This window comes from Zarconia sp. (assembly GCF_057467645.1).
On the sequence record NZ_JBRJXU010000007.1, the window covers coordinates 1 to 57,671 of the forward strand.

A 57,671-nucleotide genomic window follows, 5' to 3' on the forward strand; every position below is an offset into this window, starting at 1 on the left:
ATCTAAAATCTAAAATCTAAAATTCAAAGATGCACTTAGAAATCTCTCACCTATACAAACAGTTTCCTGCCGAACCTAACCCGTTGCTCGTTCTCAAAGATATTAATATGCACGTCGAAACTGGGGAACTGGTATGCGTGGTGGGGGCATCCGGTTCGGGAAAATCGACGCTGTTGCGGTTGGTGGCGGGGTTGGATATGCCCACGGGGGGAGAGATTACCGTCGATGGGGCGCAAGTCACCGGTCCGGGGGCCGATCGAGGAATGGTGTTCCAGCGCTACACCCTCTATCCCTGGATGAGCGTGGCGGGGAACGTCGAGTTCGGCTTGAAACTGCAAGGGGTTCCCAAGTTACAACGACAAGAACTCGCCGCTTATTACCTGGAAATCGTCGGGCTGTCTCAGTTTGCCGCATCCTACCCGAGAGCCTTGTCTGGGGGGATGAAACAGCGGGTGGCGATCGCCCGCGCCCTCGCCTGCCAGCCCAAGGTGTTGCTGATGGACGAACCGTTCGGGGCTTTGGACGTGCAAACCAAACAGGCGATGCAGCAGTTCCTGTTGCAGGTGTGGGAGCAGACGGGATGTACGATTTTGACGATTACCCACGATGTGGAAGAAGCGGTGTTTCTTTCCGGGCGGATTTACGTGATGAGCGCCCGACCGGGAACGGTAGAGCGGGAGTTTCGTATCGATTTGGGAGACCAGCGGCACGAAGCGGTGAAGCGATCGCCTCAGTTTCAGAATTATCGCGATGAAATTGTCGGTTTGTTGCGGGGGTATCCGCAGGATGCGGCGGTGATGGTTTGAACGATCGCCCGGCAGTATCGCTATAGCAATGAGGATATTTGTGAAGGTGGGCATCGGGGGCGTGGGGGGCTTGGGGAGCGGTCGGACCCCGCGTCAGACGGGGCGTATAAACTCCTGGGGACACCCCAGGAGACAGCCCCTTCGCAAGACGCAAGGGAACGCCGACCGAGAGAATTCGAGAAAAAGTTTAGCAATCGCACCTAATTGTCACGAATTATCCGAACTTGATATGACACAATTGGCTGGTGTTGTCTTAACTCGAATGGCAACTGCTATATATCATCATCTTCATGGGTGAGAACGGGGGGCGATCGATTTAATTTTCAAATCATTGCCGCGATTGTAACGGTTGCGTTACACGAAATTTTGGCAACATTTTCCAGAATTTGCCAACGAGTTTACAAGGCTCTGGGGCTGTGATAAACTTTTTAACAAGTTATCGAAACTGTTTGGGTCAATAATTGTAAGTATACTAACTCTGCAATTTCCCTAAAAGCTTATTAATTGGTTCGATCGCCCCATTTCCTTACTGAGAATCGATCGAGTTGGAAACGCAATTTTTCTCTAGGTATTTTGGCGGGTATTGAAAAAATACTATTTATGTGCGTATGAAAACGTGCTGTTTTGCAGAATCTGTAGGAGTTCGGGGATGTTGCTTCTCACCACTTCCCAGAGGATTTTGAGATCGACTTCTTTGTATTCGCGGACGACGCGATTGCGCATTCCCCGGATGGTATCGAGTACAACCTCTCTATCTCGGGTCATCAATTTTGTGGGTAAATAATTTGAGCGTTGTTGAGAATATTTTGGCGGCAGATGGGATTCCGGCTATGTTCGATCGCATTTTTAGTCACGACATTGAGAGCTAGATAGAGGAGATTATATTATGGACATCTTAGATCGAGATCGAGAACTCATTGAGAAAATATTGAGCGACTACGCGGAAATTTCTTCAAGTTGCGAAGAGATTCAGGCAGAAGTCATTTTCGATCGCCATCGCGATCGTTATTTATTCGTGGAAGTGGGATGGGACAAGTACAAACGAGTCCATGACTGTATTATTCATGTTGAGATTATCGATGGCAAAATTTGGATTCAGTTTGATGGTACGGAAGAGGGAATTGCCGTCGAACTGACTCAAGCCGGGGTTCCCAAAGAGCAGATCGTTTTAGGATTTAAACCTCCCCACGTTCGACCGTATACTGATTATGCGATCGCCTAGCACAGGCGATTCCCCTTACAACTGAGCGGGACGCAAGCCGGTAAGAATCGGTAACTCCAGCAAGTTTTCGCTAAAGAGTTGTTTCGATAAAAATAAGATTTTCAGATTCTCGATTTTTCTGGTAGTAGGGTTAAGTCTAGTAATGACTTAATCCCCGAATTCTTCCGATTCTTGTTTTGGGTAGGGAGGACATTTTTAAATGTATAGCAACCGCCAATGCGATCGTATTTGAATGTTAGTTTTTCGTCCATTCAACATCACCTCAATGCAAATTTACGAGCGGTGTATGCTGCGATCGTCCAGTGACGCACCGGATCGGTATCGGAGACAGTAACAAGCACCATATATCGACCGGTTCGGATGCTCGCAAAGCTTCCCCATCTCCCCATCTCCGCGTCCCCGCGTCTCCGCATCTGTCCAAAACTACTCCCACTGACTGCAATCTACTTCTGTCTTCGGATCGGGAAATTGATTCAGTTCTGCCTGAAAGTCTGGGTCGAATTTCACCTCTTCCCAGTAACAAGCGAATTTCACTTGTAGTGGGGTTAAGTTTTTGACTTTGCCAAATAGTTCGGATTCAGTGAAGTCGGCTACCCGAAGGTTGGCTTCCCCGAGATTGGCTCCCACGAGATTGGCTCCCCGAAGGTTGGCTCCCCGAAGGTTAGCTCCCCAGAGGTTAGCTCCTTGGAGGTCGGCTCCTTGGAGGTCGGCTCCCTGGAGGTCGGCTTCCCAGAGGTTGGCTTCCCCGAGGTTGGCTCCCCCAAGGTCGGCTCCCTGGAGGTTAGATTTCTGGAGGCTGGCTCCCCCGAGGTCGGCTACCCGAAGGCTGGCTTCCCCGAGGTTAGCTTCCCAGAGGTAGGCTCCCCTAAGGTTGGCTTCCACGAGGTAGGCTCCGCGAAGGTTGGCTCCCTGGAGTTTAGATTTCTGGAGGTAGGCTCCGCGAAGGTTGGCTTCCCAGAGGTCGGCTCTCCCGAGGTAGGCTCCGCGAAGGTTGGCTTTCCAGAGGTCGGCTTCCCGAAGATTGGCTCCCACGAGACTGGCTCCGCGAAGGTTGGCTTTCCAGAGGTTGGCTCCCGCGAGGTTGGCGTCCGAGAGCTTGACTCCCCGGAGGTCGGCTCCCGCGAGGTAAATTTTTTCAAGCGGATATCTAGCCAAGCGGACGCAATTCCCAAACAATACATTTGCCAGTGGTGCAGGCAAAATGTCTCTGACAGCGACATTGCAACCTTTTGTTAGATATCCTATTTCCTTAGCAGTCCCCTTTCCCGATCTGAGAACTGCCAAGTCCCGATCGATCCGCTCTTGTCTCAAACTCGGTTCCACAATCCCCACGACAAAAAGTATGGGGATGGCGACAACACCGGCGATCTTCAGCAAATCGATCTGTCTCTGCCGAACACTCCGATCGATAAACTCCTCCGCCAACTTCGACAGCGCCACATCCTGCCGCAACTCCCGCGCTTCCCGCAACCGCCTCCCCTGCAATAGCTCATCCTTCCCCTTCCCCCGCTCTTCCCATTCCGCTGCTGCTTGCTCGATTTTCCGAGTCTGCCGCAGAGTTTCCCGACTTTCATCCAGCCACTGCCGCAATTTCTGCCAATGGCGAATCAGCGCTTCGTGCGCCACATCAACAATCGCCGCAGAATCCCGTTTCTGGGTACGATCCCCGCCCTTGGGAAGGGGGGCAGTTATATTTTTCTTTTGAGAAGGGGGATTGGAGGATATCGAGCGATCGGTTGCTTCGCGGGTGACGATGAGCCGTTCGTCTGCCAACTTCTGCACCACCGCCTCTACCATTGCCTCCGGATGCCGCGATGTCACCAACTCCGACTTGCGGACGGGTCTGCGGGTATCTTCCGTTCCCTCTCCCAACTGCGTCAGTGCCAGAAAAATATGTTTCGCCACTTCCCGTTCCGCCGCCGACAACCCCTCGTAGACTGCCGTTGCTCGATCGTTGAGGGTTCCCATTACCCCACCCAACTGGGTATAGGTTTTCAGGGTTAAGAGATCCCCCTCAATCCCCCTTAGCAAGGGGGAAGAATCAGTTCCCCCCTTGAAAAGGGGGGTTAGGGGGGATCCATTCTCAAGGGGGGTTAGGGGGGATCCATTCTCAAGGGGGGTTAGGGGGGATCCCTTCTCAAGGGGGGCTAGGGGGGATCCATTCTCAAGGGAGGCTAGGGGAGATCTCTTCTCAAGGGAGGCTAGGGGGGATCGAGATCTCAACTGCCACAGTTCCCGCAGCGCATATTGCAACAAAGGTAAATGTCCCGGCGCACCCACCACATCGGCGAGCATTTGCCGCACCAGTTCCGGTTCGATCGCTAACCCCACATCCTTTGCCGGACGAACGATCGCCCCTTCTAACTCCTCCCGAGTCATCGGTGTCACCGCTACCAGATGTTGGCGAATGCGATCGGCGAGTCCGCTATACTCCCGTTCCAGGCACTTGCTGAAAAAATCCGCCCGCATGGCGAGGACGATGCAGAGTTTGGAGGAGGGGGAGACTGTAGGGGCAAAGCATTTGGGCGATAACATCTCGGAAAAATCCACCCTCTCCAATCCAAATGCTTCGCCCTCTTCGACGGTAGAGGAGGGGATCGCCCCCAGGAGACATTGGAAGAACCGTTCTCGTTCCGCCCGATCGCTACATAGGGTAAACACTTCCTCAAATTGATCGATAACCAGCACCACCCGACTCGCCGTTGCCGACTGCACCAATCGCCGCAAACCCGCTGCCCCTTCCCCAATCCGCTGTTCGGCGATCGCCAACTGCTGCGATCGCTCCAAATCCGACACATCCCCATCCAGAAATGCCGCCGCCAAACTCTCGAGGGGATGGCTTCCCGGCACCAAGACGCGCACTTGCCAGGTTTCGCTCCCGGATACCTGCCGTCCCCGCTTCAGTTGGTGCATCAATCCCGCCCGCAACACCGAAGATTTGCCGCTTCCCGATGCCCCCAGTACCGCCAGGAAATTCCCCCGTCGCACGCCATCGAGTAGTTCGTCGGTGAGCGTCCCCCGTCCGTAGAAATATTTGGGATCTTCGTCGTTGCACTCGAAATAGGCTAACCCCTTGTAAGGGCAAATATCCGTGGCGGCAACCTCCGTGGGGGCAGCGGTTTCCTCTGGGGTAGCCAGGGGACGAATCAATTCGATCGGTTCGCCGAAATTGGTATAAATGGGACGCTGGGTCGCATTTTGCAACTCCCGATTCAGGAAATCCACCAACGTAATATTGGTTACCGGGCGATCGGGTTGCGGTTCGAGTCCCGCCAGCAGCGCCCTCGTCATCACGCTGTAGGGGCTGGTAATCTCTTGCTCTGCCCCCTCAAAATCACGCGCTGCGGCGATAAACGCCCGATCGCGACCCCGACCGCGTTCCCCCGGATCGGCCTCCCCAGCGCCCAGCCACGCCCCGCTATGGCAACAGTCCAACCACACCACTTGCTGGCGCACGGAACTCGCCTCCAGCAGCTTCCGCAACCACTGCAACGGCAAACCGCAAAACCCCATCTGGGGATAAACATCGCTCGCCGCCAGAAAACCTTCAGACACTCCTCGCTGCTTCCGAATTCCGTGCCCGGAGAAGTAAAATAAAGCCGTATCCGGAACTTGGTGACTTTCGGGGGTAAACAGTTGCACCAGCGCCTCTTCCAGTTGCATCAAGGCAGCTTCCGTCGTCTTCCCCACATAGGGCAAACCCGTGTTCGGATCGATCGCCTCGGGAATGCGCCGCACCTTAAAACCGCCATATTTCTCCAACATTTGGGCGATCGCCTCTGCATCTGCCGCCGGAGAGGACAAATCCGCCAATCCCTCAGCCCGATAGCGATTAATGCCAACTACCAACGCATCTCGACTCATGATTTAGTGCGATCGAATTTGTAAAACCTAAAGAGAGAGGGGACAAGGGGACAAGGGGACAAGGAGACAAGGGGACAAGGAGACAAGGGGACAAGGAGACAAGGAGACAAGGAGACAAGGGGACAAGGAGACAAGGGGACAAGGAGACAAGGGGACAAGGGGACAAGGAAGAATTTTTCATTTTGCATTTTTAATTTTTCATTCTCTCCCCAACTTCCCCATACCGTAAGCTAACGTCAGTTTTGGATAAGACTGTTTCGGGTGAGGGTGGGGAATAGGGAATGGGGAATGGGGAATGGGGAATAGAGTACCCGACTCACCCGCAAGGAGATTCTCCGATGTGCGATGGGCGGCCTCTCGAATAGCCAGCCAGCCCGAACAGCAATCCGAGTCAGCATTTGAGTCTACGACTTAAACAAAACTGACGTTAAGCTAGAAAAAATCGATCGGCAACTCAAATGACCCAACTCAGCCAAATTCAACTCGAAGACGGTACCATCCTCTACATCGAATCCACCGAAAACCTCCAACTGCCAACAACCCCCACATCAGAAGAACCCGAATCGGAAGAACCCGCAGAACTGACGCGAGACAACCTCGGCAAAGGTAGTAAAAGTTTCGAGAGCATCATCCCACCCCCGATCGATATTCCCGATCGCAGCCAATCTGCCCCCAAAATTTCCCCTCACCGCCAAAGTTCCAAAGCGATCGAAAATACGATTCGCCAATACACCGACTTTACCCTCAACGCCCTGCGCAAAGTCGCGATCGCCAATATCGATAAAGTTACCCTCGAATTTGGCATCGAAGTCGGCGGCGAAGCGGGAATTCCCTACGTCACCAAAGGCACGGCAAAAAGTAACCTGAAAATCAAAGTGGAGTGTTCCTTCCCGAATTCTCCCTAATTTTTTCCAACAATACCCGCACCGGATGTCGCGGCATCCACCCCGAACATCGCTCGACTTGACTGCGGCAGGAGTACCCCGTTGCCAGAACCGACGGTTGCGGCATCGACTCCAGATGTTTCTCCCAACTCATCTGATAAATCCCTCGGGAGGCAGCGGAATGTTCCCGTTGGTGTCCGTACATCCCCGCCATGCCGCAGCATCCGGCTTCCACCAGACTCAGCGACAGTCCCATCGCCTCAAAAACCTGTTGCCACTGCCGAGGGCTTCCCAGTGCCAGCGTCTTTTCGGTACAGTGACTGAGTAGATAATAGGATGTCTCGTCACGATTCTGGGAGTTTGCAGAACCCGATAAAATTTCCGAGTGAGAAGAGAGGCGCTCGCAATGTTCCAGCAAAAACTCTTGCAACAACCGAACTCGGGGTAAGTTGGGTAAAATTTTGGCGTACTCGTCGCCATAGGTGAGGGTAATACTCGGTTCGATGCCGACGATGGGAATACCCGATCGCCCCAATTGTTGCAGAAACTCGGCGTTGCGATCGACTCTTTCCCGAAATTGAGGCAAAAAACCGAGAACGTGCAGCGGTTTGCCACTGGGGAAAAACGGGGGAACCCAGACGGTATATCCCAGTTGACGCAACAAGTCGTAGGTATCGAGAACCAACTGCGGTTCGTAGAAACTCGTCAGGACATCTTGCAGCAAAATAACGCCATTTTCGACATCGGCAAGGGCATCGAGATTGAAACCACCAGGTTGGTTGGGATAATGATAACGAGTGCGAGCATCTTGCTCGCGTTGTAAAAGAGTTTGCTTGCGTTGTAAATCGGCCAAATTCCTCATGACAGCGACATCGACATCAAAGGCGTTGCGACAAGCGAGGGATTCGCCAAGGGTAGGCACCGCAAGTTTGGGAAGATCGATGAGTCCGAAAAACCGCGCCATCCCCCACCGCGAGAGGGGATTTAAGGCGATCGCATTCCAGAACCGAGGCGCGCGAGATTGCCACTCTAGCAAAAATTCAATATACCCGCTGAGGTAATCCCGTGGCGATCGCAAATATCGCGTATGGTAGCGATCGAGAAATTGCGATTTCAGCGCCGGAATATCCACGTGAATCGGACATTGAGTGGCGCAAGCTTTACACGCCAAACAGCCGTGCATCCCCGCATAAACTTCGTGGGAGTAGTCGTAAACACCACCAAATTTCCCCAGGGTATGCCACAGTTTAGCAAAAACGTTATCCGGTTTTTCCCCATCCTCAGAAATTGCCAACTGCCGCAACCACTCCCGCAACAAACTGGCGCGTCCTTTGGGAGAATGGATGCGATCTCGATTTTCTTTATAGGACGGACACATCACCCCATCCAAATCCACATTAAAACACGCCCCATTGCCGTTACAATTAAACGCCGATTCGTAATTCTTGCGCGTTGATTCTGGAACTTGGCGATCGAAATGTCCCCGCAACGGCGATTCCAACGGTGCTACTTTTTCTTCGCTCCCCAACGGGGTCACAATTTTGCCGGGATTGAGGCGATTTTCCGGGTCAAATGCTGCTTTAATTTTCCGCAAATCTCGATACAATTCATCCCCGAAAAATACTGGCGTATATTCGCTGCGAAAACCCTTCCCGTGTTCCCCCCACATCACTCCACCATATTTGCGGACTAAGGCGACTACTTTATCCGATAGTTCTCGAATCAAAGCTTCATCTTCAGGCACTTTCAAATCCAAGGCTGGACGAACGTGAATGCAGCCCACATCCACATGACCGAACATGGCATAATCGAGATGGTATTGAGTCAGTAGCGTCTGGAATTCTGCGATGTAAGCTGCTAAATTTTGAGGGGGAACGGCGGTATCTTCAATAAAGGCGATCGGTTTGCGCGCGCCGGGACGATTTCCCAGCAATCCAACCCCTTTTTTTCGCAACTGCCACAAGTCTGCTATTTCCCGATCGCTCTTTGCAAGATAATATCCGATCGCCCGATCGAGTTTCTGAGAAATGCGATCGACTTTTTCTCGTATCTCCTCCAAACTACTTCCGGTAAATTCGACTAAATTAATCGCTTGGGCTTCCCCGATCGAATCTCGAACTGCATCGTATATTTCATCCAGCTTCGCCAGTTCTAAAATTTTCTCGTCGATGGTTTCGATCGCAGCAGGATCTGACTTCAGTAACGTTTCTGCATCGGCAAGGGCATCGTTAAAACCGTGATAGTGCAGTACCAGTAAAACTTTATGCTGGGGAATCGGGGTTAACTTGAGCTTGGCTTCCGTAACCACTGCCAGCGTTCCTTCCGAACCGGCAATGATGCGATTTAAGTCAAAACATTCTCGATTCTGGGAATACACCTTCGCTAAATTATATCCCGTCATAAATCGAGGCATTTTGGGAAATGTTTCTTCAATCAGCTGCTGCTTCGCCGAAACAATCTCATCCACTTGCCGATAAATCTTTCCCAATCTTCCCGATTCTTGCTTAACCCGTTCTAACTGGTTTAAATCGCAACCACTTGAGTTCCCAACGGTTCCATCCGGCAACACCCAAGTCAGTTCTAAAAGATTATCGCTAGTTCTGCCATAAATCCGCGAACCTTTGCCGCAGGCATCGGTATTAATTGCCCCACCAATGGTTGCTCGACTGCTAGGGGCAATATCCAACGCAAAAAAGTAACCGTGGGGTTTGAGAACGGCATTTAATCGATCTAAAACAACCCCTGGCTGTACCCGTACCCATTGTTCTTCTAGATTCACCTCCAGAATCTGATTCATGTACTTAGAAACGTCGATCGCCATCCCTCCAGATAATGATTGTCCGTTGGTTCCCGTACCTCCCCCACGGGGCGAAAAATGAATCGATTTAAATATATCTCGATCGGCAAGTTTAAATAAATAAATTAAATCCTCAGTGGTGCGCGGAAATACCACCGATTGTGGTAGAATTTGGTAAATACTATTATCCGTCGACAAACTCAATCGGCTCGCAAAATCCGATCGAACTTCTCCAGAAAATGGTGTTTTCTTGAGTTCATCGAAAAAACGAGCTAAATCTGGTGTTTGGCTTTCTCGAAACGATAATCTCGGAATCATCATCATTTCCTTAGAGTTTCGCGATCGAAAAAAAGTCGATAGAAAATTAATATAACAGTTGTGGCGCAGCCAGCTTTCAGTTGTGCAAGAGAATGTTGGTTTCGTACCTTCCTTAAAAATAGGTATCATTCCATATTTCTCCAGCATAATTTTAGCCGTACCACGCCAATCTAAACAGAGGGAATTCGGTAAACTCTATAAAGTTACGAAATCCGCCCCATCGATCGCCCCAGCATTCACACCTTGCAAGGTCACCGAGAGTCCACCCGCAGCGGTAATTTGGGTATCGTTACCCACTTGAGCGATCGTTAACTGGGCAAAGGTTAGTCCTCCCGAAAGACCGATGGAATCTTGCCCGTCGGTAAAATCGGTAATAGTATTCACCCCATCGCTCTCGCGGAAGTCGAAGCGATCGCTATCTTCGCCCCCCGTCAGCACATCATTACCCAAATCTCCACTGAGAACGTCGTTTCCAGCACCGCCAATCAGGGTGTCATCATCTTTCCCACCCCATAAAAAGTCGTTTCCGTTGCCCCCATCCACCGAATCGTTGCCGCGATTTCCCCACAGCAGATCGTTTCCATCGTCTCCCGTCACGATATCGTCATCCCGTCCGGCGGCTGCCAGATCGTCGCCGATTGAAGCCGTGAGGCGATCGTTTCCAGCATTACCAAACAGTAAATCGTTGCGGTTGGTTCCGACAATGGTATCGTCGCCACCGCGAGAGGTCGCTAGGGTTTGGGCGATGTAACCGGCATAAGCGGATACGCGGGTATCGGCAAAGTATTCGCCAAAACTGGTGTTATTGGTCGGATTGTCGATATCTGGCGTTGAGGAAAAGCCGTAGGATGCCACCCCGGCAATCCGATTATTAATAAATGCCGGCCCGCCAGAATCTCCCACCGACGTGCCAATTTCTCGTTCCACGCCCAAATCGTTGATGCCGTACTCCACCCCAAATGCATCGTTGGCTGGCAAACCGTTATCGAAATCGTAGGCGAGTTGCAATCCCGGATCGACACTCAAATCGTTGGAGGGTGGTTCCCGGAAAATATCCCCCAAGGCATCGTAGCGGTTTTGTCCGAATCGCTTGGTGGACTCGGTTTCATCGGTGACCTCTCCGGCTGCCCCCGTTCCGCTCACCCCATAGCCCACCCGAATGAAGGTTTGCCCCACTTCGTCGAATTCAGTGTTAATTTCGTATCGATCGGCCGCTTCCGGGGCGGACTGGGCGAGTTTGATAATGGCAATGTCATTGTCGTTATCTTGACCGGCCGTCCAATTGGGATGAATGAAAATGGCCTCGACGGGAACGGTAACGCGACCGGTGGGTACATCGAAGAAAACCTCGTACTCGCCAGGATTGGGATTGAGGTTTGCCGAGTTATCGGCGTTGTTGAAGCAGTGGGCTGCCGTGAGAATATGGCGATCGTCCCCTGCGAGTAACGACCCCGAACAAGATCCCTCCGGACCGGAAAATTGAACGACTCCCGTAAACTGACTGGAATTCACGACAAATGCTAAATCGTTCGGATCGTTCGAGGATACAGAAACGCGATTGCGACGCGGGATGCTTGACTCTACGTTATGCATGAATGAAGACTCTCCGTCAAAAATTGACAAAACTTTGGCCAGGTTGGGGCGGTGAGAAAAAATATCGAGATCGTGAAGATATAACTCTTCTCAACCCCCCCTAACCCCTCTTTAAATCGAGGAAGATTTACAAAAGACCCGTCTCAAAAGATTGCCGACATCCGATGTTTCTTTAGATACACGAGCAACGGAATGAAAATGTCGGTTTGGTAGATTTATCTACCCCTAAGATGACCGATGCTCAAAATTTTGTCAATTTCTAAATTCCTCACTGATGTTGTCGTTATTCCTCCGTTGGCAATCCGTAATTTTGCGAAAAAACTTGAAAATATTGAGTCGATAATGCTTGTATTTTAAGCTCTAAATTCGTCTTCACGAGATGAGTAGATTGTAATGATATTTTCTGCCCTCTAAAAAACAATTTTTGAAAACCTAAACGAGACAAGTTTCAGTATTTGTACGAACGAAATTTTACGGATGTTACTCATCTTGACGTTATGTTTTTTAAAATGTTAGCTTATAGTAGATAAATTCATGAGTTGCAATTTAAATGTGAATAAGAACCGAACGATCTTTACAATCGGACATTCAAATTTAAAAATCACACAATTTATTCAAAATCTAAAAAATAATCAAATCACTGCAGTTGCCGATGTCCGATCGCATCCCTATAGCCAATATCTGCCCCACTTCAATCGTTCTTTTTTACAGCAATCGTTAAAGCAAGCCAATATTCAGTATGTTTTCCTGGGTAAAGAGCTAGGCGCCAGACCGACCCAGCTCAGCTGTTACGTTGGGGGCAAAGCACTGTACGATCGCATCGCTCAAACCGATTTATTTCAACAAGGTATCGATCGTCTCCTCGAAGGCATGAAAAAATATCGAATTTGTTTAACCTGTGCGGAAAAAGACCCGATAACCTGTCACAGGACAATTTTAATTTGTCAAGTTTTAAAAAATTACAATTTACAAATTCAGCATATTTTAGAATCCGGGGAATTAGAATCTCACGATAACCTCGAAGAACGGTTGCTGTATTTACAAAATTTGCATCCGATCGACCTTCAAAACCAACCCCAACAACTCTCTTTGTTCGCGAGCGATCGAGACTCGGTGGCAACCTTACCGCGAACCCGAGAATCTTGCTTGCAACAAGCCTACCGCCAACAAGGGGAAAAAATTGCTTACGTTGAAAAACCCCGTGGGAAAACATGAACGCGAAATCTTCGATCGACCTCTTCACCATCGGTTTTACCAAAAAAACAGCCCAAATCTTTTTTGAAACCCTCATCGAATCCGGCGTTCGGCGCATCATCGATACCCGCCTCAATAACGTCTCCCAACTCGCCGGATTTGCCAAACGCAAAGATTTAGAATATTTCCTCAACCGCATCGGCAATATCGAATACTATCACCTTCTCGATCTCGCTCCCACCAAAGAGATTTTGGATCGCTACAAAAAACAGGGTGGAGATTGGGAAACCTACGAAAAAGCGTTTTTAGATCTGATGGAACAACGCCAAATCGAGAAACACGTGACCCCCGAACTACTCGATGGTGGCTGTCTGCTGTGTAGTGAAGCGAAACCGCACCACTGTCACCGTCGCTTGGTGGCAGAATATCTCAATCAAAAATGGGGCAACGTAACTATATGTCACCTGTAACTCAGATTATTTGTCTGGCTAATTCCTGGAAACACGGCGAACGATGCATCGCAGGCATCGAACCCAAAACCGGTCAATGGATTCGTCCCGTTGCCAATGGCGAAGATGGTCGGGTGAGTGCCAACGCGCGACTCCTGAACGGTCGGGAACCGCAACTGCTCGATATTTTAGAAATTCCCTTGGCCCCAAACCCTACCACTCGAGACTGGAACTGCGAAAACCGTCTGATTTTGCCCGGAAGTTGGCGCAAAGTCGGACAAGTGCAACCCAAGGATGTGTTGAAATATTGCAGTGGCGATCGCAATATTTTGCACAATACGAAAAAATACGTGTCCTTACCGTTTTTGCAAGCGCAACCCGTTCGCCAACGACGCACCTTACAACTGGTACAAGCGATTTCTTTTTCCGTGCAAGGCATCCAACGGCGCAGTGGCGGTACGCAATGGAAAGGAAACATTGTTACCAATACCGGACAGCGTTTGTCTGGCGCGAGTATTACCGATCCGGTGCTGGCAGCTAAGCTTCAGTACGGCTATATTCCCCAGCTTCCTTGTCTGGTTACCGTCAGTTTGAGTCTACCCCACCGACCGCCAAGCTGGGAAGGGGACGATCCCTGCTGGAAACTGATTGCTGGGGTTATCGAATTAGTTCGGGAACCGTCCGAGGCGATGGCTTATCCCGTGGCATCCCCGAGAGTCTCTCCTCGCTTTGCATGGTAACCTGTTCGATCGCTGCGAGCCAGCAGTCATATAGCTATATTGCCGTGAGGGCGCGGACAGTTAGATCTAATACGAGCGTATTTTCGATCTTTCTCCCCCCGCTCCCCCCGTGCGAGAGGATTTTGGAGAATTAAGTTGCACATGGCGTCAATCAATATCTATGCCGAAGTCATGAATTTCTTCCCCCTTTCCCCCTTAACCCTTAACCCTTAACCCTTTTCCTCCATAGGTCTATTCCCATCGATCGATTCTCTCGACAAAAGACCGAACGGTTTTGGGGTAGTAATAGGGTACGTTCAGCCGAAAACCCGAATCTAAGTAATGATTGGTCTGGGGAACCGTCCAATAGTCCGTCGGTTCGACGGTGCGTTGGTAAAATGCTTTTAAAAATGCTAAATCCGCTGGCGGTTCGTCTTCCGCATCGATAATGAACAGAGGTGTATGTCCCGGCGTAGAAAATGCTGCGGCGTAGTTTTCAATATTCAACGGAGCCAGGGCTTTACTCCACATCTCAAATCCCAAAGGTCGATCGAGTTGCATATCCCCTTGCCAGCGGACGAGTAACTTAATCTTTTCTCGGGCTTCGACGTTTAAAAAGCGCTCGGATAATCGACGCGGCGGTCCGAAAATCGCGACTTTTTCAATGCGGGAATCTCGAGCTTGCGCACCTAGTGCCACCCCACCCCCAAAGGAATGACCGATAACGTAAAAGCGACGGTTAGCAAACCCTTCTGTCTCACTCAAAAAGTCGATCGCCGATGGCACGTCCTGGGAGAAATCTAGAGATTCGGGGGTGTATTCTTGGGGTTTTTCCGATTCGCCGTAGCCTCGCGCGTCGAAGGCAAAGACCGAATAGCCCAACTGTTGAAATTCTTGGGATAGGGCTTGAATGAGGGGGAGTTTTCTGCCAAATACCGATGAGCCGTGCAACAGTAAGATAACGGGTTTTTCTTCAGTGCGATCGCCTAAGTATAAGTCCCCAACCAATTTTAAGCTTCCTGAGGGAAAAGTTACCCTTTTAGAAGGACGATACTGAATTTTTTGGAATTGATTCCAGCTTAAATGAGATGGTTTTTTGAGTTGGTGAAATTTATAACTAATGAGTTGATAAACCCATTTGAGATAAGAGAAGTTATTTCCTAAAAACTGGTAAATTCGATCGCTAAGGTTTTGAGGTTTGGGCATAATTCACCGTGTCAGTAGTTCGAGAGTCTGACGCTTTTACCGGGTTGAGTTGTGAGGTCGCGCCTCTGCAATGAGATGACACCTTCGCGGTACCGATTGACAGTATCGATCGGTCATTAGGTTGCAGGCAATCTTTTTTGCCATGGGTTTGCCTACTCTGGTACTGTATCGCATCCGATGGAGAACTGCTACGGCACTGTATCGCCACCGCCATGTTAGGCGCGGACACTGGTGTTGTGAGCGGGGGGAGCTGGTACTGGTTTGAGATTAAACTGTCCTAACCGAACTGAATGCAGCGATACCCTCCGAAGCCAAAATAGCAAAAAGAAAAGGCGGGAGGAAGTCGATTTTTCTCCACGCCTTTTCTCAATGATGGGATTCGGAATTTTGTTTGAGCGCAACTCGTCGAGTTCAACAAATGTTAGGCCTCGATGGTGCTCAATGATAGATTAACCTTCGCCGCCTTCGCCACCTTCACCGCCTTAATCGTCGTCGTCATCATCATCGTCATCGTCGTCATCATCCTCATCGTCACCATCTTCACCACCTTCGCCACCGTCATCGCTCGGAGCCGTGTTATCCTCGTTTTCAACTTCTGCGGGTTCTTCAACTTCTTCGCCACCTTCGTCCGTACCACAAGCGCCAAGGGGTGCAACTAAACCGAGGAGAAGTAGTAATGCTGCTGCTTTTGTTTTCATCAGATTTTTCCTTGAGGATTTTTTAAAACTTAATTGATAATAACTATCTTTTATTCTCGGGAGCTACGACGGAGGTTCGATGGATAAAACCCCATCTCCCATCCACTGAAAACCGCCTTGAAAAATGGCGCAAAGTATTGACATTAAATGATTTTCGTGCAGTCGTTTTTCCAGTGCGACATTCCCGACTCGTTTGCCGCTATAATCTATAAATTCTTGCATTAATGTGGCATTGCTCGTTCACCCCGATCGCGAAAAACTCTGCCAACACCGAACTAGCACCATCGAGCCGAGGAGTATGATTTTTGCCATTGACGACGTTCTCACTTCAGAGGAACTCCAACACATTACCGATCGCCTCGATCCTCAAGATTTTATCGATGGTAAGCTGACGGCAGGATGGCACGCCAAACTCGTTAAAAATAACACCCAGCTCACCAAAAAAGCAGAGTATACCTCAGAACTGACGGAGATGGTATCGTCGGCACTGTGGCGCAATCCCTTATTTAAGGTTGCAACTCAACCCAAAACCATTCATTCGATGCTGTTCAGTTGCTACGAAACGGGAATGTCCTACGGTTCTCACGCCGATAACGCTCTGATGGGTAATCGCGGGTTTTTGCGATCGGATGTCTCCCTGACGCTATTTTTGAGCGATCCGACAGACTACGAAGGGGGAGAACTAATCGTGGAAAATACCGATGGCGATCGCTCCTATAAGTTACCGGCCCGCTCGGCGATCGTCTACCCTTCCGGTGCGCTGCATCGGGTATCCCCCATTACCCAAGGGATTCGTCTGGTGGTGGTGGCGTGGGTGCAAAGTTTGGTGCGCGATCCGATGAAGCGAGAAATTTTATTCGACTTAGATACCGCGCGACGATCGATCTTTCAGAAATCCGGTAAGACGATCGAGTTCGATCTGATTTCCAAAAGTCATGCCAATCTCCTCCGTCGTTGGGCTGAAGTGTAGGGGCGATCGATCGCCAATCTGCACCGTACCAATTTTACAAGTTTCACCATTTACAAGTTTCACAAATCGAGACTGGAACATTTCGATCGCCACTCCGGAACAATACGGAAATAACCTTCGTCTGCTCGATGATAATAGATCGATATAATCTGTAATTATACGGACGATGGGTAAGATCGATCGACCTTACCCATCCGTACGATCTAGCTTCATCCCAATAACAACTTCGGTCGCTTCGGTTATCCAGTCAAAGACCGAATCCAATCAAATATTATCCGCTCGGAAAGCGAGCCAAAACCCCCGTGTTGTCACCGGGGGAGTGTCAACTCCAATTGTGCGTTGTGTGAGAGCGCTTTCTCGAAAATAACCTTTGCTCGATCGCGAACGATAACGAACTCTGACTGCTCGAAATTTCTGGAGACAGATCCCGATGAACACAAGAGTCAAGCAAGCCTTCATCTATACCTCGGCGATCGCCAGTGCGTTGGCTGCGGTTTCCCCAGCACTCGCCGCCACCATCACCGGTGCCAGTATTACCGGAACCGGCGCACCGCAATTCGGCATCGATTCCGCTGCGGATTTTCAGGTCTTCGTCCCCAACGGGACCTTTGCCTGTCCCGAACCGGACGGCACCCTCGAATGTTTGGTTTCCCAAAATGCAGATGCGACGCTGCTAGTATCCGCGTTAACCGATGGTAGCAGTACTGCGCCCGATCCCGGTGGCAACATCGAACTCTTTAGAAGTAGCGAATCCGGGTTGCCCTCCTTCGATAACTTTTTAGCCTACGAAGGGGTCACGAATTTAAACGTTGATTTCGACGATGGCACGACGACGACCTTTAGCAGTCTAACGGCTCAAGATTTATTTGGGGACTCCCTCGATACCGCCTTTGGTGCCGATAATCTGGCAAATACTTGGTTCGATCTGGCGTTCGATGCCAACTTGACCAAAAATGGCATTACCCAAACCCAGTTATTCGACGTTCTCAACAACAATGGATTCGCATTTCTGGCCAGCAGGGAAGCCATTTATACCGCCTTCCGGGAGGGAGGAGGATTCCAGCGTACCGTCGATCCCAATATTGCCTACGTCACTAAAGATGGGGATAATCTCAGCTACGGACTCGCTGGAAGCACGGATTTATTCTTGTTTGTGGGTTTGGTTCCCGGACTCTCGGAAACTTTAACGAATGAATTTGGCGATCTCGACCTTCAGGTGAGCGAACTGGTGAAAGTCAACGGTCAGATCGACTTCTTTTTTAATCCTGTTGCCTCCAACGTTGCAGAAGCGGATGGTTCTTTCGATGCGACATTTCCTGGAGGGTCGTCCTCCGTTCCCGAACCAACGACGGGTTTGCTGGGTTTGATGGCGATTGCGGGTTTATTGGGTTGCTCTCGACGTAAATCGGGATGTCGAGAATGAGCTTAACGTCTGTTTGGGTTAACGTCAGTTTTGCTGAAGCCACCTCGCCGGGATGCTTACTCTGGGTGATATTTGGATAGTCGGCAAGTCTCTCGAAAGTGAGATGACAACACTTATAGCACTACAGTGGGGAGAAAAATACTCCATTCCCCATTCCCCATTCCCTATTCCCTATTCCCCACCCTCACCTGAAACAGTCTTATCCAAAACTGACGTTGGGTTAAGTCACAGGGGAAAATGCTGTGAAATCCCCGCTCGAATACTTGCCCACCCGACAAGTTTCTGCGAGGGTTTCACAGTGCAAGAAAACAACCAATCAACCGAACCAGTTATCTCAATTCGATCGTTTGGTTATGCTCCTTGCCCCGCACCGCCTCAGAATCGGCGTACTCGCGTTTGTGAGGGAGGCGCATTACCGGAGTTGTCAACTCAATCTAGAGCATCTGGGACAAAGGGCCAATCTTAAATGTTTCGCCAGAGAGATGCGAGTCATGTGAAGTTTGTATATTTTTGTAATCAGTGTGGATTGGGTGAAGCACATCACTGTTCTATGTTATTGTATCTGTCATCGCTGAATCGGGGCGGTTAACAATTTTCCTATTTTTCAATAACCAGAGGATAAACTACTTATGATTAAAGGAGTTTTTAGAGCCATCGCGGTCGGGTTTCTTCTTATGGGTGGTCCGGCAATCGCGCAGCCAATCACGGAAGCCGAGGTCAAAGAGGCGCAGAACGTGTGGGCTGAAGGCATCATTGCGATCGGCAGAGCCTATTTAAATGGTGGCGACTATCACGGGTTGGCAGCAGAGCACGTAGATATGCTCTACGCCTACGACGAAGGCGCCGTCCTCTTCAAGCCGACTAAGGCTTCGACCGATCAGTTTCGCCTCACTGAGGACGAAGCCGTCTCCTATTTCGTTGGCGGTATGGTGGATGAAGACACCGGCTTCGCGTTGCAGCCATGGAGTGAGGTCCGCTTTGAAAATGCCGACATTATCACTGACAGCGACTCTGCTGTTGCCATGGGCAACTACTTTTTTGAGGATGCAGAGACTGGTGAGGAAGTGAAGGTAGAGTTCACATTTGGGTATGTTCGTGGTCCGGACGGCAATCTCTTGATCAATGTCCACCATTCAGCACTCCCGTACAGACCGACGAATTGACGATTGAATTCAATAGTCCGAATCGTTGAGTGGTAGGGGATTTGCGCAGAAATAAAGTACCAGTCATACACAGGACTGACAAGCAGCGTTTCTTGACCACCGTTCGGGCTGAGCAGAGTCCTAGGCGAAGCCTGCGCGCAAGCGCATAGCCCAATAATCGCTACATTATTCAAATGTGATGGTGGATAAGCGATCGTGCTGATGGAAGAACGAGATCGATTGCAGTTGGCACTCGCATTTTGTCGCTTTTTGGGAAACTGACAATTCCCGAAATTCAATCGAACTGGCGTTGGATATGGGTCTTCAAAATCCTCCCCAAATGACCCGCGCGCGAACCGTCATTCATCTCATACTCGACCCAAATTATCAGAAATCTTACTGAAAACCGGCGTCGTTCGCAACGTCGTTCGCGCTCGTTCGACACCGATTCACGGCTCACACTGACGCTTGGGGAGAACAGAACCTCTGCCAACCGAGCTATGGCAAGGTGCGCGTAAGTTCAGTTCTACGAACCCAGAATCCCCCGCATTTGAAGCGGGGGAGTGTCAAGTTCCTTAGCTTAGATCGCTGTCTTTGTCGGATAGGGACTGGTGAGCCGATCGAGCTGCTGTACCAGCAAGCTGAGGAACAAACCGACATCTGTCACCACGCCGGTGGATTCCACGGAACCGCGATCGCTCAATTTAGTCACCACGGCCGGGTTGATATCCACGCACACCATCTTCACGCCAGCGGGGGTCATATTCCCCACCCCAATGGAGTGCAGCATCGTCGAAAGCATCAGAATCATCTCCACCCCGTCAAGCAACTGGGCGTACTCTGCCTGAGCTTTGAGCAAATCCATCTGGGTATCCGGCAAGGGACCGTCATCCCGGATAGAACCGGCTAAGACAAAGGGCACGTTATTCTGGACGCATTCGTACATCACCCCGCGCGTCACCACCCCTTGCTCGACGGCGTTGGCGATACTACCGCAACGACGAATGGTATTGATGGTATTGAGGTGGTGTCGGTGACCGCCGCGTACGGCAACCCCCCGTTTCATATCCACCCCGAGGGAGGTACCCAGCAGAGCCTGTTCCATATCGTGGACGGCGATCGCATTCCCCCCCAGCAGTGCCTGGACGTAACCTTGGCGAATCAGACTCGATAGATGCTCGGCCCCTCCGGTATGGATGACCACCGGTCCGGCGGTGACGGCGACTTTTCCGCCGCGATCGCGAATTTGGCGCAGTTCCCAGGCCACTTGTTCGACGACTAATTCCACCCGACGTTCGCTCGATACCCCAGCGGACATGAAGCTAAATTCCTGGTTTTTCAGTCCTCGTTCTTTGCGCAGGGTGCGAATGCCCCCCACACCGGTAACGACGCGCTCGCCCACTTCTAAGTCTCGCAAGAGCTTGCATTGCGCCATGGAACCGTTGGGGGTTTCCGTCAGGGCAATTACCCCATCCATTCGTTGGTTTTGCACCCGCACCCACTCGCCGTTGACGCGCACTTCCGTCGGATAGATGGTGGTGACGTAGAAATCATCGGCAGAAACCCCCGCTTGGGTCACCAGTTCGAGGTGCACATCCTGTTCGTCTTGGGGTAAAGCCGTCGCCCCTAAATCGATCGACTGGGCTACGATCTCTTCGAGGATTTCTGGGGAAGGTGCAGAAATCCGAATTTCCGTCGAGGAGGTACTATGTCGCTGTTCCCCTAAATTGAAGTTGAGAACTTGGAAGCTTCCCCCACCATCGATGACTAAATCGAGGACGCGGTTGATGGAACCCGAATCGAGCAGATGGCCTTCCATCTTGATGGTGCAACTTTGCACCAAAGCGCCCGCGCTAACATCGGCATCCACGGGTTCGGTAACGCGCAGGGTCAGGCATTTGGCGGCCCCACCCGCTTTGAGAAATTCCGTGAGGGGGGTTTCGATAACTTCAAATCCTTTTTCTTCCAGCTGCTGTTTGAGAGCATCGCTGGCTTTGTTCATCACCACCACCCGATCGATATTCACCGCGTTACAGGCGAAGTTCACGGCATCGGATTCGCTCAAAGCAATGCGCTTGTCGGCGGGAACCCGCATCTCGATCGTGCGATTGGAGTAGAAATCGAAGGCGGGAGGATAGTAGAGTAAATAGCCACCGGAGAGGGGACAGAAGCAGGTATCGAGGTGGTAGAACCGCTCGTCCACTAAATGCAACGAGAGAACTTCGATATTGAGCCACTTGGCGATGTAGGGGTGGGAATCGAGTTCCGATCGAAAACCGTATCCCGCCCACAACCAACGTCCAGCGCGATCGAGTAGGGCATCTCCTGCCCCTTCAAAGGGTAAATCTTTCGGCAGTTCGCAGACGGTGAAGCCTTGCTCTTCAAACCATTTTTTGAAATGGGGTTCTTCGCCCTGTCGTTCGGGATGGTAGAAGCGACTGAGAATGGCGGTTTTTCCTAAAATTAATCCGGCATTGGCGGTAAACACCATATCCGGCCAACCTTTTTGGGGTTCGACTAAATCCACCAACGCCCGCTCTTTGAGGCAATGATAAAGTCCTTGCCATTGTTCGACGGCCCGCTCTCGAGTCGATTTGTGGATATTGCCCTCCATCCAGGGATTGATGACGTAATCCACGTCGTAATGCTCGGGAGCACACATTAGGAAACGAATAGGATCTGTCATAATGGAGCTATTCCTTAAGAAAGTTTGAAGTCAACAACGTTCGCCCAACGAAAAAGTCACTCCTAACGTCTAAGCGTTTGGGAGTGATTCGAGCGTGAAATCGAAAGGCTTTATGGCGATTGAAAGCCAGCTCTTTATTATAGAACGAAAAGCAACCTCGCCGCCGGTCAAAATGTCAGCAATTGACAATTTCTTTGCATAAGAAATTGTGGCGGTGGGGTTCGTGCAACAATTCATTCCACCGGCAGCAGCACTCGCACTCAGTTCGCTGCGAGTTCGAGCGAGAGCGTCTGTCACGAGAGCGCCTTAGAAGTCGGTGCCGCGCTGACTTCTAAGGCACGGCATCCGATTCGGGGAAATTAACCCGAGTGCGAGGAATCTCGATAGCCATTTACTTTCGGACTTGGTGCAAGGGATACGTGGGAGTCGGGGTTTGCGCTCCCCGAGCTGTATCCTCAAGAGAGTAGCGAGCAATGGTCCAGAAGGGTAAGGTCAAGGTGACCAGGGCAATGACCGTACCAATCAATCGTGCACCTGGATGGGGATATTCTTCAGCAGCCTGACCGGGCTGACTACCTAATTCCATATTAACTAGTAGATGTTACTGATGGAGACGATCTCTTTAGTTCGATCGTCATTAAATTCGATCGGTAGAGCGAATCTTGGCTCTCTATTCTCGATTGTAATTACTTTTCTATTCAAAGTTGTCTTTCATACAACAATCTCAACTTAAATACCAAATTTTATTCACAAATTAAAAATCTTACATGAGGGGTTTAACCCCTCATCAGATTGTACCATCGTTCTTGATTACCCGATGATTTTGGACCATTACAAAAAGACGAAAGACAACAGATTTATTCACCAGTTTAGCCTGACTTTTGAAGTGGCTTCATTATATTTGAGATCGTCATAAAAACCTTTACGATCGACTGGAGGCTCATACCCCTCATATCATCACAACTCGATTAATTCGGACAGTCGTGAAGGCGTTCGGGGGGAGAAAGACCTGGGTAGGATGACATTATTATCCGCATAGAACTGGCAAGTGCGATCTCAAACCGACTCCGCCCGGAAAGCGTTCCTGTTGTCCGGTCAAAAACCCTCTAACCCTTTGTGAGGGTCACCCCTTGGCAAACGGTAAGACCATCTAAGAGTTCGCATCGACTTCCGCTAGAGTCAGCCAGCGTTCCGTGGCCTCGTCAATTTCGCGATCGAGTTGTGCCAAGCGTTCCGAGAGTTCCCGCACTTGGGTATATCCATCGGGAGGGTTGCCGTACAGCGTCGCTTCGATTTCGGCTTTTTCAGCTTCGAGTTCGGGAATTTTCGTTTCTAACACCTCGAACTCCCGTTTTTCTTTAAAAGACAATCGGCGCGGTTTATTGGAGGTGGAGGCAGGTTTGCGCTCTTTCGCCGGAGTCGGTTTGGGGGATTCGGCTTCCTTGGCGGCGGCTTCTTCGGCTTGTCTGTATTCGAGATAAATCGAGTAGTTGCCGGGGTACTGGCGGATGCGACCTTCCGATTCGATCGCAAATATTTTGTACACCGTACGATCGAGAAAATAGCGATCGTGAGACACAATAATCGCGCAACCGTTAAAGTCATCGAGATACTCTTCGAGGACTGCCAGGGTTTGCACGTCTAAATCGTTGGTGGGTTCGTCGAGAATCAGAACGTTGGGGGCGCTCATCAGTACCCGAAGCAAAAAGAGGCGGCGTTTTTCTCCCCCAGACAGTTTGTAAATGGGGGCGTATTGTTGGGCGGGGGGAAACAAAAAGCGCTCCAACATTTGGGAGGCGGTAATCGTACTGCCATCGGCGGTCGTCACCAACTCTGCCACATCTTTGATATAGTCGATCGCCCGTTGGTTGCGATCTCCTGCATTTATCAAGTCTTCCGAATGCTGATCGAAATAACCGATGTGGATAGTCGAGCCAATTTCCACCGTTCCACCATCGGGTTCGAGTCGCCCGCAAATCAGGTTCATTAGGGTGGATTTGCCCGTGCCATTTCCCCCAATAATTCCCACCCGGTCTTCGCGATTGAATTCGTAGGTAAAGTCTTGAATTAAGGGGCGATTTTCGTAAGTTTTAGAAAGGTTTTTGACCTCGATAACTTTCTTACCGATCCGACGACCGGGGGTAGAAATATCGACTTTGCCCAAGCTCGATTTAAACTCCGTCGCTTCCATATCCTGAATGCGTTGGATGCGGGCTTTTTGTTTGGTGCTGCGAGCCTTCGGTCCCCGTTTGAGCCATTCGAGTTCTCTGCGCAAGACCCCTCGGTGCTTGCGCTGGCTGCTGGCTTCGGCTTCTTCTGCCAGAGCTTTTTTCTCTAAAAAATAGGAATAGTTTCCGCCCCACGCATAGAGATCGCCGCGATCGATTTCGAGGATGCGATTGGTGACCCGATCGAGAAAATAGCGATCGTGAGTGACCAGCAACACCGCCCCCCGATACCGACCCAGATACTCCTGCAACCACTGCACCGACTCTGCATCCAAGTGGTTGGTGGGTTCGTCCATCAGCAGCAAATCGGGTTCGGCTAGCAATGCCGTTGCCAGGGCGATCCGCTTGCGATATCCCCCCGAAAGGTGGGCGATTTTGGCATCGAAGTCGACGATTCCCAACTTGGAAAGGATAATTTTGGCTTGGGTTTCCAGTTCCCAGGCCTCCGTTGCCGCCATTTGTTCGGTGACCCGTCCCAACTTGGCCATCAACCGTTCTAACTCTTCCCCTTCCACTTGGGCCATGCGATGGGAGAGTTCTTCGTACTCGCGCACGAGGGTCATGCGATCGCCGCTATCGGCAAACACTTGCTCGAGAACGGTACGACTTTCATCGAGTTCCGGTTGTTGGGGTAAATAGATGAGGCGCTGTTGGCTGTTGACGATTCGTTCGCCCCCATCGAAATGTTCGAGACCGGCAATCATTTTGAGGAGCGTGGATTTCCCCGACCCGTTCGTGCCGATTAACCCCACTTTGTCTCGGGCATCGATACTCAGGCTCGCGTCTCGCAGAATCTCTTTAATCCCGAAGTCTTTTTTAACGGATTGTAGGGTGACGATACTCACGTGCTATAAAACTTAATCATTTGAATAGCTTAACGTGAATTTGTGTTGATATGGGAAGGGGGAGGATTCGGAATGCGGAATGCGGAATTCGGAATTCGGAAAGGAAGAGGGGGAGATGGGGAGATGGGGTGATGGGGTGATGGGGTGATGGGGTGATGGGGTGAGGGGGTGATGGGGAGAAGAAAAATTGACCGATTGTCAATTGTCCATTGTCAATTGTCCATTACCCTCTCGCCGCAAATCCAACCATCGCTGTAAAATCAGAGCGGCGGCTTGGCGATCGATGGCGGCTTTGTTCTGTGAGGGAGAAATTCCTCGGGCTTGCAGCAATTCTTCCGCTTCTACGGAACTCAACCGCTCGTCGGTATATTCGATGGGTATATCCAATGCTGCAGAGAGTCGCCGCGCGTACTTTTGCACTTGACGGGCTTGAGAGCCGAGGGTTCCGTCGAGGGTGTAGGGCAATCCCACCACGAGAAGACTAATTTCGCGCTCTTGAACCCAATGGCGCAGTTCCTCTACATCGCGAGCAAAAGAACTGCGTTTGATGGTGGTCAATCCGGTGGCAATCAACCCCAGGCGATCGCACCCAGCCACTCCCACTCGCTTGCGACCGATATCCAATCCAAGAGCGCAAACGTGCATTTATTCCGATGGGCGATTGTTGGACTTCTTCGGCTTGGGAACGCGACGGTTGCTCGCTTTTTCCGAGGATTGGAGATGGTCTTCAGGTAAATGTTGGAACGATTCCCAGCACATCATCCGTCCCGGTAAGGGCTTGCGAACGGGTTGCAAACCGCTCAGGACTTCCGATAGCTGCCACTCCAGGGAGGCAGGTTTGGTTTCCCGGAGCTTGTGCCACACCGAGCGACACATGAGCAGGGTACGATCGATGGGTTCGGCGCCAATGCGTTCGAGGAACTCCTCTCGCTCCGCTTGATAGTCCGTGGAGGCAAGTTGCAACGATTGCTCGGGGAATTCGCCAACGATGCGGGCCATCTGAGCGAGCAGTTCCGGGTAGAGCCAAGTGTAGGCGGGGTGGACGGTGAGTTCGGCTTGGTGCGGGGCAGAACCATCTCGACTCAGGCGCATTTGAAAATAGCCGATTGCCGCTTTGCGTTGCGGCTCGAAGACGTAACCGCTGACGGTTTCCGCGCGCTCGAACCACTGTTTGCAGCCGCGAATTAGAGAGCCGAACAGACTGGTTTTAAAATCGCTCATGTGGCGATCGAATACCTGACGCACCAAGGGGGGCATGGCTGCTGTATCCAGCTGATACAAAAGTCGGGCATCGGCGTTGCCTACGGGCATCAGATTGGGTAAATTCGGTTCCGTTGCGCCCAACTTCTGCAACTGTTCGGCATCGAGTTCCCAGTAAGTCATCTGGGCGAGGGGTTGAAATCCATTTTGGCGGTACAATCCCGTGGCTTGTACGTCTCCCACTTCCACTTCCACCAACCAGGTGCGGGCTTCCCAAATATTTTCCAGGCAGTAGCGCAGCAGACTCGTTCCCACATCCATATTTCCCGATGCGGGGTTCGTTCCCACCCGATCGACTCTCCAGGTACTGGCGGTGCGGTTGAAGGGCGACACCTGGATAAATCCTTCAATATTGCGATTGCGGTGGGCGACGTAGGCGCGCAGGAGGTTTTGATAGGGGTTGGGAAACCAACTCAAGCACTTGAGCCACCCAAAAAATTGCCGAATCTGTCCGAAGTGTCGGTCGATGCACAGCGGCGAACTGGGATTAACCGCTGTGTAAGCACCTGCTAATAATTGCTCGATCGCCTCCAAATCTCGATACTGGATCGGACGGATTTCAAAATTGCGATCTTCGGGTGGAGATGAGGTCATGGTCGTGGTATGTAACTAAGCGCGAACGCCTGCAAGGCTCTGGGAATCGAAGCGATTCACCGACTGGCAGCTATCCGTTAGAATGAGGTCGAATCAGAACCAAAGGAGTTTGCTCGGCAGCATTACCAGCTGGGTTACTGCGTAGAGCCACTTCCAACAACTCGGCCGACACGTCGGAGGTTGCTGCTAATATTTTAACGGCTTTCAAGTCGTTGACATCGACGATTGCGGCGGATAAGCCGGTTTTGCGCTGAATTTGGTTCACCACCTCTTGAGAATTGACCGGTCCGAGGACGATAAATCGATCGTAGGGAGGCAAGCTGGTTCCGGTCACGTCATCGATCAATCGCGCCTGTTCCCCTGCCAGTTGGTAGAATACGCCGGGTCGTCCCAGGGCTTTTGCCGCCGCACCGATGGCTAAGGCTGCCACTACACGAAGCGAACCCACTTGATTTACTAAGCTTTGTAAACCATAGGCGACGCCCAAGCTGCTATCGCGCCCGAAATAATGGCACAATCGGCGGGCCACCCAACCGAGTTCCATCTCCTGGGGCAGCGTCAATTGTTCTTGCATAATCGCCAGGGGAGATTCGCCGATGGTGACGATATCTCCCGGTTGGGCGTGGGGAGAGACGTAGCGTTCGATAATCTCGACAATCTCGTCGAGGGGATTAAGCAGATGGGTTTTGATGGGTAATACCGACACCCCTTCTTTGGGTTTCCATTCTGCGGGGATGTTGGGATCGGGATATTGGAAGGGAAAGATAATGTGGCGCACTTGGGGAATGCGTCCGGCTGCCCCGTAGGCGATGTAGTTGACCTGAATCCAGGCAGCTTCGAGTTGGTTGAGTTCGGCGCCCTGGATGTCGATGGCGATTTTGACGCGGGTGGTTTTCCCGGGTTTGAGCAAGTACGCCAGCCAATATCCATCTTCCCGCGCGGGTTCGTCGGGGTGCAGGGGAACGATCTTGGTTTTACAGGCAATCTCCTCGCAAGACCCCTCAGAAAACAGTTGCACCTCGACGGAGAGTTCGGGGATGATGATGATTCGAGAGGGGGAAAGATTGATGCATTCGAGTTCTCCCACGAGGAGGTAATGCCCGGAATCGATGGTTTCTAGATTCCAGGTTCCTTGGGTGAGTTCCAGTTGCTTTTTCGGTCGCTTCCGGTACTGATATTCGATAGCCCCCAATGCCAATCCCAACAGCGCCGATGCTGCGGTTATACCGATGCCGAGAGTTTGCGCGATCGCCACAGTTGAAAAAAACTCCTCTACCTCGTAGGATGTGTTTCCTGAATTTATACCACATGGGGAGAATCTCGTCGGGTCAGATGGGGGATAGAAGCGGCGAAACTCGTTATTTTGTGAGTAGAGATCGAGCTTTTTGCATGACCGCTTCGACGTACTTTGCTTTGCCCGTTGTATAAGCTTGGCGATCGTGCGAAAAGCGTTGGGCAAGACGATACTTCAATCGTCCGTAACGTGCCGCTTCATCGGGATGCTGGCGAAGGTAGTCTCGAAATTTCAAACGTTCCCAGAGCAAGCTGTCTACTTCTATTGCGTGGATGTTACTCTTACCAAAAAACGATCGAATCTTCTCTGATTCAGAACCCACACGAGGTATGTACTATGGCACCTAAAATCTGGGCTAAACGACAGACTCGGCTAAATTCCCCTCATATAATCTGTACCTTGGCTGTGGCGCTCGTTCTGGCAGGTTGCGCGACTCCCCCGCCTCAGAATCGTCCTGAGTCCGCGGCTTCCCCAACACCATCAACCCCGCCAGAGGCCTTCGCTACCGTCACAGAGGTGGAGGTTACCGCAGGAGAACCGGGCACTTATACCTTGGCGGTCACCCTCCAAAGTCCGGATACGGGGTGCGATCGCTATGCCAACTGGTGGGAAGTTCTCGATCGAGAGGGAAATTTAATCTATCGACGCATTCTCGCTCACAGCCACGTGGAAGAGCAACCCTTTCGACGCACGGGAGGCACAGTTGCCCTACAGCCGGATGACGTGGCGATCGTTCGAGGGCATATGTACCCCGATGGCTATGGTACGCAAGCAATGCAGGGGACGGTAGAAGCTGGGTTCGAGGCGGTTTCCCTACCGCCAGGATTTGCCGCAAACTTAGCTGATGCAGAACCTCAACCCCGTAGGTGCGATTTTTAGGATAAAGCTCGATTTTTGGGCGTTGAATGGGTTGAGTTATAACGCGAAAAATATCCGTTTTAAAGCTGGGTTCGGTTTAAGAGGTTCGGTGTAGAATTTTAAAAATGAAAGTGAAAAATATTCATTGGATCGGTTGTGATGAGGCAGAGGTTGAAATTAGCGACGATCGCGATCGGCAAACGCTTTTCGCATTTTGCCATCCTTGCTTTTTGGAGAATGGCGATCGAGTTTTAGAGCCACTAGAAGCCTTTGATATGGGAAATATTGTGATTTCCGATCGCCATAGCTTTTTGATAAAAAAGCAAGCAAACTACGGTTATTATATTCTTGCAAAAGTTATCAGCTCAATCGATAGTCTTGTAGAAGTGAATGGTATTCTGATTCGCTTGAGTGATTTACCCGTTAATTGTCAGTCAGGTGAATTCGTAGAATTTTCTGTCGAGCGATTAGATTTAGTCAATTTTAAGTAAAAATTTAAGTGAAGATCTCAAGTCCCCCTTATGAAGGGGAGGCAGCGTGGTCTTGGGGTTTCCCCAAGTAGAACGACTGCCGTGGATTTAGGGGGATCTTCCGTACCTCATCCATTCGAGAAATGCTATATTGCCGCTGAATTCTCCCAAACGACTGAGTAACGCCAGAACAAGTGTTTCCTCAGCTTTACTCCCTTCAAGGAGTTCGTATAAATTCGTCGTGCTTGAGAAAGCGTTAGGTACTCATCGGTGCGAAGATGTTCTCTCATCACAGCTGCGGCTTCGGGCGATTTTTGAATATGCCGATTCTTACGCATCTGAAATAACCAGTTCAGGGGAACCGCAATACAATCGCTTAACTTATCTCCCAAACTCTCATGTTCTATCAAATCTAAAATGACTAACTTACCACCGGATTTCAAAGTATTTTTCAGTTTTGGGAGTAAGTTTTCGACTGGTAAATGATGCAAGGTTGATATCGACACGATCGCATCAAATCGTTCCGTCGGAAACTCCCATTGACAAATATCTGCTACTTGAAAATCAATATTTGAAAACTGTCTCGATCGCTGCTTGGCAACCTCGATCGAATTCGGAGATAAATCGATAGCAACAACACGTTCGAAACGCTCGGCTAAAAGACGGGAAAAATCTCCCGTTCCGCAACCGATATCGAGTGCGATTTTACCTTGAGCGGGTAACTGTTCGATTAAAAAAGAATGATAGTGATTATTATGATTCCATTCGGCTCGAGCGTATCGGGCTAGGCGATCGAAATCATGACGAATCTTTTGGGTTAAGTTCTCATTCATCTAGATGCGTTCCAGACCTCGAATGAACTTAAACCGATGCCACCGATCGCCCTTTATGTTCCAAACTTTCGGGGGTAACCGATTGCAAAACGCCCAAATCGAGCGTCCAGCAGCGATCGGCGATGGGCAACAAATCTCCCGCATCGTGCGTCACCACCAACAAACTCCAATGTTGTTTGAGTTTGGCAAGTAAACTCACGAGCTGGCGGCGCATCGACCAGTCTAACCCGGCAGTGGGTTCGTCCAGGAGTAAAATTTGCGGTTGGCGCATCAGCTGCACCGCCAGAGCCAAACGCCGTTGCTGTCCTCCACTCATAGCTTGGGGTGAGGCGTGGAGGGGGAAACCGTCTAATCCGACTTCCGCCAGGGCTTCCCGGACGCGATCGGAACCTAATTCCGGATGTCCCAGTCGGAGTTCTTCGAGGATGGAGTGACCGCAAAAGTGGCGTTCGGGAAACTGAAAAACCAATCCTCCCAACTGTCGGAGCTGTTCCGGAAGCAATTCTCGATCGCGCCAGTAAATCGCTCCCCCTGTGGGTCGTGCCAATCCCGCTAAAATTTCAAGTAGCGTACTTTTTCCAGATCCGCTCGGACCCACGACTAAGTTTAACTGCTGGGGAGCCACTTCTAGGTCGATCGCCTTGAGGATCGCACTCGGACTCGCAGTGGGATGATAATCTAGATTTTTCAGATAGAGCATTCAGATTAAACATTGACCGGCCTCCCTTTACTGTGGCACAAATAGCCCAGAAATGGATGAGACTCTTGCTATTTGAGGGAACTGCTCGGGATCGACTCATTGGGGTTGTTTTTTGTAGCGTTGGCTACCAAGATTTTGTTTTGAAGACAAAAAAGACCCTCAATTTGAGGGAAAATTGGGGATATTGGGAACGAGTTTTCAAGGGTTTCGGGTTGTGGTAAACTACTGTCTAGGGCGCAGCTATGTTTACTTTTCGTACAAAAATATAGCAGGCTCAGAGTAAATTGTTTCCCCCGTCTTTTTCTAGTGAACCCTCCAAACCGCTCGTCGATCCATCTAAAAAACATAAGGGTTTTACCCATTTTGACGCAACAGTAGAATGGGGACTGAGGCGCTCCACAATTGGCGTTCGTTAACCGCATCGATCGAGTTCGAAGAATTCGGGACAATTCAGCGCAATGGCTGAATCTGTTCTCTAACTCTCTTCCGATGCTCGCTCGAACGGGAATAGTCAGTCTTTCACCGAACTTACGGTGCGGGATTGGGATGCTCGGCGTGGACGGCTTCGATATCTTTAAGTACGGCTTCGTCTAACTCAACCTCCGCACTCGATAGGTTTTCGCGCAATTGTTCCATCGTTGTCGCCCCGATAATCGTACTGGTGACGAACCAGCGCGATCGCACGAAAGCCAGTGCCATCACTGCCGGAGATAGGTTGTGCTGCTTGGCTGCTTCGACATAGGCGGCGACGGTTTCTTTGACGCTGGGTTTGCGATAGCGACCGCCAAACATGGGAAACTGCCCGATGCGAGAAGTTTTGGGGATATCTTGCAAATACTTCCCAGTGAGGAATCCAAAGGCCAGGGGACTGTAAGCGAGCAATCCGACATTTTCCCGGTAGCAGGTCTCAGCCAGGGCAATTTCAAATTCGCGGTTGAGCAGGTGATAGGCGTTTTGGATCGAGACGATTTTGGGCAGTCCCAATTGCTCCGCGAGCCGGGTAAACTGGCAAACACCCCAGGGGGTTTCGTTACTCAGACCGAGATAGCGAATTTTTCCAGCTTTGACGAGATCGGCAAAAACTTCAAGTTGTTCTTGGATGGGGACGGTATCGCGTTCGTTTTTCGGGTCGAACGTGCCGCCACCGAAGAGGGTGACGTTGCGATCGGGCCAGTGAATTTGATACAGGTCGATGTAGTCCGTTTGCAGCCGCGCGAGACTATCATTAACCGCTTGCTCGATATTGCGGCGATCGAGGTTTCGGTCTGGGCTGCGAATCCATCCCATGCTGCGGGTGGGACCGGCAACTTTGGTGGCCAGAACGATGTTCTCCCGTTGCTGTTCCTTAAGCCACTTGCCGATATATTCCTCCGTGCTACCGTAGGTTTCTTTCCGGGCGGGAACGGGGTACATTTCCGCCGCATCAATGAAGTTCACCCCTTGGGAAACGGCATAGTCAAGCTGTTGGCTGGCTTCTTCGAGGGTATTTTGCTGTCCGAAGGTCATCGTCCCCAGACAAATTTCTGAAACCGACAGATCGCTATCCCCGAGTTGGTTGTATTGCATGACCGAGTCAAAATCCTGTGGGCTTGCCTAGAGTTAGGCTGGACTCGATCTATTTTAACGTCAGTTTTGGATAAGACTGTTTCAGGTGAGGGCGGGGAATGGGGAATAGGGAATGGGCAATGGGGAATGGGCAATGGAGTATTTTTCTCCCCAGCCAGGTGTTGTACCCAGTGTTGTCATCTGGCTCGATCGAGGCTTGCCGAACGCCCAAACGTCATCGAGAGTCAGCATTTGGGCGAGGCGACTTCAGCAAAACTGACGTGATTTTAAGACGAACCGGCTCGATCGCTTCGGTTTCATCTGCGTCCCTATTTTCTTGGCAGGAGAGCTTGCGGAGGCGCGATCGCTCCGGGGGAAAAACTATTGTTGGCGCGATCGCCCTCAAGTTCAGAGTCTCCAGCGTTTTACCAAAGTTTTAGAAACTCTTTACCCCAACATTGGTCGCTCCCGTAGACCGTAGGCTAAAACTGAGCTAGGCACTCATACATTTTGACGAAAATCGAGAGAGATCGCAGATTTAACGATGGCAAATATCTTTGGAACCGCAGACAACAACACACTCGCTGGCACACCCGAAGACGATCTGTTCGTCGCCTTTGCAGGTAACGACCTCATGAGCGGCTTGGAAGGCAACGATTTGATGTTTGCCAGCTCTGGCGCGGATGTCGTGGCGGGCAATGCTGGCGGCGATGTCATTTTTGGTGGACAAGGGGATGACAGCATCGAAGGCGGACAGGATAACGATGCCCTCTTCGGTGATGTGGGAAACGATATCGTTAACGGCGGTCTGGGAGACGATACGATCGTTGGCGGTTCCATCTTTACCGTCGTCACATCGGAAAACGATATCGATCGGCTTTTTGGTGGCGATGGTAGCGATCTGATATTTGGCAATGCCGGTGCGGATACTATCGATGGTGGTGCGGGAGACGATACGATAATTGGCGGCAAAGATGGGGACGAGTTGATTGGCGGTAGTGGAAACGATCGCCTCGACGGACAAATTGGCACGGATACTTTAACCGGTGGTGCCGGTAGCGATATTTTTGTCGTCTCCACTACAACCGGCAGTGCTGCCCTGACCGATGCGGATGTCTTCACCGATTTTACCAAGGGCGAGGACAGCTTAGAACTCGATGATGTCACCTTCAACGGACTGACGCTGACAGTGCAAGATGGCAATACAGTGATTCAAGACGCACAAACGGGACAGTTCTTGGTGGTCGTGCAGGGAGTGACTGACTTGGATGCCACGGATGTTGCTGTAGAGATTCCGGACACCACACCGGCAACGGACACCACACCGGCAACGGACACCACACCGGCAACGGACACCACACCGGCAACGGACACCACACCGGCAACGGACACCACACCCGCAACAGATACCACACCGGCAACAGACACCACACCCGCAACGGACACCACACCCGCAACGGACACCACACCCGCAACAGACCCATCTCCAAGTCCATCACCATCGCCATCGCCGACTCCCACACCCACTCCGACTCCAGGGGTGGCAACTTATGACTTTAGTGCGGCCACCTTCACCGTGGCGGAAGGCGATGTTGCCACTAACACGACGATGGAAGTTACCATTACTCGCACTGGAGATACCACTATTGCCGAGGATGTCACCGTCGATCTGACTGCTGGAACTGCGACAGTTGGTGATGATTTCACAGCCGGACCGATTACCGTCAGTTTTGCTGCGAATGAAACCAGCAAAGCCGTGTCGATCGATGTTGTCGGCGATATCGATAAAATCGAAGAGGACGAAACCATCGACCTCTCCTTTGGTGGCTTCAGCGGAACGGGTGTTGCTGGAACCACGAATACTGCAACCCTGACGATTACCGAAGATGACGACATCGTTCGGAATCTCAACGATACCGGTGCGGGTTCTCTGCGTCAGGCGATTATTGCGGCGAATAATGCAGCTTCAATCCCCAATCCGACGATTACGTTTGATGCTGGTGGAACAGGTACGATTACTCTGGCTTCAGAACTGGAGATTACCCGAACCGGTGTCACCATTGATGGCCCAGGCACGGCAGATCCGGGTACGACAGACCCAACAGTCACGATCGATGGTAACAATGCCACGCGCATCTTCAATGTCAATGCCGGCGTGACAGCAACATTCCAGGATTTGACGATTACCAATGGTAATGCTGGTGCAGGAGAAGGTGGCGGAATCTTGAACGATGGTGGAACTGTCACCGTCCTTAATAGTTTGCTTTCCAATAATGCGGCGACTTTTAATACATTACCAGTATTGATTGGTGGTGGTGGAATTGCCAGTAAAGATGGTAATTTAACAGTTACCAATACTACAATTAGTGGTTCGACGGGTACGGGAGGGCAAGGTATCTCCTTTGCCGTTAACTCTGCTGGCACTCATAATCTGACAGTCAACGGTGGTAGCGTCTTCACTGGTAACTTGAATGATGCAATTTTAGTGGGTTTGAATGCTGGAGATGATACCACAATTAACATTTCCAATAATACGATTAGTATGAATGGTGTTGCTGGACCCGTGGGTGATGGGATTGGTTTTGGGATTCTAGGTGGTGCTGTTGCCGATATTACTATTCAAGGAAATACGATCGAAAACAATGAGGATGAGGGCATTGACATTCGCTTTGGGAATCAAACAATTGTGCCTATTGCCAGTACCGGAAATCCAATAAACGTCAGTATCACTGGCAACACCCTAAATGACAATGGTCAGAACGGGATTGAAGTCAAAAGTGATTCAGTAACAAATACTTTCACTAGTACCTTCACGATTAGTGGAAACGATGGTAATGAAAATATCGTTTTAAATAACTTGACAGGTTCGGGAACTCAAGTCCTCGGAGTCACAGGCTACACAGATATCGCTACCCTGGCGGGTACAACAAACACGCTAACTGGCGGTGGTACTGACAACGGGACCATTACACCTGTCTAAGCACGTTATTTTTCCGATCGATTCTAAATCTGGTTGAAAGAAGCGATCGCCGGTGAAACGAGCGATCGCTTTTTCTGAGAACATCAACCTCCATTCCCATCACCGATACCGGTTCCCCGATCGCCCCATAGCCCGAATTCGTGCTAACTTGATTAAAGCCATCCATCAGCCCGTATCGCGCGCTGGTGCTGAACTCTCGCAAGATTGATATCCATGGCCGAACAAACCAATCCGGAACCCAAAGCAAAACCCACTGGCGATGCAAAACCGGCGGCAAAAGCAGCACAAAAAGGAGGAAAAGTCAAGCCTCCCAAACCGCCAGCGGTAGAAGATAAGCCGTTTGCGGAATTCATGCACCAAGATTACCTCCCCGCCCTCAAGGAAGCCCTAGAGAAAGAAGGTGCCGAGGACGTAGACTTGAAGGTGGTCAAACAGCGCGTTCCCATGTCCGGTTCCACCGGAGAATGCTGGCAAGTTATTGGTGGCTGGGGGACGGGCTCGCGCCAGTTCGCGGTTTATTTCCCCAAAGCCGATATTAAAGGAACCCGCGCCTTCTCCTGTTCGGCAAATGGAACCCAACCCAGTACGATCGAACCCTTTTTAATGGACGAGCGCAAAATCACCCTCAAATTGCTCGTTTTTGGCGTGATTCAGCGCTTAAGCGCTCAGAAGTGGCTGGCACCCAATTAGGACGCACAGAGGGGGAGGCGCGCAGAAATGGGAGTAGGGGGGGAAACGGGAGAAACGGGAGCAAGATGCTCCCACTGTTGACTTTTCCTCTACCCCCAAAGCTCCCGAAGCCTCCAAAGCCTCCAAAGCCTCCAAAGCCCCCGAAGCCTTACGAGCGATCGGGTTCGGGCCACAGCAGGCGCAGTCCCATCAGAGCAAATCCGATTGCGGCAAATCCTTTGAGCAGGCGCAGGGGTAGGACTTGGGCAAAACCTTCACCGACGAGCACCCCCAGCAGGCTAGCAAAGATGAGAGCACCTGCGGTTCCTAACAGTACGCCGAGGGGAGATTTGGACGTACCGCTGAGGGCAATGGCCGCAAACTGACTTTTATCGCCGATTTCCGATAAAAAGACAGTGATAAAACTAATTCCGAAGAGATTCCAGTCCATAGGTTGGGGTTAGCTTGAAAGTTAAATCAGAAAATTACTCAAAAGTGGCGATCGCAGCAGAGCAACTTCGGGGTTCGTCGAGTTCGTAAGATGTGTTAGACAGCAAGAAGACTCGCTCTAATTCGATTGTTCCATTTGTCTAATCCATTGATTTGAGGCGTAAATTTCCACTCAACACCCCATTCTCAGAAGAAAGGGTGGAGTCGTTTACAAGCTCATCAAATCTCCCACCAGTAGAATAGAGACAAAAAGTAAAATCACTCCGGCTGCGGTGTTGAGGGCTTCGGGAGTGAGACGTTTCGCCATCCAGCGTCCGATCAGCACACCCAAGATACTCGTAGAGATTAAAGCCACAGATGCGCCTAAAAATACCACCCAGGGGGACTGACTTTCCGCCGTCATTAGCAACGTCGCGATCTGGGTTTTATCCCCCATTTCTGCCAGCAAGATCGTGAAGAAGGTGGAAATAAAAACCGAAAGGATATCGGTTTTCGAAGATGTCTTGGGGGTGGCGTTCGAGGAATTCGAGTCAGAAGAGGGAGGCGTGGTGCGATCGGAGTCGGGAGTGGAAAGATTCACAAAATACGATGAGATGGGTTAATTTGCGCCGGTTTTACCCTCGTATGGTAGCAGAAACTCGACCCCAATTTTTCCCTGTCAATTGTCAATTGTCAATTGTTCGTTATCGATGGCTCGATCGAACCGTAGCATTTCCAGAGAGCGATCGCCGTAAATATCTTCAATATGTTCCCGACAGCAGGCGATGGCAAACTCATCCAAGTCCTCAGCTTCGATATCGAACATTTGCTTGAAGACGTCCGGTTCGACGCGACAGAATCGAGGTCGTTCGGCGTAGATGCGACATTGGCGGGTGTTGCGATCGTAATGGATACACCAACCGTCGTATCCGACCAAACTCAGATATAGGTTTAACTCCTCGGAGGAAAGGAATTCTTCTAACTCAGGACGCTCGGAGGGATCGAGGTAGCAGCAAGCGCCACAGTTTTGGACACAATGCCAAGTTGCCATGGGTGAGGGTTCGCAGTTCTTCGTTCTTAGTGTATAGCGTTTGTTGCAGTCTTCCCGACCTCCTCTACTTTCCCTGCCTCCTAGGGCCTCCTGGAGCCTCCTCTACCTGCCATCACGAAAATCTCCAAAATATCTCCCGATCCAGACCCGCGATCGAGATCTTTTTATGGAGTTTTGTATAGTTTTGTAAATCAGATTAAAAGCGATCGGAGCTTAACCAGTAAGATGAGTATCGGAATTTCAAGAAAAATTTAACACCCTGAGTGAGTTTGGGAGAACATCATGGATTTTTTGAACGGTATTCTTGACGGTCTTCTCGGTTTCGACTTCGAGCCGTTTATTAAGTTAATTTTAGTCGGACTGGTGATTCTCTCCGGACCGATCGTGGTCTTCTTACTCGCAGTTCGCGGCGGCGATATGTAAGCCAAAAAGCCGTTTCCCCGCAAAGCTCGACTTTGGGTCGAGTTTTTGTTTTCTATCTATTTTTGAGTTCGGGAAGGCTCAAGTCGGGCTATCCCAGAGCGAGCGATCGCATTGCCGCTTTAATGAGATGGTAAAAATGAGGTTCGGATACGTCTACGTGCCGAGCATTATTGCGTTGCGTTCCCAAAAGACCGATTTTGTTACCTTTCTCCACCGCGAGTACCTGAGCGCGATCGTTCCGAATTCTTAACTCCATGGTCGACTCCAAGGGGTAAAGTCCGCAGCGATAGTGCCGTCCTCGATATTCAAAGGAAGCGTGGCGAACTCCATCGGGGGTCGAAGTCGATGATGGAGTGAGTGTTGGAGCGGGTGTCAAAGGCTCAGAAACCGGCTCAGACGAATCCGATTGGGCGATCGCATCAGTCTCGATCGTCCTTTGAGGAATTGGGGTACTTTCACGATCTCCAGTTTCCCGATCGGAGATTGTTTCTGGCTCTAAAGGATTCTCTAAATCTACTTCAGGGGGAGATTCCGACTCTAAAGAGTTCTCCAAATCTACTTCAGATGGGGACTCCGGCTCTAAAGGATGCTCCAAATCTACTTCAGATGGGGACTCCGGCTCTAAAGGATGCTCCAAATCTACTTCAGATGGAGATTCCAGCTCTAAAGAGTCCTCCAAATCTACTTCAGATGAGGTTTCTGGATTCTCCCCGTTGGGTAAGCGAACCCCTATGATTTCGAGATCGATCGTCGTACTGCCGTTAAAGGTATTTTCCCGTAACTTGTAGGCAATATCCACTCGGTTTGGCAAGGGGCAGTATTCACCCCACCGCCAGGCGATCGCCGATTGGGGAGACTCTGCGGTGGCATCGGACGCCAGGGTGAGTTTGAGGTGATGTTGCCCGACGGTTGTCTGTTCGAGAACCCGCACGTTCGGCGTCCAAAATACAGGAGGATCGTTGGCGATACCGCAGGGATGCAGGCGATCGATTTCCCGATACAAACCCTCATCGATTTGTGCTAAATCGGCGATCGTGTCGATAGCAATCGCAGGTTTGAGATGTTCCGGTTCCAAACACTGATTGGCAAACTCACTCAGACGCGATCGAAACGCCTCCAAATTCTCCGCCTCCAGAGAAAACCCGCCAGCCGCGCGGTGTCCTCCGTATTTTCCGAGTAAATCGTCGCCAAACTGTAGCGCTTCAAACACGTTAAATTCGGGAATACTGCGCGCCGAACCCCGAATTTTTTGCCGTTCCTCATCCTCGTAGGTGCCGATAAACACTGGAACCCCGTAACGTTCCACCAATCGGGAGGCGACGATGCCAATGACTCCGTGGTGCCAATCCGGTTGTACGACCACCAATACCCGTTCTCGGAGGAGATCGATTTGAGATTCTTCGCACCAGGCGATCGCTTCGGTCTCGATCTGCGTACACATTTCCCGACGCTGCTGGTTGATTTGTTCGCACTGCATCGCCCGTTCCAGGGCAATTCCCTCATCGTCCGTCGTCAGCAGTTCGATCGCCACTTGGGGGTCGCCAATCCGACCGACAGCATTAATTCGGGGTCCCAATCGAAATCCAATCGCATCGGGTTTCATCGTTCCATTGCCATCATTCGCCCCAGACACCTGAATTAAGGCTTGAATTCCTGCCAGTTTGGAGTCTGGAAGCTGGCGCAACCCCTGTTTCACCCAGCGACGATTGATACCGGTGAGGGGGGCTAAATCGGCGATCGTTCCTAAAGTTAGCAACTCCCGCATGGGGGCGATGAAATCCTCCCCTTTGCCCAACATTCGCCCCAATTCGATCGCCAGCAGGTATGCCACCCCCACACCGGCCATTCCTCGATAGGGAGAGGCTTCCGGTAGCATTTTTGGATTCAGAATCGCGTTGGCATCCGGCAGTTGAGTCGGTAAATCGTGGTGGTCGGTGACGATGACATCCATTCCCAACTCCCGCGCCCGTTCGATCGGTTCGCAGGCGGCAATGCCGTTATCCACCGTTAAAATCAGCCGCACGCCCCGTTCGTGCAACTCGTTGACGATACGCGAGTTGATGCCGTAGCCATCACTCATGCGGCTGGGAATGGCGTAATCCACCTCACCTCCCAACGATCGCAGCGCCCGCAGCAGGAGGGCGGTACTGGTCATCCCGTCGGCATCGTAATCTCCACAAATCGCGATCGGGTATCGATCGGCGATCGCTTCTTGGAGTAGCTCTAGACCAAATTCAAGATCGGCACCGAATGCCTCGGAGGGTGTGGGTAAGGTTTCCGAATCCGGTTCTAAAAAGACTCGCGCGTCATCCGGCGTATCGTACCCCCGATTGACTAAAACTTGTGCCAGCAGCGGCGATAATCCCACCACCTCAGCGAGTCGATCGGCCCGTTCCGGCTGTGCCTCGAAAATGTTCCATCGCTGCTTTGGCAAGCGAAAGGTGCGAGGGGAGAGAGTTGAGGGGGAATCTAGCACCATTGGGAAATCGTTTTGACAAGGGATAACGCACTACACTATATCAACTTATCAACCCCCTTTTGCGAATGTCGATAGGTAATTTATCGAGTGGCATTCTCTTCACAAATAATTTATTTTTACTCGATTGAAAGATGGATTTTATGCGGATTTTAAAAATCAAATGCAGAAATGGCGATCGACTGGGTTTCAAAAATGACGAAAACCCCTCAAACAGATAAAGAAGTGTCCCGATTGCGTAAGTAGAACCGTGAATATTGTATTAACTTAAAACGTATACACCTCGGAAAACCCTCAAGCGCGCGTTCATCATGAATCCAACTCCCAAAGCCTGCTGCCCCCCCAATGAATCCGAAGCGCTTCACGCTTTTGCTAAAGCGTTAACCGTTCACTTAACCTGGACGATGGCTGGTTTGTTTAGTGAAAACGTAACACCTACCCCGAAGTTTGGGATTCGGAAAAATTCTTAAACTGATTTAAACTCCGATATAGAAAAGACCGTCGCTCGAAAATAGGATCGACGGTCTCTTGTTTTTGGGACACCAACCCATTCTAGAGCGATCTTGTTTGAAAATACGAGATCGGATTTGAGGCAAACTGGAGCATAGAAGTGTTCGAGTTTGCCGAATTTTTTAAAATTGAGGCTCGTCGCTGACGACAGTCACTTCTCCCTGAAAAAAGTTAGCCAGTTGTTGAGCGGCGATGGTCACTTCATCTTCTTCCCAGTCTTCCATCGGTGGAGGAGATTCGAGTGATGGGGTTGCCTCCTGGAGAGGAGCTTCGAAAGTCGTGGGAGTGGTTTGTTGAAGAGTTGGAGGTGGAGGGATCTGAGCCACTTGGGGTGACGAAGGAGTTGGCACTGTTTGGGCAACTTGGGTTGCCGGAGGAGTTTCGGGAGTGGGAGACCCGATCTGAGGCGGTGGTGGAGAAACAGTTCTCTCAGGCGTGGGGGATGGGGGTTGTTGGGGAGCGACTGCGCTCCCGGCGACTTCAATTTTAACGACGATCGAACGACCGAGGGTACGCCCGAATGCCGCTTCAATATCGGCTAACTTCGAGGTGGCAACCTTGACTAAACCGGAACTGACGCAAATGCGCGCCGACGACCCCTCAAGACCGATAAACTGCCCCTGTTGCCGCAATAGTTCTCGGGTGGCACGCATCTGAATATTTTCCAGAATCTGGGGCCACAGTTGCGCGACATCGTATTCAATGGCGGGAGTTGGGGAAGGTTCGATTGCTTCGGTAGGAGGAGGAGCGGGTGCGGGAGCTGGAACGGAGATGGGAGTCGGTGCCACTTCGGGAATCGGCGGAGGAACCGGTTGAGGCGTCGGTGCCACTTCGGGAATCGGCGGAGGAACCGGTTGAGGCGTCGGTGCCACTTGGGATGTCGGCGGAGGAACCGGTTGAGGTGTCGGCGGCACTTCGGGAGTCGGTGGAGGAACCGGTTGAGGCGTCGGTGCCACTTCGGGAGGAGAGACGACCTCTGGAGCCGATACTGTTGGGAGCGCAGTCGGAGGGGAACTGGGAGTGGGGGTTGGATGCGCCATGGGGGCTGGAGAGGGCACGGCCGGCAACGGATTGACGATCGCCCCTTGGGGAGGAAGTGCAGAGGATAACAGCCCCAGCAAAGAAACCTCAAGCCACAATCGAGGCTGGGTGGTATTTTTGAGCTGAGCTTCGCAGGCGCGCAAATGTTGCCCCCCACTCAAAATCCGGGCAATCTCCCAACGATGGGCAAATTGACACAGGGCTTCCCAGGTCGGTGGGGTGAGGGCAACTAAATTCCGGCGATCGCTCGCCGTTTTGGCAATTAGCAAATCGCGATAGAAGCCCGCTAGATTTTGGAGAACGATGAGGGGTTCTCGACCCCGATCCATTAAGTGGCGGACGCACTCGATGACCGTTTTTCCCGAGTTGGAGTCGATCGCTTCGAGTAGGGACATCAAGTCTCGTTCGGGAACTGCCCCCACTAAATCCCAGACTCGATCGATGGTGATGCGATCGGCACTTAAACTGAGCTGATCGAGCAAGCTTTCCGCATCTCGGAGTCCCCCTTGAGCGATTTGCGCCACCAAGGCGATCGCCGTGGGTTCTATATTAATGTCTTCGAGACGGGCGATCTCTTGTAAATGAGCCACCATCGCTTCCAGGGGAATGCGGCGAAAATCAAAACGCTGGCAGCGAGAGATAATCGTGGGCAGAACGCGCTGGGGATCGGTGGTCGCTAGAACGAATACGACGCGATCGGGCGGTTCTTCGAGGGTTTTGAGCAGAGAATTGAAAGCTGCGGTACTGAGCATGTGGCACTCATCGATGATGTAGAGCTTGTACCGACATTGGACGGGGGCAAACTGCGCTCGTTCGATGAGTTCCCGAATATTATCGACTCCGGTATTGCTGGCGGCGTCAATTTCGATGGTATCGAGATCATTGCCCCGAGCAATGGAACGGCAAGCTTCGCAAGTGCCGCAGGGTTGAGGACTGGGGCGATCGAAATTCAAGCAGTTGAGAGACTTGGCCAGAATACGAGCGCTAGAGGTTTTGCCCGTGCCCCTGGGACCGGTAAAGAGATAAGCTGGGGCAATTTTTTGCTGACCTAGAGCGTTGGTTAAGGTTTCGGCGATCGCCTCTTGTCCTACGAGATCGGCAAAGGTTGCAGGTCGATACTTGTGATGGAGAGGTTCGTAGGACATGGGAGATTTGGGAGGGTCGCAGACTTAGCAAGCTGGGGCAGGGAGCGCGGGGGAAGCTGGGGAAGCGGGGGAGAGTGCACCCCTTGAAATTTCGTTTCATTCCAATGCTCGATCGCCGACGATCGAAAGTATCCCCCATCCCCCCATCTTCTTAATTCAGATGGAGCTGGATTTTTTGACTTTGAAGTTTTTCTTGTACCCACCCATCGAATAGACGATCTTGAATTTGGCGCTTGGTGTCCCCTTCAAAAGTGGCCGGTAGCCATTGTTCGATGCGTAGCACTGCGTACCGTCCTTCGGTTTCCAAGGGTCCGATGATATCGCCGGGATTGTTCCCGAGCAATCGATCGCGCACGGGTTCGGGCAGTTGTCCCATTGGGATGGTTCCCATCAGACCGTTGAAGGTGCGATCGTTGGTGAGGGAGTACTCTTTGGCTGCGGCTTCAAAGGAAATGGCCCCAGCGAGAATTTTATCCCGAAGTTCTTCTGCTTGAGTGCGCTCGGCAACCACCACGCGGGAGAGAATGACTCGATCGAGCAGGGGTTTATTTTGCTCGAAATAGACCTGGGCTTTCGAGCCAATTTCCTCGGTTTTGAGTCGTTCGACTTTTAGGGCCGTGGCAATCCGCTCTCGCAACTCATCGTAACTCAGCCCTTGGGCACGGAGCCACTTCTCGAATTTTTCTCGATCTTGGAGCTGATTTTTCACGCGAAAATCGAGTAGGGCTTGTTCGAGTACGCTAGCGTCGATCTTCATATCCTGCCGGGCTTCCAAGGCTTCGGAGAGAACGTGCTGGTGCAGAATTCTCTGCAAGAAACGGGGCAGATCTCCAGATGCGCGCAGATAACCGATGGCTTGACGCAGAGAAATGGAGCGATCGCCAATTGATAGAAAGTTTTCGGGTTCCATAGATTCTATCGCTGGAGTTTGTCGTAATACCTAACACTGACTAGCTTGGCATTCCCGAGACTCGATCGCCAGTTCTTGCTTGATTCTACGTAAATATACTTGGGAGACGATTGCCATATCCATTGCCTCATCTTCAAATAAAGTTAACATTCTCAGATTATGCGGAAGCACGTACGTATATTCACTTATTTTGCTTTACAAAAACTTTAAAATACCAACGTAGATCTGGGGGGTTGAATAAAAATTATGTAAAGTCTGGCGTTCGATCTATCCCAATTCAATTTTTTGAGACTAGTATTTACACGTAGTCAACGCAACAACTAAAATCTGGCATAGTTGTTTGCTTGCAGCTCGAATACAATCGTCAACGATTGAGTCTGACGATTTTTAGGGGTGAGAAAGTGAAACCAAACTGACAGAAAAATGCATTATCTGTCAATAAAGTTAACTAGGACAGATCGCAAATTGACTGAGAGTTGAGCTCGAAAGCATTGTAGCTTTCTATTCTCAAAGAAAAGCATCAAAAACGCGAACAACTCAAAGAAAGGTTTAAGAGATGACTTCAGCCCTATCCCTGCAAAAAATCTACTTTCCAGGCAAGTTAACGTTAACCAAAAACGATCGAGAACCCCATCCTTCGACTCATTCTCGATTCAAGCGTTTCCTGGATCTTCTGGGAAGTTCGATCGGACTTTTGGTTCTGGCCATCGTCTTTTTACCGATCGCGATCGCCATCAAACTCGATAATCCCGGACCCATTTTCTACGCACAGCGACGACACGGTCTGCACGGTCGAGCGTTCACTATCTATAAGTTTCGCTCGATGGTTGCGAATGCCGATGCTCTCAAAGCATTTGTGAATAACGAAGCCAACGGACTAATTTTCAAAAATACCCACGATCCTCGTATCACTCGGGTCGGTCGTTTTCTTCGTAAAACTAGTTTAGATGAGTTACCGCAGTTTTGGAACGTATTACGTGGCGATATGAGCCTGGTGGGAACTCGTCCTCCCACAACCGATGAAGTCATGCACTACGAAGAGCATCATTGGCAGCGGCTAAACGTTAAACCCGGCATCACCGGAGAGTGGCAAGTGAACGGTCGTTCTCAAGTCACAGATTTTGAAGATATCGTCAGTTTAGACTTGCGCTACCAAAATCGGTGGACACCTTGGTACGATTTAGCCATCATCTTGAAGACCCTCTACGTTGTCTTCGCGAAGGTCGGTGCTTGCTAGGAATCGCCATCCTATCGGTGTTAAATTCCCCTCAAGAACTCTTTATCCGAGGGTAAGGAGTTCTTTCGAGTTGAGCGAGAAAATTCTCGGATCGACACTCAGTGCAAACCCATATGACGCACTCGATGCATACCCGAATCCCACCCACAATATCCAAATGACACCCAAGCATTTACAATCGCAGTCGGGATAAGATAAGTGTTCTAGATCGAGGGATGAAACTCACAAGCGCATCGTCTACGTCGTATTGTTAATAGGGAGGTGTCCTATGGATTCACAAATCGTCGAACCCAACTCTCCCGTTTTAAATAGCGCTAATTCAATAGTGCTTCATAAAAAGCGCTCGAGTTCCTCAACTACAGATTAAAAACGAAGACCGAAATCGAGAATGCACCAGAATTGAGTTCGATGAACTCAAGGCCGATCGTTATTGGATAACAGCTCCAGACAAACTTGATTAGAGTCTTGTTCGGGTTGAGGCGCAAGATGCTCGTTACATAGGGTTTGTAGGTGACTCGAGCGTGCTTTTGCTGCAGTTGTTACAAAAAATACAAAGAGGATATATGGGTTTATTAGAAATTACGTTCTCCACAGCCGATCGAAACTCGAACCTCCGTTCTCCCAATCGCGTTGCGGATTTTGAGGATATTATTCGTCTGGATTATTGCCAACCATCTCGTTGGATCCATCGCGAGCGAGGCACTACGGATACCTCACAGACCTCAACAGCGCTCCGCCAACCTGACAATCGTCACCTTCGCGATCGAATTGAGCATCAAGAAACTAGGTTTTGGGAGAGTGCGATCGTCTGTTTTCGCCGACAGAAATAGACTTCGGGTAGAAAAGGGATAAAAGGGTTTGGAGTTGGGGGCAAGAGATCCCGAATCGATCGATTCAGTCTCAAAATTGATTCCGTGTTTTATATTTACTAACGCGGTGTGCAATCTTTTTGCGATCGCCATATGGTGAGCGAGTCGAAACATCCCCCTTTTCCCCTTCCCGCTTCCCCCCGTGTTGTCAGGTTTTGGCTCGTATAGCTAAGCGCATGGCGTTACTAGATGTCTAATCGTGGCAGAGTCTCATTCCGTCACACTCTCGGGGTGTCAAAAAAATGTCGACTCATTTGAGATCGGTTCGGGATCGGACAACCTCAGTTCGGGTTTGAGTAGAAGAGCGAGGGATCTAAGAAGTGCGACTAGACAGTAGAGTGGGTCTACAGAACCCATCTTGCCTTCCCAATAAACCTCCCGAACGAGAACAGGCGTTAATCTAGAAGGAGGTCGCTCGAGGGATCGTACCTCGATTGTTGCCAAAGAAACGGAATCGACCGCTCGCAGCAACAGCCCCAACTCTAAGGGCAGTCAACCCGTCATGCCTTAGAGGTTTCATGTTGCCTGCGAGTCGATGCGGTTCGTTCTGCCGCGCGATCGCCTCGATCGATAGTAAAGTTAGTCCGAACTGAGTGGCAACGCCCGGGAATATATCGATGAAAAAAGCGCTGATCTGTGGGATATCCGGTCAAGATGGATCGTATTTAGCTCAATACTTACTCGATCGAGGCTATGAAGTTTGCGGAACCTCCAGAGATGCTCAAATCTCATCCTTCAAAAATCTAACGAGCTTGGGAATTCGAGATCGGGTCAAACTCATTTCCATGTCCCTGACGGATTTTCGCAGCGTCCTCCAGGTGCTGAGCAAAATTCAACCCTACGAGGTTTATAATCTCGGGGGGCAAACTTCTGTGGGACTGTCCTTCGGGCAACCCGTCGAAACTCTCGACAGCATTGCCACGGGAACCCTCAATCTTCTTGAAGCCATCCGGTTTACCGGTTCCCCCATCAAACTCTACAATGCGGGTTCGAGCGAGTGTTTTGGCGATACGGGAGGACATCCGGCTGCCGAAACCACCCCCTTTCGACCGCGCAGTCCCTATGGCGTAGCCAAAGCCACTGCATTTTGGGAAGTAGCAAACTATCGAGAAGCTTACGGTTTGTTTGCCTGTTCGGGGATTTTGTACAATCACGAGTCGCCGTTACGTCCGGAACGCTTCGTGACTCAAAAAATTGTATCGGCAGCCTGCCGGATTGCCAAAGGCAGTGCCGAACGCCTGTATTTGGGAAATATTGCGGTGCAGCGAGATTGGGGGTACGCTGCGGAGTATGTTGAGGCGATGCACGCCATGTTGCAACAACAGCAACCGGACGATTACGTCATCGCCACCGGGCAAACGAATAAGTTAGAAGATTTTGTCGCTGAGGCGTTTGCCTATTTCGACTTAGACTGGCACGATTATGTCGTCTGCGATGAGAGTTTGTATCGACCCACAGATATTGCCGTCAGCCGGGGCAATCCGACAAAGGCAAAGGAACAACTGAAATGGGAAGCTCAGTATAAAATGAGCGATGTCGTGCGAGAGATGGTAGAAGCTCGGTTGCGTCAGATGGAATCGAATGAATAATCGAAATTACCCTTCCGAACACAGCCATCGCTGAGGGTCTAGCCCTGAGGTCGATCGTTCTTGTTTGCAAAATATTGCAAATTTGTAACACAATGAGAGTGGGAATAGCACGATCGTAATATTTATGACTTACTTTGTCATTTATGATGGCAACTGCAACCTTTGTGTTACTCTAGTTCAGCTGCTCGAAACACTCGATCGCGGCGAGCGATTTGAGTACATTCCCATGCAAGCAGAAGATGTCTTGAGTGGCTATGAGATTACACCGCAAGGGTGCGAACTGGGAATGATTTTAATGGATCCCCAGTCCCCAGAACGTCGCTGGCAAGGAAGTGAAGCGGCTGAAGAAATCGGACGCTTGCTGCCGACCGGCGAAGTTTTTGTTTGGGTCTACCGTATTTTACCGGGATTGAAGTGGGTTGGAGATCGCTTTTACGAACAAATTCGCGATCGCCGTTACGATTGGTTCGGACGGCGAAGTTCCACTTATATTTCCCTTTACCCAGCGAATCTTCCCTCAGCGACAACGAGTTCGTGTAAGATAGGCAATCGAGATTCTTAAGAGCCATTTTAGAGAAAAACAAGATCGCGATCGGGATTTGATTTATGAGTACCCCTTGTCACATTATTGTTGAAGGGAATCCGGCCATTATTTATGCCAGTCGTAATGGGATTCCCAATAAAGTTTTACCCCGGATGAACCGCTTTCTAGCCACGTTTTGGCAAGAAAGAGAAGTGGCCGGAGAAAATCGCCACACCCCCGAATGTCTTCTGGCCCAATTGGTGGTAAGATTCGGGTTTGAAATTTGCGAAGATGACTATTCTAATTTGCGAGTGGGACTGACTTACGATCCCACGGTTGAGTACTTGTATTGGGTGTCCTTAGACCAAAAAGTGAGCGTCTGGGTCCCCAAGTCAGAGTATCGCGACGATCCGAATTTAGGTCTCAACGGCTGTCGGCAATTAGAAGAAAGATCCATATTGGACCCTTTAGTCAAAACCTAGAAATCAAAGCGAAGATCTAACCAGAGTATCGATTGGTGGAAAGTTAAGCTTGAATGCGATCGCCATCGGGTTTTAAGAGAATATTTTCGGTTCCACAGATACAAAGATATAGATGTATCTTGCTAGGACCTGTCATGAGTGAGTCGTACTTTTGAGACAAAATATGGGTTCTGGAGTTGGCGAATATTTTGGATCTCTTCTGGCTACAATCCTAATTCCGAACTGCTTTTGGATGTAACGGATGATAGGCCTTAAGTAGGTAGGCACTGAAAAGCTGTATTATGTTGCAATTTGTAAAATAACTCCGATTTCGCCTGCAGAGAGGAGTTGAGGCTATTTACATTTAGTTACATAGGTAAAGATTTTAACGCCCACCTACTTAGATTACGATCGCCCGATAGTACACCAGTATCTTTTCAGGCAGAGCGATCGAACCAAAGTGTCCGTACCTATCTTGAATATCGCTATCTGAGCCCGATGTCTCGGCACGAATTAGATGTGTGACATTCGGGCTAATTTTTCCGATCGCAACGGCAATGACCGCATCGATTCGGACAGGATGTGGGTGGGTACTTTCAGAAGGCGATCGAGTTGTCTCCCCGTTTGGCGACAAAAGTCTCAGGAGATACTCAGGAGACCTTAAGCCCACCTGCTGATGGAAGATGTTACACCTAGAGACGCATGAGGTCTGAGAACATTTCTGGTGGTCCCCGTGGAACGAATCATCAATATTGTTGTATTTCTTAATATTTTTTTGTTAAATTTAACTCAATCCTCGATCGAGTACCCAACCCATGGGAAAGCTCGAGGGATGTATTGACACCAGAATCGTCAAAAAAATGCGATTTTCCTCACTAAATCGTATTAATTTCAGGCAACTTTTAATCGATAAATTACCGAGATTAGACAGTTTTTCTCGAACTCGCGACCTTGAAAAAGTTTCTGGAGAATTCATGACGTCTTCACAGTCCAAACGGTCATTCATCTACCCACTTAAACATCCCTTTAAACCGAGATTACAACGCTCTCGGGTCGGGATACTCGCACTGGCGAGTTTCTGTGGAGTTCTCGTTCTTCATGCTCGCGAGAGTTTCGAAGGATTCCGCTGGATGGCGGCCTTCAGCAGTGCGGCTGTTTTTTTTCAATCCTTAGTTGCACCGGAGATACATCACTGGCTTCCCCTCATCATTTTATTGGCGATCGTGAGCGCGATCGTGCGCATTTTATCTCCAGAAGATCGGAATGCTAGAAGTTTAGTCGTCGCGATTTTTCTCGCACTCACCCTACGTTATGTCCTTTGGAGACTGCTGTACACCTTAAACTTATCGAATTCGATCGAGATCTTCATCAGTATTAGTTTTCTACTGATAGAATTGTTTGTTATTGCGACGCAATCCACTCGTTTGTTTTTAACCATCGAGGAAAAAAATCGCCATCGAGAAGCCGATCGAATGTCTGAGGCAATTCTTGATGGAAGTTTTCAGCCCTCGATCGATATTTTTATCCCCACCTATAACGAACCAGCCGTCATTTTGCGGCGTACCATTATTGGCTGTCAAAGCATTAACTATACCCGAAAATCGATTTACGTCCTCGATGATACTCGGCGATCGGAAATTGCCGATTTAGCCAAAGAACTCGGATGCGAGTATATTACCCGTCCCGATAACCGCCACGCCAAAGCGGGTAATCTCAATCATGCCATGGTCCAAACCCACGGCGATCTGATTGTTGTTTTCGATGCAGATTTCATCCCCACTCAAAACTTTATCGAACGCACGGCCGGATTCTTTCAAAATAAGTTCGTCGGACTCGTTCAGACCCATCAATGCTTTTATAACAGCGATATTATTGCCCGCAACCTCGGTTTAGAAGAAGCACTACCCCACGAATTCGAGATGTTTTATCGTCAGTATCAACTGATGCGAGATGGGGCTGGGAGCGTTTTGTGTTGTGGAAGTGCCTTTATCGTCAGACGCAGTGCCCTCGAAGAAGTCGGCGGATTTTTCACCGAATCTCTTTGCGAAGACTACTACACCAGCGTTTGTCTGTCAGCGCGCGGCTACGAAGTCATTTATCTCGACGAAAATTTGAGTGCCGGTTTGATTGCTGAAAGCATACCCGCATATTTATCCCAGAGACAGCGATGGGCGCGAGGAACCCTCCAGGGACTCTTTCTTGGCGTCAATCCCCTGACGGTTCCCGGACTGAATCTGCGGCAGAGACTTTGCCATATCGAAGGTGTCGTTCAATGGTTTGCGAATCTCATCCGAATTGTGTTTCTGGTGATGCCCGTTGCTTACTACTTTTTCGGAATTTTTCCCCTGAAAACAAGTCTCGACGAATGGTTGTACTTCTTTTTACCGTACTATCTCATTAGCTTTATTATCTTTTCCTGGTTGAACCGTCGCTCGCTTTCGATTTTTGTCGCGGAGATTTACGCGATCGTCCAATCATTCCCAGTTTCCATAACGGTAATTCAAACCTTATTTAAACCGTTTTCTCGCAGCTTCAAAGTGACGCCAAAAGGAATTTTTAAAAAAGGCTATAACTTTCACTATCGTATCGCCGCTCCCTTGACGATCGTCGCGATCGCAACGGCACTCGGTTTAATCTTCAATGTACTTCAAATTGAGATTTTTCCCAGTTTTATGTCTGGCGCTTCAGCTTTCGGAGATGGTGTCGTTGTCAATTCCTTAGGGAACTTTTGGGCTTTCTACAATCTCTTCCTAATTAGCCTGGCAATTTTGAGTTGTATCGACGTTCCCCAAGCCAGTCCGTATCTAGATTTTAAACTCAAATATGGAATTCGGGTGAAAACGCCCAAAGGAGATTGGTTGGGAGTCACCCAGAGTCTCTCTGAAGTGGGCGCGACTGTCATCTTAGATGCATCTTCCTTACCGAGTCATGCATCCATTGACTCTTTTGCATCGATCCCGATTCAGCTAGAAATTATGGAAGAAAACTTAGTGATTCCGGCGAGAATTGAGGCTCTAAAACTGGAAAAAGAACGGCGCATTCTAACTTTAGAGTTTGAACCCTTGAGTCTCGATCGAGAGCGACACTTAATCGAACTTTTATTCTGTCGGCCCGGTCGTTGGGACAGACAAGAATCTCCCGGAGAATGGAGATCGGCATGGTTGTTAATTCAAGCGTTATTGAAGCCGAAGTTTACTCGATAACTCACCCCGATTTCCTAGAGAACCGATGGTGCAGGCGAGCTACTTGTATCCCAACCCCTTTTCCCCTGGCGGAAGAGGGGCTTTTTTGGAAGAGACATCTGGTAGAAATCAACAGTCTCATCAATTGTTATGCCGAAGTCATCAATGGCTTCTGGCTTTCCCCCTAAACTTTTAACCCGTTTGGGCGCCTAGTATTTCGTCAAGCTTGAAGTTGTGAGTTGTGTTGTCTGAAATTTCTGATTTTCAAGACGCATGTTTAATTCTGCGTCGCAGCACAAGGTCTAGCCCAGGGAGGACTTCCCCTCACCCCAACTCGACCTTGTTCGGGATTCAACGGTCGAGATCTAGGGCAACGTAACCGGTCATCAATCGACTCGATCGTTAACTTTCCGTATCTTTCACCTCACCATTGAATCTCGGAACTTGTACGATAACCCTAGTACTTATCTTGGTGTTGCATGCCGATTGCAACTACTTTCTGTCATAGCCGATACTGAACTCCCAGAAAAATATGGGTCTCAATACCAACCATGCCCGCAGGACTGTCCGCGACGATCGTCAATGTGACACCCCATCGACGATCGATTTTACCGCTCTAATGCAGTCTTATCGGCAGATCTCTCGAGAAATCGCACTCGATCGAGTTCTCGCTTCTTTGGTGCGGGTTTTACTCAATGGAACCGGCGCGCGTTCGAGCTATCTGTTACTTGAAACCGATCGTCGATGGTACGTCGCGGCCTCAGCGACAGATGATGGAGTCCGCATCGAACCCGGATCTCTGGTGGAGATCGAAGAGCGACTTCCGAGATCGATTATCCAAGAAGTCGCTCGCGATGCCAAGGCGATCGTCTTCGACGATGTCCTCACCCAGACCGATGCGGTCGACTTCCCAACCCACCCCACTCACTCCATCGCCTGCATTCCTCTCCGAGACGGCGATCGACTCGAAGCGATCGCTTATCTCGAGAACGACCTCGATTTGGGTGCGTTTACCCCAGACCGCCTGCAAGCGATCGAATTTTTGTGCGATGGCGGTGCGGTTGCCCTCAAAAATGCCCGAGAATACGCCCGAGAACAGAAGCACGCCGAGGAGCTACAAGCCCGACTCGCCCAAAGCGATGAGATCTTGCAACAAGAACGGCACGAACGCCAATTGGTTGAAGAACAGCTCCTCTCCTCCGAGAGCAAAATGCGAGCGATCTTCGAAGCGATGACCGATATCGTCCTGATCCTCGACGTTCGCGGTCACCAAATCGAGAATATCGAAGTCGCTCCCACCTATTCCGCGCGTTCTGACTCCTATGGAGAAATCATCAGTCAAACCATCAACAATTTTTTTGACTCCGAAACGGGTCAAATCTGGTTTGGAATGGTGCGACGGGCGTTAGTGACGCAGCAAACGGTGGTGTTCGAATATCGACTTCCCATGGAAGATAAAGACGCCTGGTTTAGCGCTAATATTTCCCCCATGCTGGGGGGATCGGTTATCTGGGTGGCGCGGAATATGAGCGAGCGGGTTTCCGCCCAAAAAGCCCTGCGCCGTTCCGAAGAAAAATTTGCCAAAGCCTTTCGCTCGAGTCCCAATCCGATTACGATTACTACCTTGGTAAACGGACAACATATCGAAGTCAACGAAGCCTTCTGCGAGATTACCGGATATACCACCGAAGAGGTGATGGGGCGTACCGCATTAGATCTCAATCTATGGGTCAATGCCGAAGATCGCCACAACCTGTTTCAACTCCTGTCGAGACAGACTGAAGTGCGCAACTACGAATTCGAGTTTCGCACCAAATCCGGGAAAGTCCGAACGGCCCTACTCTCCGCCGATGAGATTGAGCTGAGGGGGGAGAAATGCTTGCTATCGATTTCCAACGATATCACCGAGCGCAAACAAGCCGAACAGGAACTCCAGCAGCGAAATGAAGACTTAGCACGGACGCTGCAGGAACTCCAGGCGACCCAGGAAGAACTGATTCAATCGGAAAAAATGGCCTCCCTCGGGCAACTGATTGCGGGGGTCGCCCACGAAATTAACACCCCGATGGGAGCAATTCGCGCCTCGATCGAAAATATTACCCAAGCCCTAGACAGTTCCCTCCACCAACTGCCGCAGCTATTCCAAACCATCTCCCCCCAGCGGCAAGCGGACTTTTTCGCCCTGTTAGAGTTAAGTTGCCAACAAAGCGAACCCCTATCCTTCCGAGAAGAACGAAAACGAAAACGGGCGATCGTTAAAGCCCTAGAAGCGCGGGGCATCGAAACATCTAATCCCCAAGCCCTAGCGGCGACACTCGTTCAACTGGGGATGACCGCCGATTTCGATCGCTTTGAGGAACTCCTTGGCGACTCCGATCTCGAATTGATTTTAGATGCTGCTCGCAGCCAAGTGATTCAGTATAAAAATAGCGAAAATATCAAGCTCGCCGTCGAACGAGCATCCAAAATTGTCTTCGCTCTCAAAATTTACGCCCATCCCGGCGACTCCGGTAAAATGACAAAAGCACAGGTCACGGATGGGATTGATGTAGTGCTGACGATTTACCACAATCAAATCAAGCAAGGTATAGAAGTTATTAAAAACTATACCAATGTTCCTCCCATCTTCTGCTATCCTTCAGAACTCAATCAAGTCTGGACCAATCTCATTCATAATGCCATTCAGGCAATGAATAATCAAGGAAGATTAGAGATTTCTGTTTCTCAAAAAGATCGCGGAGTTTTAGTTTGTTTAACCGATTCGGGTTGTGGTATCCCGACGGATATTCAAGCGAAAATATTTCAACCGTTTTTTACGACCAAACCCGCTGGAGAAGGAAGTGGTTTGGGGTTAGATATTATCCAAAAAATTGTGGATAAACATCAGGGTGCGATTCAAGTTGCCAGTGTTCCCGGTCAAACCACGTTCAGTATCTGGCTACCCAGCGAACGGTCACCGTCAGAACCGAGAGACTCTTAATCTCTGGTTTTTGAGGACTCCCAACTCCACACTCATCTCAACTGAATAAATTTTAAGCTTATGTCGAAATCATCTAAACCCGCAATTTTGTGTGTGGACGACGAACGGATAATTCTCACCAGTTTGCGAGACCAAATCGAGCGTCATTTTGGTAAAGAATATCAGTGCGAACTCGCCCAAAGTGCCGATGAAGCTCTCGAAGTTTTAGCAGAACTGAATGAAGATGGCGTGTCTACGTTAATTATCGTTTCCGATTGGCTGATGCCGGGAATGAAAGGAGACGAACTCTTAATTCACGTTCACCAAAAGTTTCCCAAAATTAAGACAATTTTATTAACCGGTCAAGCGGATGCAGCGGCTATCGAACGGACTCGAAAAATGGCAGATCTTTATCGCTATATGGCTAAACCCTGGAAGGAAGAAACCTTAATTGATGTTATCGCCTCTGGATTGAAGGAGCAAGATGCATAAACCTACGATTATTTGTGTCGATGACGAACGGATGGTGCTGACGAGCCTGCGCGATCAGTTAACCTATCAAATTGGTTCGGAATATAATATCGAACTGGCCGAAAGTGCCGAAGAAGCTCTTGAAATTCTCGAAGAGTTTGAAGAAGATAAAATAGAAGTTCCTCTGGTCATTACCGACCAAATTATGCCAGAAATGAAGGGGGACGAACTATTAATTAAAATTCAAGATCGATACCCCAAAACGCTGAAAATTCTGCTCACCGGACAAGCGAATGCCGAAGCGGTTGGAAATGCCGTGAACTATGCCAATCTCTACCGGTATATTTCCAAACCTTGGGATGTTCCCGATCTCAATTTAACGGTTACCGAAGCCCTCCGCAGTTATGCCCAAGATAAACAACTCGCCGAGCAAAATGAATCCCTACAAAAAATTAATCGAGAACTCGAAGAGTTAAATGCTTCCCTCGAACAAAAAGTTGCCGAACGAACCGCCCAACTGCAACAAGCCAAAGAAGCGGCCGATGTCGCCAATCAAGCCAAAAGCGAATTCTTGGCCAATATGAGCCACGAATTGCGATCGCCCCTGAACGTGATTTTGGGCTTTTGCCAACTGATGGCCCGCACTTCCTCCCTTGGGGAAGAACAGCGGGATAACATTCAGATTATGAATCGCAGCGGTCAACACCTACTGACGTTGATTAACAACGTCTTGGACTTATCCAAAATTGAAGCCGGACGGATCGTCTTTTCCGAAACCGATTTCGATCTGTACTGCTTGCTTGACGAACTCAAAGATATGTTCGAGCTCAAAGCTGAGGATAAGGGGGTACAACTAAATGCGATGTACAGTGCGGAAGTTCCTCAGTACGTGAAAACCGATAAAGTCAAATTGCGTCAAGTTTTAATCAATTTGATGGGCAATGCGATTAAATTTACGGAAAAAGGCAGCATTCAACTACAAGTCACCCACGGACGGCGGGAAGAAGGGCGCACTTTCGTTCATTTTTCTCTCCAGGATACGGGGGCAGGTATCGCACCTGAGGAGTTGGAGGGTCTCTTTGAAGCGTTCGTCCAAACCCAATCGGGTAAAAACACCCAAGAAGGAACGGGGTTGGGCTTGCCCATCGCTCAAAAATTCGTTCACTTAATGGGAGGTCATATTACCGTCAGCAGCGAGTTGGGACGGGGGAGTACCTTTGAGTTTTCGATTCCCGTGGTGGCGGTTCAGAGGAGCGAGTTGCCCGTCGAGCTACCCGTGCGGAACGCGATCGCCCTCGCCCCAGACCAACCCACCTACCGCATTTTAGTGGTGGACGATCGCCCCGATAATCGCACCCTGTTGATGAAGTTACTCCGCCCGATGGGATTTGACGTCTCCGGAGCCGGTAACGGTTTCGAAGCCATCAAAGTGTGGGAAGAGTGGCAGCCTGATTTTATTTGGATGGACGTACGAATGCCGGTGATGGACGGTTGCGAGGCCACCCGAGAAATTCGAGAGCGAGAACGCAAGAACGGTGTCGCATCCTCGGAACGAACCACCATCGTAGCGTTGAGTGCTTCGGTATTGGGTGAGGAACGTCAGCGAGTGTTGGCAGCCGGTTGCGATGACTTCGCCCGTAAGCCTTTTTCCGAACATATTATTTTTGACACCATGGCTCAATACTTGGGCGCGCGCTACCTTTATGAGGAAGAAGCGCCAACGGTTCGAGACGAATCGAGTGACGATCGCTCTTTAGAGGAACTCAAATCGGTGATGCCGTCCACCTGGTTGGCTCGGTTGCGTCAGGCGGCCGTGGAGATCGACGACGAGCAAATTTTCGAGCTGCTTTTACAAGTCCCCAAAGAACAAGCCCCACTGGCTAAAATTATCGAAGATTGGGTGACCAGCTTCCGTTGCGATAAAATTGTCGATTTTATTGAATCGAGCGAGCAAAGTTAACAGGTGGCGATCGCACCATGGAAAAACAGAATAATATTTTGATTGTCGATGATACTCCTGAAAATTTGCAAGTTTTATCGAAAACACTATCTAAACAGGGGTATAAAGTTAGAGGTGTGGTGAAAGGAGAAATGGCAATTAAAGCGGCGATCTCATCTCCACCAGATTTGATTCTGCTCGATATTAAA

Annotated in this window: 48 protein-coding genes (1 of these 48 running past the window's edge); 23 read left to right on the plus strand and 25 right to left on the minus strand. The window is 50.2% G+C overall.

The window, feature by feature from the left end:
- Nucleotides 1-29: 29 nt before the first annotated feature.
- Nucleotides 30-806 (plus strand): ABC transporter ATP-binding protein, encoded by a 777-nt coding sequence (locus tag AC2215_RS00895; protein ID WP_486808061.1) that lies wholly within the window; start codon nt 30-32, stop codon nt 804-806.
- Nucleotides 807-1,400: 594 nt separating this feature from the next.
- Here the strand turns inward: AC2215_RS00895 and AC2215_RS00900 are convergent.
- Entirely contained in the window at nt 1,401-1,571 is a 171-nt protein-coding gene (locus tag AC2215_RS00900) for a HepT-like ribonuclease domain-containing protein (protein ID WP_486808062.1), read from the minus strand.
- A gap of 121 nt (nt 1,572-1,692) precedes the next feature.
- On the opposite strand from AC2215_RS00900, the gene AC2215_RS00905 reads away from it, so the two are divergent.
- On the plus strand, nt 1,693-2,028 hold the full coding sequence (locus AC2215_RS00905) for an element excision factor XisI family protein (protein ID WP_486808063.1): 336 nt from the start codon (nt 1,693-1,695) through the stop codon (nt 2,026-2,028).
- A 423-nt stretch (nt 2,029-2,451) separates the two neighbouring features.
- Here the strand turns inward: AC2215_RS00905 and AC2215_RS00910 are convergent, their stop codons facing one another.
- Nucleotides 2,452-5,892, minus strand: a complete 3,441-nt coding sequence (locus AC2215_RS00910) for an nSTAND1 domain-containing NTPase (protein ID WP_486808064.1) — start codon at nt 5,890-5,892, stop codon at nt 2,452-2,454.
- A 458-nt stretch (nt 5,893-6,350) separates the two neighbouring features.
- On the opposite strand from AC2215_RS00910, the gene AC2215_RS00915 reads away from it, so the two are divergent.
- A complete protein-coding gene (locus AC2215_RS00915; protein WP_486808065.1) occupies nt 6,351-6,797 on the plus strand; it encodes a CU044_2847 family protein in 447 nt (148 codons plus the stop codon).
- On the opposite strand, the gene AC2215_RS00920 is transcribed toward AC2215_RS00915, so the two are convergent.
- Nucleotides 6,763-9,897 (minus strand): FAD-binding and (Fe-S)-binding domain-containing protein, encoded by a 3,135-nt coding sequence (locus tag AC2215_RS00920; protein ID WP_486808066.1) that lies wholly within the window; start codon nt 9,895-9,897, stop codon nt 6,763-6,765. The genes AC2215_RS00915 and AC2215_RS00920 overlap by 35 nt on opposite strands.
- A gap of 189 nt (nt 9,898-10,086) precedes the next feature.
- Complete coding sequence (locus AC2215_RS00925; RefSeq protein ID WP_486808067.1) at nt 10,087-11,484, minus strand: trypsin-like serine protease; 1,398 nt, start codon at nt 11,482-11,484, stop codon at nt 10,087-10,089.
- A 534-nt stretch (nt 11,485-12,018) separates the two neighbouring features.
- Between AC2215_RS00925 and AC2215_RS00930 the strand changes: the two genes are divergently transcribed.
- From AC2215_RS00930 to AC2215_RS00940, 3 genes are read left to right on the plus strand one after another with little or no spacing between them, the layout of a single operon-like run.
- The gene (locus tag AC2215_RS00930) at nt 12,019-12,699 is read left to right on the plus strand and encodes a DUF488 domain-containing protein (protein ID WP_486808068.1); all 681 of its coding nucleotides are present in this window, start codon (nt 12,019-12,021) and stop codon (nt 12,697-12,699) included.
- Nucleotides 12,696-13,148: a DUF488 domain-containing protein gene (locus tag AC2215_RS00935; RefSeq protein WP_486808069.1), complete on the plus strand. Its 453-nt coding sequence runs from the start codon at nt 12,696-12,698 to the stop codon at nt 13,146-13,148. Before AC2215_RS00930 ends, AC2215_RS00935 begins: the two co-directional genes overlap by 4 nt.
- The gene (locus AC2215_RS00940; RefSeq protein WP_486808070.1) at nt 13,136-13,867 is read left to right on the plus strand and encodes a dual OB domain-containing protein; all 732 of its coding nucleotides are present in this window, start codon (nt 13,136-13,138) and stop codon (nt 13,865-13,867) included. The genes AC2215_RS00935 and AC2215_RS00940 overlap by 13 nt, the downstream gene beginning before the upstream one ends.
- Before the next feature lie 231 nt (nt 13,868-14,098).
- Here the strand turns inward: AC2215_RS00940 and AC2215_RS00945 are convergent, their stop codons facing one another.
- The 3 genes from AC2215_RS00945 to AC2215_RS00955 form a co-directional block, all read right to left on the minus strand.
- The gene (locus AC2215_RS00945; RefSeq protein WP_486808071.1) at nt 14,099-15,052 is read right to left on the minus strand and encodes an alpha/beta hydrolase; all 954 of its coding nucleotides are present in this window, start codon (nt 15,050-15,052) and stop codon (nt 14,099-14,101) included.
- 482 nt (nt 15,053-15,534) lie between these two features.
- Nucleotides 15,535-15,750: a hypothetical protein gene (locus tag AC2215_RS00950; protein ID WP_486808072.1), complete on the minus strand. Its 216-nt coding sequence runs from the start codon at nt 15,748-15,750 to the stop codon at nt 15,535-15,537.
- A gap of 63 nt (nt 15,751-15,813) precedes the next feature.
- Nucleotides 15,814-15,972 (minus strand): hypothetical protein, encoded by a 159-nt coding sequence (locus tag AC2215_RS00955; RefSeq protein ID WP_486808073.1) that lies wholly within the window; start codon nt 15,970-15,972, stop codon nt 15,814-15,816.
- A 4-nt stretch (nt 15,973-15,976) separates the two neighbouring features.
- On the opposite strand from AC2215_RS00955, the gene AC2215_RS00960 reads away from it, so the two are divergent.
- From AC2215_RS00960 to AC2215_RS00970, 3 genes are all read left to right on the plus strand, one after another.
- Entirely contained in the window at nt 15,977-16,720 is a 744-nt protein-coding gene (locus tag AC2215_RS00960) for a Fe2+-dependent dioxygenase (RefSeq protein WP_486808074.1), read from the plus strand.
- Nucleotides 16,721-17,150: 430 nt separating this feature from the next.
- Nucleotides 17,151-18,143 (plus strand): NF038130 family PEP-CTERM protein, encoded by a 993-nt coding sequence (locus tag AC2215_RS00965; protein ID WP_486808075.1) that lies wholly within the window; start codon nt 17,151-17,153, stop codon nt 18,141-18,143.
- A 629-nt stretch (nt 18,144-18,772) separates the two neighbouring features.
- Nucleotides 18,773-19,306, plus strand: coding sequence for a hypothetical protein (locus AC2215_RS00970; RefSeq protein ID WP_486808076.1), 534 nt, complete (start codon nt 18,773-18,775; stop codon nt 19,304-19,306).
- A 559-nt stretch (nt 19,307-19,865) separates the two neighbouring features.
- Here the strand turns inward: AC2215_RS00970 and argZ are convergent.
- The 7 genes from argZ to AC2215_RS01005 form a co-directional block, all read right to left on the minus strand.
- On the minus strand, nt 19,866-21,971 hold the full coding sequence (gene argZ, locus AC2215_RS00975; RefSeq protein ID WP_486808077.1) for a bifunctional arginine dihydrolase/ornithine cyclodeaminase: 2,106 nt from the start codon (nt 21,969-21,971) through the stop codon (nt 19,866-19,868).
- A 391-nt stretch (nt 21,972-22,362) separates the two neighbouring features.
- Complete coding sequence (locus AC2215_RS00980) at nt 22,363-22,557, minus strand: TLTLP motif-containing protein (protein ID WP_486808078.1); 195 nt, start codon at nt 22,555-22,557, stop codon at nt 22,363-22,365.
- 564 nt (nt 22,558-23,121) lie between these two features.
- Nucleotides 23,122-25,044, minus strand: coding sequence for an ABC-F family ATP-binding cassette domain-containing protein (locus AC2215_RS00985; protein ID WP_486808079.1), 1,923 nt, complete (start codon nt 25,042-25,044; stop codon nt 23,122-23,124).
- 198 nt (nt 25,045-25,242) lie between these two features.
- On the minus strand, nt 25,243-25,689 hold the full coding sequence (gene ruvX / locus AC2215_RS00990) for a Holliday junction resolvase RuvX (RefSeq protein WP_486808080.1): 447 nt from the start codon (nt 25,687-25,689) through the stop codon (nt 25,243-25,245).
- A complete protein-coding gene (locus AC2215_RS00995) occupies nt 25,690-26,898 on the minus strand; it encodes a GNAT family N-acetyltransferase (RefSeq protein WP_486808081.1) in 1,209 nt (402 codons plus the stop codon).
- A gap of 70 nt (nt 26,899-26,968) precedes the next feature.
- Entirely contained in the window at nt 26,969-28,147 is a 1,179-nt protein-coding gene (locus tag AC2215_RS01000; RefSeq protein WP_486808149.1) for a F420-0:Gamma-glutamyl ligase, read from the minus strand.
- A 109-nt stretch (nt 28,148-28,256) separates the two neighbouring features.
- Nucleotides 28,257-28,514, minus strand: coding sequence for a GrpB family protein (locus AC2215_RS01005; protein ID WP_486808082.1), 258 nt, complete (start codon nt 28,512-28,514; stop codon nt 28,257-28,259).
- 14 nt (nt 28,515-28,528) lie between these two features.
- On the opposite strand from AC2215_RS01005, the gene AC2215_RS01010 reads away from it, so the two are divergent.
- Both AC2215_RS01010 and AC2215_RS01015 read left to right on the plus strand, forming a co-directional pair.
- Nucleotides 28,529-29,071 (plus strand): hypothetical protein, encoded by a 543-nt coding sequence (locus tag AC2215_RS01010; RefSeq protein ID WP_486808083.1) that lies wholly within the window; start codon nt 28,529-28,531, stop codon nt 29,069-29,071.
- Between the two features lie 110 nt (nt 29,072-29,181).
- Nucleotides 29,182-29,541 (plus strand): hypothetical protein, encoded by a 360-nt coding sequence (locus AC2215_RS01015; protein WP_486808084.1) that lies wholly within the window; start codon nt 29,182-29,184, stop codon nt 29,539-29,541.
- A 125-nt stretch (nt 29,542-29,666) separates the two neighbouring features.
- Here AC2215_RS01015 and AC2215_RS01020 read toward each other — a convergent pair whose 3' ends face one another.
- The 4 genes from AC2215_RS01020 to AC2215_RS01035 all read right to left on the minus strand — a co-directional run bounded on the left by AC2215_RS01020 (nt 29,667) and on the right by AC2215_RS01035 (nt 32,850).
- Nucleotides 29,667-30,353 carry a class I SAM-dependent methyltransferase gene (locus AC2215_RS01020; protein ID WP_486808085.1) on the minus strand — a complete coding sequence of 229 codons (687 nt, stop codon included), beginning with the start codon at nt 30,351-30,353 and terminating at the stop codon, nt 29,667-29,669.
- A gap of 28 nt (nt 30,354-30,381) precedes the next feature.
- A complete protein-coding gene (locus AC2215_RS01025) occupies nt 30,382-31,053 on the minus strand; it encodes an ABC transporter ATP-binding protein (RefSeq protein WP_486808086.1) in 672 nt (223 codons plus the stop codon).
- Between the two features lie 528 nt (nt 31,054-31,581).
- Complete coding sequence (locus AC2215_RS01030; RefSeq protein WP_486808087.1) at nt 31,582-32,619, minus strand: NADP(H)-dependent aldo-keto reductase; 1,038 nt, start codon at nt 32,617-32,619, stop codon at nt 31,582-31,584.
- An 81-nt stretch (nt 32,620-32,700) separates the two neighbouring features.
- On the minus strand, nt 32,701-32,850 hold the full coding sequence (locus AC2215_RS01035; protein WP_486808088.1) for a hypothetical protein: 150 nt from the start codon (nt 32,848-32,850) through the stop codon (nt 32,701-32,703).
- 292 nt (nt 32,851-33,142) lie between these two features.
- On the opposite strand from AC2215_RS01035, the gene AC2215_RS01040 reads away from it, so the two are divergent.
- Nucleotides 33,143-35,578: a Calx-beta domain-containing protein gene (locus AC2215_RS01040; protein WP_486808089.1), complete on the plus strand. Its 2,436-nt coding sequence runs from the start codon at nt 33,143-33,145 to the stop codon at nt 35,576-35,578.
- Here the strand turns inward: AC2215_RS01040 and AC2215_RS01045 are convergent.
- Nucleotides 35,565-35,780, minus strand: a complete 216-nt coding sequence (locus tag AC2215_RS01045; RefSeq protein WP_486808090.1) for a hypothetical protein — start codon at nt 35,778-35,780, stop codon at nt 35,565-35,567. The two genes, AC2215_RS01040 and AC2215_RS01045, sit on opposite strands and share 14 nt — an antisense overlap.
- A gap of 11 nt (nt 35,781-35,791) precedes the next feature.
- Here AC2215_RS01045 and AC2215_RS01050 point away from each other — a divergent pair, with 11 nt between their 5' ends.
- Nucleotides 35,792-36,268, plus strand: a complete 477-nt coding sequence (locus AC2215_RS01050; RefSeq protein WP_486808091.1) for a DUF2996 domain-containing protein — start codon at nt 35,792-35,794, stop codon at nt 36,266-36,268.
- A gap of 148 nt (nt 36,269-36,416) precedes the next feature.
- On the opposite strand, the gene AC2215_RS01055 is transcribed toward AC2215_RS01050, so the two are convergent.
- From AC2215_RS01055 to AC2215_RS01065, 3 genes are all read right to left on the minus strand, one after another.
- Nucleotides 36,417-36,698 carry a TMEM165/GDT1 family protein gene (locus tag AC2215_RS01055; protein WP_486808092.1) on the minus strand — a complete coding sequence of 94 codons (282 nt, stop codon included), beginning with the start codon at nt 36,696-36,698 and terminating at the stop codon, nt 36,417-36,419.
- 207 nt (nt 36,699-36,905) lie between these two features.
- Entirely contained in the window at nt 36,906-37,277 is a 372-nt protein-coding gene (locus AC2215_RS01060; protein WP_486808093.1) for a TMEM165/GDT1 family protein, read from the minus strand.
- A 78-nt stretch (nt 37,278-37,355) separates the two neighbouring features.
- A complete protein-coding gene (locus AC2215_RS01065) occupies nt 37,356-37,727 on the minus strand; it encodes a YkgJ family cysteine cluster protein (protein WP_486808094.1) in 372 nt (123 codons plus the stop codon).
- A gap of 282 nt (nt 37,728-38,009) precedes the next feature.
- On the opposite strand from AC2215_RS01065, the gene psb30 reads away from it, so the two are divergent.
- Complete coding sequence (gene psb30 / locus AC2215_RS01070; protein ID WP_486808095.1) at nt 38,010-38,150, plus strand: photosystem II reaction center protein Ycf12/Psb30; 141 nt, start codon at nt 38,010-38,012, stop codon at nt 38,148-38,150.
- Between the two features lie 88 nt (nt 38,151-38,238).
- Here psb30 and recJ read toward each other — a convergent pair whose 3' ends face one another.
- The 3 genes from recJ to AC2215_RS01085 all read right to left on the minus strand — a co-directional run bounded on the left by recJ (nt 38,239) and on the right by AC2215_RS01085 (nt 44,232).
- Complete coding sequence (recJ, locus tag AC2215_RS01075) at nt 38,239-40,629, minus strand: single-stranded-DNA-specific exonuclease RecJ (protein WP_486808096.1); 2,391 nt, start codon at nt 40,627-40,629, stop codon at nt 38,239-38,241.
- Between the two features lie 629 nt (nt 40,630-41,258).
- A complete protein-coding gene (locus AC2215_RS01080; protein ID WP_486808097.1) occupies nt 41,259-43,322 on the minus strand; it encodes a DNA polymerase III subunit gamma/tau in 2,064 nt (687 codons plus the stop codon).
- Between the two features lie 151 nt (nt 43,323-43,473).
- The gene (locus AC2215_RS01085; RefSeq protein ID WP_486808098.1) at nt 43,474-44,232 is read right to left on the minus strand and encodes a peptidylprolyl isomerase; all 759 of its coding nucleotides are present in this window, start codon (nt 44,230-44,232) and stop codon (nt 43,474-43,476) included.
- 556 nt (nt 44,233-44,788) lie between these two features.
- Here AC2215_RS01085 and AC2215_RS01090 point away from each other — a divergent pair.
- The 9 genes from AC2215_RS01090 to AC2215_RS01130 all read left to right on the plus strand — a co-directional run.
- Nucleotides 44,789-45,469 (plus strand): sugar transferase, encoded by a 681-nt coding sequence (locus AC2215_RS01090; protein WP_486808099.1) that lies wholly within the window; start codon nt 44,789-44,791, stop codon nt 45,467-45,469.
- A gap of 1,486 nt (nt 45,470-46,955) precedes the next feature.
- The gene (locus tag AC2215_RS01095; protein ID WP_486808100.1) at nt 46,956-47,927 is read left to right on the plus strand and encodes a GDP-mannose 4,6-dehydratase; all 972 of its coding nucleotides are present in this window, start codon (nt 46,956-46,958) and stop codon (nt 47,925-47,927) included.
- A gap of 124 nt (nt 47,928-48,051) precedes the next feature.
- Nucleotides 48,052-48,489: a thiol-disulfide oxidoreductase DCC family protein gene (locus AC2215_RS01100; protein ID WP_486808101.1), complete on the plus strand. Its 438-nt coding sequence runs from the start codon at nt 48,052-48,054 to the stop codon at nt 48,487-48,489.
- 44 nt (nt 48,490-48,533) lie between these two features.
- Nucleotides 48,534-48,932 (plus strand): histidine kinase, encoded by a 399-nt coding sequence (locus tag AC2215_RS01105; protein ID WP_486808102.1) that lies wholly within the window; start codon nt 48,534-48,536, stop codon nt 48,930-48,932.
- Between the two features lie 1,109 nt (nt 48,933-50,041).
- Nucleotides 50,042-52,114, plus strand: coding sequence for a glycosyltransferase (locus tag AC2215_RS01110; RefSeq protein WP_486808103.1), 2,073 nt, complete (start codon nt 50,042-50,044; stop codon nt 52,112-52,114).
- A gap of 511 nt (nt 52,115-52,625) precedes the next feature.
- Nucleotides 52,626-55,073, plus strand: a complete 2,448-nt coding sequence (locus AC2215_RS01115; RefSeq protein WP_486808104.1) for a PAS domain S-box protein — start codon at nt 52,626-52,628, stop codon at nt 55,071-55,073.
- Nucleotides 55,074-55,133: 60 nt separating this feature from the next.
- Nucleotides 55,134-55,544 (plus strand): response regulator, encoded by a 411-nt coding sequence (locus AC2215_RS01120; protein WP_486808105.1) that lies wholly within the window; start codon nt 55,134-55,136, stop codon nt 55,542-55,544.
- Nucleotides 55,537-57,483, plus strand: a complete 1,947-nt coding sequence (locus AC2215_RS01125) for a response regulator (protein ID WP_486808106.1) — start codon at nt 55,537-55,539, stop codon at nt 57,481-57,483. Before AC2215_RS01120 ends, AC2215_RS01125 begins: the two co-directional genes overlap by 8 nt.
- A gap of 17 nt (nt 57,484-57,500) precedes the next feature.
- On the plus strand, nt 57,501-57,671 hold the 5' end (the start) of the coding sequence (locus AC2215_RS01130; RefSeq protein WP_486808107.1) for a response regulator. Its footprint extends 1,749 nt past the window's final position; 171 of the gene's 1,920 nt are visible here — the first part of the coding sequence; the start codon lies at nt 57,501-57,503; its stop codon lies off the right edge, out of view.

Bases quoted from the DNA above. Each gene is read 5' to 3' on its own strand.
- AC2215_RS00915 (WP_486808065.1), top strand. From the start codon at position 6,351: ATGACCCAACTCAGCCAAATTCAACTCGAAGACGGTACCATCCTCTAC.
- ruvX (WP_486808080.1), bottom strand. From the start codon at position 25,689: ATGCACGTTTGCGCTCTTGGATTGGATATCGGTCGCAAGCGAGTGGGA.
- AC2215_RS00920 (WP_486808066.1), bottom strand. From the start codon at position 9,897: ATGATGATGATTCCGAGATTATCGTTTCGAGAAAGCCAAACACCAGAT.
- AC2215_RS00910 (WP_486808064.1), bottom strand. From the start codon at position 5,892: ATGAGTCGAGATGCGTTGGTAGTTGGCATTAATCGCTATCGGGCTGAG.
- AC2215_RS00930 (WP_486808068.1), top strand. From the start codon at position 12,019: ATGAGTTGCAATTTAAATGTGAATAAGAACCGAACGATCTTTACAATC.
- AC2215_RS01125 (WP_486808106.1), top strand. From the start codon at position 55,537: ATGCATAAACCTACGATTATTTGTGTCGATGACGAACGGATGGTGCTG.
- AC2215_RS01010 (WP_486808083.1), top strand. From the start codon at position 28,529: ATGGCACCTAAAATCTGGGCTAAACGACAGACTCGGCTAAATTCCCCT.
- AC2215_RS00935 (WP_486808069.1), top strand. From the start codon at position 12,696: ATGAACGCGAAATCTTCGATCGACCTCTTCACCATCGGTTTTACCAAA.
- AC2215_RS01110 (WP_486808103.1), top strand. From the start codon at position 50,042: ATGGCGGCCTTCAGCAGTGCGGCTGTTTTTTTTCAATCCTTAGTTGCA.
- AC2215_RS01035 (WP_486808088.1), bottom strand. From the start codon at position 32,850: ATGCTGACTCTCGATGACGTTTGGGCGTTCGGCAAGCCTCGATCGAGC.
- AC2215_RS00905 (WP_486808063.1), top strand. From the start codon at position 1,693: ATGGACATCTTAGATCGAGATCGAGAACTCATTGAGAAAATATTGAGC.
- AC2215_RS01055 (WP_486808092.1), bottom strand. From the start codon at position 36,698: ATGGACTGGAATCTCTTCGGAATTAGTTTTATCACTGTCTTTTTATCG.
- AC2215_RS00980 (WP_486808078.1), bottom strand. From the start codon at position 22,557: ATGGAATTAGGTAGTCAGCCCGGTCAGGCTGCTGAAGAATATCCCCAT.
- AC2215_RS01025 (WP_486808086.1), bottom strand. From the start codon at position 31,053: ATGCTCTATCTGAAAAATCTAGATTATCATCCCACTGCGAGTCCGAGT.
- argZ (WP_486808077.1), bottom strand. From the start codon at position 21,971: ATGACAGATCCTATTCGTTTCCTAATGTGTGCTCCCGAGCATTACGAC.
- AC2215_RS00970 (WP_486808076.1), top strand. From the start codon at position 18,773: ATGATTAAAGGAGTTTTTAGAGCCATCGCGGTCGGGTTTCTTCTTATG.
- AC2215_RS01090 (WP_486808099.1), top strand. From the start codon at position 44,789: ATGACTTCAGCCCTATCCCTGCAAAAAATCTACTTTCCAGGCAAGTTA.
- AC2215_RS01085 (WP_486808098.1), bottom strand. From the start codon at position 44,232: ATGGAACCCGAAAACTTTCTATCAATTGGCGATCGCTCCATTTCTCTG.
- AC2215_RS01115 (WP_486808104.1), top strand. From the start codon at position 52,626: ATGGGTCTCAATACCAACCATGCCCGCAGGACTGTCCGCGACGATCGT.
- AC2215_RS00950 (WP_486808072.1), bottom strand. From the start codon at position 15,750: ATGAAAACAAAAGCAGCAGCATTACTACTTCTCCTCGGTTTAGTTGCA.
- AC2215_RS01065 (WP_486808094.1), bottom strand. From the start codon at position 37,727: ATGGCAACTTGGCATTGTGTCCAAAACTGTGGCGCTTGCTGCTACCTC.
- AC2215_RS00955 (WP_486808073.1), bottom strand. From the start codon at position 15,972: ATGCAAGAATTTATAGATTATAGCGGCAAACGAGTCGGGAATGTCGCA.
- AC2215_RS01095 (WP_486808100.1), top strand. From the start codon at position 46,956: ATGAAAAAAGCGCTGATCTGTGGGATATCCGGTCAAGATGGATCGTAT.
- AC2215_RS01030 (WP_486808087.1), bottom strand. From the start codon at position 32,619: ATGCAATACAACCAACTCGGGGATAGCGATCTGTCGGTTTCAGAAATT.
- AC2215_RS00945 (WP_486808071.1), bottom strand. From the start codon at position 15,052: ATGCCCAAACCTCAAAACCTTAGCGATCGAATTTACCAGTTTTTAGGA.
- AC2215_RS01020 (WP_486808085.1), bottom strand. From the start codon at position 30,353: ATGAATGAGAACTTAACCCAAAAGATTCGTCATGATTTCGATCGCCTA.
- AC2215_RS01105 (WP_486808102.1), top strand. From the start codon at position 48,534: ATGAGTACCCCTTGTCACATTATTGTTGAAGGGAATCCGGCCATTATT.
- psb30 (WP_486808095.1), top strand. From the start codon at position 38,010: ATGGATTTTTTGAACGGTATTCTTGACGGTCTTCTCGGTTTCGACTTC.
- recJ (WP_486808096.1), bottom strand. From the start codon at position 40,629: ATGGTGCTAGATTCCCCCTCAACTCTCTCCCCTCGCACCTTTCGCTTG.
- AC2215_RS01050 (WP_486808091.1), top strand. From the start codon at position 35,792: ATGGCCGAACAAACCAATCCGGAACCCAAAGCAAAACCCACTGGCGAT.
- AC2215_RS00895 (WP_486808061.1), top strand. From the start codon at position 30: ATGCACTTAGAAATCTCTCACCTATACAAACAGTTTCCTGCCGAACCT.
- AC2215_RS00940 (WP_486808070.1), top strand. From the start codon at position 13,136: ATGTCACCTGTAACTCAGATTATTTGTCTGGCTAATTCCTGGAAACAC.
- AC2215_RS00925 (WP_486808067.1), bottom strand. From the start codon at position 11,484: ATGCATAACGTAGAGTCAAGCATCCCGCGTCGCAATCGCGTTTCTGTA.
- AC2215_RS01040 (WP_486808089.1), top strand. From the start codon at position 33,143: ATGGCAAATATCTTTGGAACCGCAGACAACAACACACTCGCTGGCACA.
- AC2215_RS01100 (WP_486808101.1), top strand. From the start codon at position 48,052: ATGACTTACTTTGTCATTTATGATGGCAACTGCAACCTTTGTGTTACT.
- AC2215_RS01120 (WP_486808105.1), top strand. From the start codon at position 55,134: ATGTCGAAATCATCTAAACCCGCAATTTTGTGTGTGGACGACGAACGG.
- AC2215_RS00965 (WP_486808075.1), top strand. From the start codon at position 17,151: ATGAACACAAGAGTCAAGCAAGCCTTCATCTATACCTCGGCGATCGCC.
- AC2215_RS01080 (WP_486808097.1), bottom strand. From the start codon at position 43,322: ATGTCCTACGAACCTCTCCATCACAAGTATCGACCTGCAACCTTTGCC.
- AC2215_RS00900 (WP_486808062.1), bottom strand. From the start codon at position 1,571: ATGACCCGAGATAGAGAGGTTGTACTCGATACCATCCGGGGAATGCGC.
- AC2215_RS00995 (WP_486808081.1), bottom strand. From the start codon at position 26,898: ATGACCTCATCTCCACCCGAAGATCGCAATTTTGAAATCCGTCCGATC.